This is a genomic window from Marinobacterium alkalitolerans, from assembly GCF_017776525.1.
Lineage (GTDB): Bacteria > Pseudomonadota > Gammaproteobacteria > Pseudomonadales > Balneatricaceae > Marinobacterium > Marinobacterium alkalitolerans.
The window spans coordinates 55,803-101,295 of the sequence record NZ_JACVEW010000013.1; the positions used below are offsets into that span (position 1 = coordinate 55,803).

Below are 45,493 nucleotides of genomic sequence, written 5' to 3' on the forward strand. Positions count from 1 at the left end.
GCGCTTGAGGTTGCCCGTCAGAATATTGATCGCCACATGCTGGCCGACCGTGTGCGTGCTTGCCAGGGGGATCTGTTCGACGCCGTTCAGGGTACTACCTATGATCTGATCGTCAGCAACCCGCCCTACGTGGATGCAGACGACCTGGCACAGATGCCTGCCGAATATCACCACGAACCCTCGCTGGCGCTGGGCTCAGGCCCTGATGGGCTGGATATTACACGGCGTATCTTGCGTCAGGCGGCCGACCACCTGAACCCCGAAGGGCTTCTGGTCGTGGAGGTTGGCAACAGTGAAGTGCACCTGATGCAGAGCATGCCTGAACTGCCGCTGATATGGGTTGAGCTGGAGCAGGGTGGCAATGGAGTGTTTGTCATCACGGCCGAAGAGCTGCGTGCCCACGCGGATTTGTTATAACCTGAGTGGCCTGCTGCAAGGCCATTTATACGTCTGAGCAGAGAGAAAAATGTCCGGTAACAGCTTTGGAAAACTGTTCACAGTCACTACCTTCGGTGAAAGCCATGGCCCTGCGCTGGGTTGCATTGTTGATGGCTGCCCTCCCGGGATCGAATTGAGCGAAGCCGATCTTCAGGCTGATCTGGATCGCCGCAAACCGGGCACATCACGCCACACGACCCAGCGTCGTGAGCCGGACGAGGTTCGGATTCTGTCCGGCGTTTTTGAAGGCAAAACCACGGGTACCGCCATCGGTCTGCTGATCGAGAATACGGATCAGCGCTCCAAGGATTATTCCAATATCGCAGAGACGTTCCGTCCGGCGCATGCGGATTATGTGTACTCGCACAAGTACGGCTTCCGGGATTACCGCGGCGGTGGTCGCTCTTCGGCACGCGAGACCGCCATGCGGGTGGCTGCCGGGGCCATTGCCAAAAAAGTACTGGCGGCCAAGGGTATCGAAGTGCGCGGTTACCTGTCCCAGCTTGGACCTATCGCGATTGACCCGGCCCGGTTTGACTGGGACCAGGTGAATGCAAACCCGTTCTTCTCTCCCGATGCCGAGGCGGCCGAGCAGATGGCCGAGTACATGGATGCGCTGCGCAAGGAGGGCAACTCCATCGGTGCGCGTATCTCGGTAGAAGCCACGGGTGTCCCGGTCGGGCTGGGCGAGCCGATTTTTGACCGGCTGGATGCCGATCTGGCGCATGCCTTGATGAGCATTAATGCGGTCAAGGGCGTTGAAATCGGGGATGGCTTTGCTGTCGTCAACCAGAAAGGTACCGAGCATCGTGATGAAATGACGCCGGACGGTTTTATGTCCAATCATGCCGGCGGCATCCTGGGCGGCATTTCCACCGGGCAGGCGATCAGTGCCCATATTGCGCTGAAGCCGACTTCAAGCCTCAGATTGCCCGGTCGCAGTATCAACGCCTCTGGCGAAGCGATTGAGGTGGTGACCAAGGGCCGTCACGACCCCTGTGTCGGCATTCGTGCTACGCCTATTGCCGAAGCGATGATGGCGATTGTCCTGTTGGATCATCTGTTGCGTGATCGTGCTCAGAACGCGGATGTCAGTACGGATCTGCCGGTTCTGGCTGACGTGGATCAGGGCAAATGACGGCTGGATGACAGCTGCCTTAAATTAATCGGACAGTGCCGCGTTTTATGCTTGAATTTTGAGCAGAACGCGGTTTAAATGCGCACAAATCTGATACGTCCCAACCCTTCGGGAATTGCGGAGTTCAGATGGATTGAGTTCATGTTGTGAGAGTAGTTTTTCCTCCCGCATGGATTATGTCCATTTGAGTCTCGGTCAAGGCTCGGGAGGTTGGGTTTTTCTTTTTTAACTCTGTGTAAACAGACTTGTCTGGAGTCAACCCCCATGCAAGAAGCGAGAGACCTGTCGTCTGAAGTGATCGACCAAGAGGCGGCAGGCAGTGTTGCTGATTGGCCCGCGTACACCCAGGGTGAAGATGAAGAACGACTGGACTTCTTCATTGAGCGCGATGGTCACCGCTATGCCGGTACCCACCTGATTATCGACCTGCGCGGTGCAAGCCGTCTGGATGATCTTGAGGTGATGGAGAAGGCGCTGCGTGATTCCATCAAGGCGGCCAAGGCGACACTGCTGCATATCCATCTGCATCACTTTACGCCCAACGGTGGTATCTCCGGCGTTGCGGTGCTGGCTGAATCGCATATCAGTGTGCACACCTGGCCGGAGCGCAACTTTGCCGCTTTTGATGTATTCATGTGCGGCGAGTCAGAACCCGTCAAAGCCATTCCGGTGCTTGAAGAGGCATTTGCGCCCACGCAAGTGGATGTCGAAGAAATTCTCCGTGGTAAGGTGAGCATCGATGAAGACGACTACCTATCTTGAGCGTCTTTATGACGGCTATGGGCAAAGCTTCACGCTGGATGAGGTGCTGTTTGAGCACCGTACCGAGCACCAGGAGCTGATCATTTTTCGCAACCGTGACTTCGGCACGGTGATGGCGCTTGATGGCATTATCCAGACCACTGAGCGTGACGAGTTTGTTTACCATGAAATGATGACGCATGTGCCGATTCTGGCGCATGGGTCAGCACGTCGTGTACTGATTATCGGTGGCGGTGACGGTGGTATTCTCCGTGAAGTGCTGCGGCACTCCAGTGTGGAGCATGTGACACAGGTCGAGATCGATCAGGCCGTGATCGACATGTGCAAGCAGTATCTGCCCAACCACTCGGCAGGTGCGTTCGATGATCCGCGCGCCAACATCGTGATTGCCGATGGCGTCGACTTTGTTTCGGAGTGTCAGGACACCTTTGATGTGGTGATCTCGGACTGTACCGATCCGATCGGGCCGGGTGAAGTGCTGTTCAGCAGCCGCTTCTATGAAGGCGTCAAGCGTTGCCTCAACCCGGGTGGTGTATTCGTCGCCCAGAACGGCGTGCCCTTCATGCAGCAGGATGAAGTGGTCACCACTCGCCGCAGGCTGTCTCCCTATTTTGCGGATCAGAGCTTCTACAATGCAGCCGTGCCGACCTATGTGGGCGGTGTGATGACTTTTGCATGGGCCAGTGACAATGCTGAGCTGCGCCAGCTGGATGCGGATACCCTGAAGGCTCGCTTTGCTGCCAGTGGCATTACCACGCGCTACTATACGCCCGCTCTGCACGCGGCCAGTTTTGCGCTGCCGCAATACGTACTGAATGCACTCGAAAATGCCTGATTTGACGTTGCTCTGAGTATGTAAAGCCGGCCATGTGCCGGCTTTTTCATGTATGGATCTTGCCGGTATGACCCACTTTCGACTGTCAGGTTTCTATTTTTTCTACTTCGCGCTGCTGGGCGTGCTGATTCCCTATTGGACGCTTTATCTGGAGTCGCTTGCGTTCAGTGCGGCGACCATCGGTGCACTGATGGGTGTGCTGCACTTCACCCGTGTACTGGCACCAAATATTTGGGGGTGGCTGGCCGATCGAACCGGGCGTCGCGTGGCGATTGTGCGCATGGGGTCGCTGCTGGCCACAGTTGGGTTCGTGCCCGTGTTCTGGCAAGACGGGGCCCTGGGCGTCGGATTGGTGATGCTGGTGTTCAGCTTCTTCTGGAATGCTGTACTGCCTCAGTTTGAAGTGATCACGCTGAATCATCTCGGGCGTCAGGCGGTCCAGTACAGCCGTATCCGACTATGGGGGTCGGTAGGGTTTATTCTGGCCGTGGTGCTGGCCGGGTGGTGGCTGGACCGGGTCGGGGTTCAGGCGTTGCCCGTTCTCGTGCTGGCTCTGCTTGCAACCATCTGGGCCTGTACGCTACTGCTCAAGGGCCATGCCGAGAAGCAACAGTCAGACCCGCCGGGGACAGCCCCCATTTGGCCGATTTTGAGGCGACCTCAGGTTCTGGCCTTTTTCCTGGTCTGTTTTCTGGTTCAGTTCGGGCATGGCCCCTATTACACCTTTTACAGTGTCATGATGCAGGGGCTGGGCTACGAGCGTTCAGCCATCGGCCTGTTGTGGGCGCTGGGCGTGATCGCCGAAGTGGTGCTGTTTATCGTCATGCCGCGTCTGATGGAAGGGTTCAGCCTGAGGGGCATCATGCTGGTGAGTCTGCTGCTCTGTGTGTTGCGCTGGACACTCACGGCACTGGTGCCGGAGCAGTTGTGGGTCATGTTGCTGGCGCAGCTACTCCATGCAGCAACCTTCGGCAGTTTGCATGCGGTCGGGATTGCGCTGGTGCAACACTATTTTACACCACACACCAGTGGCAGGGGGCAGGCGCTGTTTTCCAGTCTGGGCTTTGGCGCCGGCGGCGCGCTGGGTGCCATCGCCAGTGGGCAGTTATGGGCAGTACTGGGGCAATACACCTTTCTGGTGGCGGCCATGGCGTCCCTGGTGGCGCTCGGACTGGCCTGGTACTGGATTCGCCCGGAGCAGGTTGAACGGAGCTGAGTCAAAGTTGTTTTGCACTGCAGTTGCTATAGTATGAAACAATTGGCATGTTGGTTAGGCGAGGTGCGCATGAACTTCAAGATTGATGTCGAGATGACACCGGAAGAGCTGCGCCGTGCACTGGGTTTACCCGATGTGTCGGTGTTGCAACAGGAAATGATAGACAAGGTGCGGGAACAGATGGAAGCGGGTGCGGAAGGTTATGATCCGCTGACGCTCCTGAAGCCCTACCTCAACAATGGTATCGGTTCGATGGAAGCCTTCCAGAAACTGCTGTTCGGAATGATGAACCAGTATGGCAAAGGCGGGCGCGACGCCGACTGAATGGATAGTGTTATTTGATGAGCCAAAACGGATCGGGAGAAGCGGGCGTGCGGATTCTGCGCAAATATACCAATCGTCGTCTGTATGACACGTCTCGCAGCTGCTATGTCACTCTGGAAGATGTGAAGCAGCTGGTACTGAACGGAGAAAACTTTCAGGTACAGGACTCCAAAACCGGCAACGACCTGACACGGAATATCCTGTTGCAGATCATCAGCGAACAGGAAGCGGAAGGGCATGGAACCCTGCTGACCAACCAGGTCCTGCAGCAGCTGATACGCTTTTACGGCGACAGCATGCAGGGGATGATGAGTCAGTACCTCGAGCAGAGCATTGCCGCATTCCTTGAGCATCAGGACCGTATTCGCGAGCAGATGCAGACCATGATGGGGGCCGCCAACCCGCTCACCATGATGGGACGTTTTGCAGACCAGAACATGGCAGTCTGGAATATGTTCGCGCCCAAGCAGGGTGAAGAGGAGTCCAGTGCCGAGTCGGCCAAGGGCGCAGAAGCCGAGGCTGAGCAACCCGCGCCGGATAGTGCAGACAAGAAGGGTAAGTCTGACGATCAGTAACCCTTGTGTCAGGCTTTGGCCTGTAGCCATTCGTGGATGGCTGCGGGCACCTGCTTGAGGGCTTTTGAGCCCATCAATGTTCCAATGTGACCGGCTTTGATCGGTAGCGCCTGATAACCGCTTCGGTTACATAGCCCTTCCAGTGCACTGGCCGCTGACGGCGGCACCAGGTGGTCCTCTGTACCGAAAATGTTGAGTACCGGTGCCTCTATCCGGCTCAGATCAACTTGCATCGGGCCTGCTTCAAACTCTCCCTGCAACAGGCTGTTTTGCTGGAAGAACAGCTCAACAAACTGCTCCAGCGCTCGTCCGGCCAGATCCGGGCAGTCATTCAGCCACTGCTCCATCAGCAGAAACTGCGCCTGAGATGCCGGTACTTCGCTCAGCCTTTTGGCGGTATGCAGGTGCTTGAGTTGGCCCAGACGCATGGGCTGCATGTTGCTGAATACCTGTGTCACCAGTGCGCCGGGCACGTTGCCATAGGCCGATACCAGCTGTTTGATGTTGATGCCGCGATACAGGTGGCTCAGGGTAAAATCGTGCGCGTGGAAGTCGACCGGCGTTACCAGTGTTACCAGCCGGTGAATCTGCTCGGGGTGAAGGGCGGCATAGCACAGGCTGAAGACGCCGCCCTGGCACACGCCGGCCAGATCCACACTGTTACTGCCGCTGTCGTCCATGGCGGCCTGAATGCAGCGATGCATCAGCTGGCCGATGTAATGCTCAAGCCCCTGATAGCGCTGACTCCGACAGGGCGAACCCCAGTCAATCAGGTACACGCGCAAACCCTGTTCTGTCAGCTGGCGAATCAGGGACGAGTCCGGCATCAGGTCGAGGATCCAGGGTCGGTTGACCAGTGCATAGCAAAGCACCAGCGGGCGCTGGGTTGTTGGCCCTGAGGGTTCAAAGACGCGAAGGGTGATCCCCTCATGTTGCAGCAGCATGCGATGGGGCATGAAGTGGTGCTGCACGCGACTGTTCAGCAGTGACGCACTGGCTGCAGCTAGTTGTTCATGCTGCTGTTTCAGACTCTGACGCAGGCATTCCGCTTCAGTCCTGATCACGTTGCTGCCCCTTTTGCAGCTTCTTCATCTGCTGCTCCAGCTGCCAGACGCGATCTTGCAATGCCTGATGCCGCTCGCTGAGTGAATCGTAATCAGACAGGCTGACCAGACCGAGTTGTCGGCACAGGAGATTGACCATGCATTGCCACTCCTGCTTGACTTCGCTGCCGCTGTTCACGAGACGGTTGAAGCTGTCGATGAAGGTGTCATTATCCAGCGCGGCTCGGTAGCGCGCCTCGTAGGTGTCGACCCAAAGCGCATGAGCCTCGGTCAGATCAGTGATCCCGGATGCCTGCAGGCGATCGGCAAACGCCTCCAGAGCCTGTCTGTTCAGCTCGCTCAGCTCTGCCTGATGGGCCTGCCGGCATTGCTGGAAGTGAATCAGGCTTGTCAGCAGACCCTTCAGTCGCTGTGTCAGCTCGTTGGGAAATGCGGACAGTGCCTGCAGGCGTGTCAACAGCTCCGGTCCCCAGTCCAGTCCATCACTTTTCGGTGGCGGGCTGATAAAGGGTGTCATCAGGGCGATCTGGTCGGGCAGGAAGCGGCTTGACTGGATCCAGTCATGGCGCAGGTGATCAAGATGCTGCTGATAGGTGTCAAGCAGTGATTCGCGAGACAGGCCGCCTTCTCCGGATTGGCTCAGCAACGCTTCGGTCAGGGACGCAAAACGGTGGTTCTGACGGGTGAGCTGGTGCAGCAGATCGAGAATCTGCGGGTCGGTATCATCCGGAAACTGCTCCAGCAATGACTGCCACTGCTGCAGCCAGTCAGTACCGCTGCGCGCCTGACGTTCCAGCTGGTCCAGCCATTGCTGCATGATATTCCGGATCTGATCGGACAAAGTGCCTGCTCTCCGTGGTCAAAAGGGCCGATACGTCATCTTAAACGATGCGCAGGGGCAGTTAAACGTCATCGGGCAGCATGTTGAGCAGCTCACGCGCGGCATTACTCAGGGTGCGGTTGCGGTGATGAATGCACCCCAGGGGGCGATAGACGGGTTCGGTCCCGGTTTCAAGCCGGTGCAGCGAATGATCGATCATGGTTTCAGGCAGCAGGCTCCAGCCCAGACCGATGCTGACCATCATCCGTATGGTGTCCAGATAGTCAGTGCTCATGCCGAGATTGGGTTCCAGCCCCTGCAGTGCCAGCTGTTGTCGCACTCGCTGATGGGTGAAGGTCTCGGTGCCGGGCAGAATGGCCGGGTAGCGATTCAACTCATTCAAGCTGACGGAGTCCTGCAGGGCCAGTGGATGAGTGGTGGCCACCACGTACTGCAGGCGGTCCGACCAGAGTGTACGTGACAGAATGCGCTCGTCCGCTTCCGGTGCGAGGGTAATAAGGGCCAACTCAAGGTCGCCCTTGAGTACGCCTTCGTAGGCCACTTCGGAGGCTGCAAAGCGCAGATCCAGTTCGACTTCGGGGTAGCGCTGAATAAATTGCTTCAGGATCGGTGGCAGCCGGTGCAGGCTGATATGGTGGCTGGCCGCAAGTGTGAGTCGTCCTCGCACTTCTCCGGTGCTGTCACGGATCAGTTGTTCGGCATCTTCCAGTGCGTGCAGAATTTCGCGGGCTCTCGGCAGCAGGCGCCGTCCGGGCTCGGTCAGAATGACCTGACGTCCAATCCGGTCAAACAGGCGGCAGTCGAGTTGGCTCTCAAGCAGGGCAATACGCTTGCTGACCGCTGACTGGGTCAGAAACAGCTGCTGTGCCGCTTGGGAAAACGAGTGACAGTCCGCCACGGTGACAAAGGCCGTCAGTCCCGCCGTATCCATTCTTATGCCAGCTCCTCTCGATGGTATGAAGTCAACTTATCATTCCTGAATGGAATCCAAAAGATAAAAATTATGAATTTGTTTGTTGGTGTCGGCTGCACTAGGATGGTTGCCAATAAATGCCATGGTGCCGAACAAACAAGGGGAGATGAGCATGGCTGGCAAGACACTTTACGACAAGCTCTGGGATGACCACCTCGTTCGCCAGAACGAAGATGGCAGTGCATTGATCTATATCGACCGACAGATTCTGCATGAGGTGACCTCGCCGCAGGCATTTGAAGGTCTGCGCCTGGCGGGTCGGAAACCCTGGCGGATCGATGCCAACCTGGCAACGCCTGATCACAATGTGCCAACCACGGAGCGTTCTGCCGGTGTCGACAAGATCGAAGACCCGGTTTCGCGTATTCAGGTCAAGACGCTGGATTCCAACTGCGACGAGTTCGGCATCACCGAGTTCAAGATGAATGACCAGCGTCAGGGGATTGTGCACGTCGTGGGTCCTGAGCAGGGCATGACTCTGCCGGGTACCACCGTTGTCTGCGGTGACTCCCACACCTCTACGCACGGTGCCTTTGGCGCACTCGCGCACGGGATCGGTACCTCCGAAGTGGAGCACGTGCTGGCGACCCAGTGCCTGATCGCCAAGAAAATGAAGAACATGCTGGTGCGTGTTGATGGCGAACTGGGCAAGGGCGTTACGGCCAAGGACGTTGTCCTGCACATCATCGGTGTGATCGGCACCGCGGGTGGAACAGGGTATGCCATTGAGTTCGGTGGCAGTGCGATCCGCTCCATCTCCATGGAAGGGCGCATGACCATCTGCAACATGGCCATCGAAGCGGGCGCCCGTGTAGGTCTGGTTGCCGTTGACGATACGACAATTGAGTACTTCCGCGGCCGTCCTTATTCGCCGACCGGCGCGCAGTGGGATGCAGCGGTTGAAGCCTGGAAAGAGCTGGTGTCCGATGAAGATGCACGGTTCGATACCCTGGTTGAAATCAAGGCGGAAGACATTCAGCCGCAGGTGACTTGGGGAACCTCGCCCGAAATGGTGGCGCCGGTCAATGCGCTGGTGCCGAACCCGGATGCAGAAACCGATGCGGTCAAGGCAGACGGTATTCGCCGTGCACTGCAGTACATGGGCCTGAAGGCGGATCAGAAGATCACTGATATTCAGCTCGACCGTGTGTTCATCGGGTCCTGCACCAACTCCCGTATCGAAGATCTGCGCGCAGCGGCTGAGGTCGTCAAGGGGCGCAAGGTTGCGCCCACCATCAAGCAGGCACTGGTGGTTCCGGGCTCGGGTCTGGTCAAGGCACAGGCAGAAGCTGAAGGGCTGGATAAGGTATTTGTGGAAGCCGGTCTGGAATGGCGCGAGCCGGGCTGCTCCATGTGTCTGGCCATGAACCCGGACAAGTTGGGTCAGGGGGAGCATTGTGCTTCAACATCCAACCGCAACTTTGAAGGTCGTCAGGGTTTTGGTGGACGGACGCATCTGGTCAGCCCGGCAATGGCGGCGGCGGCTGCCGTAACGGGTCATTTTGTCGATGTGCGTGAGCTGATGCAGTAAGAGGGGATAGAAACATGAGAAAGTTTACCCAACACATCGGTATTGCTGCGCCGCTCGATCGTGCCAATGTCGATACCGATATGATCATTCCGAAGCAGTTTCTGAAATCGATCAAGCGTGCCGGTTTCGGTCCCAATCTGTTTGACGAGTTGCGCTACCTGGATGAAGGCCAGCCGGATCAGGATTGCGCCGGCCGGCCGCTGAACAAGGACTTCGTGCTGAACAAGCCGCGCTACCTGGGTACCAGCGTGCTGCTGGCGCGGGAAAACTTTGGTTGCGGCTCCAGTCGTGAGCATGCGCCCTGGGCGCTGGATGATTTCGGCATTCGCGCCATCATCGCGCCCAGTTTTGCGGATATTTTCTACAACAACTGCTTCAAGAACGGCCTGCTGCCGATAGTGCTGCCGGAAGCCCAGGTGGATCAGCTGTTCAAGGAAGTGGAAGCAACTGAAGGCTATCAGCTGACGGTTGATCTGGAGCGCCAGGTGGTCGTAACGCCGTCCGGGGAAGAGTTTGCTTTCGAGGTTGATAACTTCCGCAAGCATTGCCTGCTTAATGGTCTGGATGACATCGGCCTGACGCTGCAGCACGCCGACGAGATCAAGGCGTATGAGGCACGTCGCCGTGAATCGGCGCCCTGGCTGTTTGATGCTATCAAGTAACCGACTCAAGCTGAAGGAATTATATACACATGGCTAAAAATGTACTGGTATTGCCGGGTGACGGCATCGGCCCCGAAATTGTCACTGAAGCGCGCAAGGTGCTGGATCTGGTGAATGAGCGCTTTGACCTGGGCCTTGAGGTCAATGAGGCGCTGGTAGGGGGTGCTGCCATTGACGCGACCGGCGTTCCGCTGCCCGACGAAACCCTGGCGGCTGCCCGTAAGGCCGATGCCATTCTGCTGGGCGCTGTGGGTGGTCCCAAGTGGGATACCAACCCGGACTTTGCCATCCGGCCCGAGAAAGGCCTGCTGGGCATTCGTTCCCAACTGGAGCTGTTCGGTAATCTGCGCCCGGCCATTCTGTATCCCCAGCTGGCACATGCGTCTACGCTCAAGCCGGAAGTGGTGTCCGGGCTGGATATTCTGATCGTACGCGAATTGACGGGCGGTATTTACTTCGGTCAGCCGCGTGGTATCCGCGAAAAAGAAGGCGGTATCCGTGAAGGTTTCAACACCTATGTGTACGACGAAAACGAAATTCGTCGTATCGGTCGCGTTGCCTTTGAGGCGGCCCGTGCACGCAACAAGCGACTGTGCTCAGTCGACAAGGCCAACGTACTGGAAGTGACGGTGCTCTGGCGCGAAATCATGGAAGAACTGTCCAAGGAGTATCCGGATGTGGAGCTCAGCCACATGTACGTGGACAATGCCGCGATGCAGCTGGTGCGTGCTCCGAAGCAGTTTGATGTGGTCGTGACCGGCAACATGTTCGGTGACATCCTGTCCGACGCAGCCGCCATGCTGACGGGCTCTATCGGCATGTTGCCATCCGCTTCTCTGGATGAAAACGGTAAGGGAATGTACGAGCCATGCCATGGTTCTGCCCCCGATATTGCCGGTCAGGGCAAGGCCAATCCGTTGGCAACGATCCTCTCAGTCGCTATGATGTTACGTTATTCTCTGAATGCCGGTGAAGCCGCTGAGCAGATTGAAGCAGCTGTCAGCAAGGTGTTGGACCAGAATCTGCGCACGCCGGACATCATGTCCGAGGGGATGCGCGAGGTCAGCACGACCGAAATGGGCGATGCGGTTGTAGCCGCTCTGAACGCCTGACCAGCTGCACGACAACGTGCGCATGAGACGCACCGGCGGATATTCGAAATTGCGGATATCCGCCTTGTCGTATTCAGAGACTCGTTTTACTGAAAACTTAAAGATTTGGGGGCACGAATGAAACGTGTAGGTTTTGTAGGCTGGCGTGGTATGGTCGGCTCGGTTCTGATGCAGCGTATGCTGGAAGAAAACGATTTTAGCCGCATTGCGGAGCCTGTTTTCTTCACAACCTCTCAGGCCGGCGCTGCTGGGCCCGATATCGGCAAGGATATTCCGCCGCTGAAGGATGCCAAGGATATCAATGAGCTCAAGCAGATGGATGCCATCGTCTCCTGTCAGGGCGGCGACTACACGACTGAGGTGTTCCAGAAACTGCGCGAGTCCGGCTGGAACGGCTACTGGATTGACGCAGCCTCCACTCTGCGTATGGCTGATGACAGCCTGATTGTACTGGATCCGGTCAATATGGACGTGATCGATAAAGGTATCGATGCCGGTATCAAGAACTTTGTCGGCGGCAACTGCACGGTTTCGCTGATGCTGATGGGGCTGGGTGGCCTGTTCAAGGCGGGCCAGGTCGAGTGGATCTCTTCCATGACCTACCAGGCAGCCTCAGGGGCCGGTGCCAAGAACATGCGTGAACTGATCACCCAGATGGGCCAGATCCATGCGGGTTCTGAAGCGCTGCTGGCCGATCCGGCGTCTGCCATTCTCGACATCGACCGTCAGGTCGTGGACACCATGCGTGCAGATGCTTTCGCCACCGACAACTTCGGTGTGCCGCTGGCAGGCTCGCTGATTCCCTGGATCGACAAGGCCGTTGAAGACGGCCAGAGCAAGGAAGAGTGGAAGGGCTACGTCGAAACCAACAAGATTCTGGGACTGTCTGACAGCCCGATCCCCATCGACGGTACCTGTGTGCGTATCGGTGCCATGCGCTGTCACAGCCAGGCGTTTACCGTGAAGCTGAAACAGGACGTGCCGCTGGATGAAATCGAACAGATGATCGCCGAAGCCAACGAATGGGCAAGCGTTGTTCCGAACGAACGCGATGCGACCATCAGTGATCTTTCGCCGACCAAGGTGACCGGTACTTTGAGCGTGCCGGTTGGTCGTCTGCGCAAGATGAAAATGGGACCGGATTACCTCAACGCTTTCAGCGTGGGTGACCAGCTCCTCTGGGGTGCAGCCGAGCCGCTGCGTCGCATGCTGAGTATCCTGCTGGACCGCTGAGAACATCCCTGAGCCGTAAGACTTCAGCCCGACACCTGTCGGGCTGTTTTGATTTGAGAGAACGCGATTAATGACACTGAATCTCGCACTCCTGGGGCCTGCTACCCTCAAGGGCGAAAAATTGCTGGAACTGCTGGACGAATCTGATCTGGCCGTTGATCAGTTGAGTCTGTTTGAAGATGAGGAACAGGCGGGGCGTAGCCTCATGTTTCGCGGGCATGCAACGCGCACCCGTTCCTATGCCGATTTTGACCCTGAACAGGCGCAGCTGATCATTGTCTGCGAGCGCTCACTGGATGAGCATGCTCGGGACCGGTTGGCAGGCGTGAAGCAGGGCTTTGTAGTGGATCTGTATCCTGAGCGCTACGACGCTGATGCGGTTCAGCTTTGCCTGCCTGCCATTAACGGGTCTGAGCTGGCATCGCTTGATCCAGGTCGTGTTATCGGGGTTCCTGCATCGGCTACTATTACAGCAGCCTTGGCACTTATGCCTTTGCATCAGGCGTATGAGCTGCTCAAGCTGAACCTGGTCTGCCTGCTGGCGGTGTCAGAAGCCGGTCGCGAGGGGATAGAAACCCTGGCGCAAGAAACGGCACGCCTGATGAACGGTCGAGAAGCGGAATCCGGCAGCTTTGGTGAGCAGCTGGCGTTCAACATGTTGCCGGACGTCGGAGCGGTGGTTGAAGACCGCCGCAGTACCAGTGAAGTGCTGGTCAGAGACCAGTTGTCACGACTGTTGGGCGAAGACGTGGAAATTGAAGTCAGCACCGTCAGGGTTCCGGCTTTTTACGGCAATATGGTGATTGCGCAGGCGGAGACACGTCAGGCGCTGGAGCTGGATACGGTACAGGAATTGATGGACCGTGCCGACAGCGTTCGTTATGCCCATGACGCCAAGCGGCAGCCAAACCCTGTCAAGGATGCTGTCGGTCAGGATGTGGCCGTTGTTCACCGTATCCGGGAAGACGCCGAGAGCTCGGGTGGCTTTGCACTGCATGCAATGGGCGATGATCTTGGGCTTGGCAGTGCACTGGCGGCGCTGCAAATTGCACAACGGCTGGTTTCTGACACACTTCAGTAACGGCCTTTGCTTGACCGGCTGTCGTTTTATACATAATACTTGCATCACACCGTGATGGAGCCGTAAGCCCCTGATTCATCGAGAAAGGAATGACGGGGTGGGGCAGATGAACACAAAGGGAGTAACCGATGCTGCGTAAACTAGCCTTAAGTCTTGCGGTTTCAGCTGCCCTGGGCGCATCGCATGCCAATGCACTGGGCCTTGGCGAGATACGGGTGAACTCGGCGCTAAATGAACCGTTGGATGCAGAAATCAGGCTCACGCAGGTTCGTGATCTGTCCCCCTTGCAGATACAACCGCGCATGGCGTCACTGGACGAGTATGCGGTCGGAAGCAGTGCTCAGGCACGCTATCTGCGTGATATACAGTTCCAGGTGCTGGTTTCACCGGAAGGGAATGGACGCATCCGACTTCGCTCTACCGAGCCGGTTCAGGAGCCATTCCTCAACTTCATGGTAGAGGTCAACTGGCCCAGCGGGCGGCTGGTACGAGAGTACACCCTGCTGCTCGACCCCCCGGTATTTGATGCCGCTCCCAGTGTTCAGCCCGTCACATCGACGCCTGCCAGAACCACGCAGCAGGTTTCATCCCAGCCTTCCCGCCCATCAGGCAATGTCGATAACATCCGCACCCGCGCCGGTGAAAATCAGGTGTATGTCGGGGTGAACGATACCCTGTGGGAGATCGCTAAGGCCCACAAGCCGGCGGGTGTCACTGAACACCAGATGATGCTGGCGCTGTTGCGCAAAAACCCCCAGGCATTCCCGTCACGCAACATCAATACGATGCGAGCGGGCGTGGTGATGGATCTGCCGTCTGTGGCTGAAGCCCAGCAACTTTCGCACCGTGAGGCGGTGGCTGAGGTTGCACGTCAAATGCAGCTCTGGCGGGACGGCAAGGCCGGCATGACCGCACAGCAATCTGCTCCTGTTGATGTCAGCAAGCCAGCGCCGGAAGCAGAAGCCGCTGACAGTGCTTCAACTGAGACGGATGAAGCAGCTTCTGGCGAAAGTGAAACGGAAGATCCCAAAGCTGATGCCGAGGGCACCACTGAAGCAGCGGCGTCTGCTGAAGCGGGAGCGGAAGAAGGTCAGTTGACCATCGTGGCACCCGAAGATCAGGCTGAAGAAACCGGTGAAACAGCGCCTGCTGGTGAAAGCGTTGATACCTCGGGTGACGAGGCGACTCCCGCGCAAGCGGATCAGGAGCAGGTTATTACCGAGGCGACACGGCAGCTTGAAGATGACGTGCTGGTCGCGCAGGAAAAAATTGATGTTCTTGAGCGTGAAAACGCTGACTTGAACGACAAGCTGAACTCGGTGCTTGAGCAGCTTGAATCACAGAGCCGTATGCTGGAACTCCAGTCTCAGCAGATGGCAACCTTGCAGGCGGAATTGAGCAAGCAGGAAGCACGCGCAGCCGAGCCTGAACCCAAGCCGCAGGGGCTGTTGGAAAACCCGGTTGTGCTGGGGGGTATCGGAGCCGGTGCCCTGGCTATTCTGGCAGGACTTTGGCTGGCGCTGCGGCGTCGAGGCTCAGACAAGCCGAAGGAAGCCAAGCCCAAGGAGCTGGTGAATGTACCGGACGAGCTCAAGCACAAGGAAGAGCGTGATGACTCCATGGCGCCCGCGGCTGCGGCGGCAGGTGCTGCCGCAGGTGTAGCGGCCGGTGCGGCTGCTGCCGAGACGGAAGATTCGGACGAAATTCCGCGTCCGGCACCGCTCTCTTCGGAAGAGGATGATGAAGAATTTACGCGTCCTCCCATGCAGTCTCTGTCACAGGAAGACGATGCCGCTGACTTGAATGACGACCTGCAGAGTCTGGATCTGGACATGGATCTGGACTTGGATGATCTGGACAGTGCTTCTGATCAGGTCGAAGAGCCTGCGTCTGCCGGTGATCTCGATGAGCTGGATGCGTCCGAATTTGATCTGGGCATTGAGGAAGAACCAGCGTCTGCCAATATGGCCGAGGTCGAGTCTGAAGAACCGGCTGAAGCCGGCGAAGCTGAGGCGCCGGAAGAGCCCGAAGCAACTGAAGAGGTTGTCAGCGAAGCTGATGAGAGTGCTGATGACGCGGCTGCCGGTGAAGATCAGCAGGAAGATGAACTTGAATTCAACGTAGAGCCCCTCGCAGAAGAAGACGATACGGCAGACGATCTGGATGCCCTTTTGGGGGATGACGATACCTCTGATGATCTGGACTTCATGCTGCAGGACAATCAGGTTGAAGACGAATCGGTTGAGGACGAGTCGGCAGCATCAGGCGAAGATCTGGACGCCCTTCTGGGAGGCAGCGAATCAGACGCTGAAATGACTGACGAACCCGAAGAGCCGGAAGTCGATACCAGTCTGGATGACACGGTTGAATCGGTTGAAGACGAAGAGTACGAAATCGACTCGGACTTGGAGGCAATGCTTGCGGGCGCCGCAGATGATGAAGATGAGGAGGATCTCTTCGCTTCCTCCGAGACGGATGCAGAGCAGTCTGCCGATGATGATCTTGACAGTCTGCTGGCAGATTTCGATCCGGAGAGTGATGACGAGAGCGAAGAGAGTGCACCTGCAACCCCGTCCAAGGAGCAGGTCGAGGAAGAGCTGACTTCCAACATCTCGCATGATCTGGAGATGGACCTCGACTCTGAACTCGATGAAATGCTCAACAGCACGGATGACGACATTGAGTTGAGTGAAGACCGCAATGAAGAGGCGGTTGAGGTCCTCGATAAAATGAATCTGCTGAGCGGCACTGACGAGACGGAAACCAAGCTTGATCTGGCACGTGCGTATCTGGAAATGGATGACAAAGACGGCGCACGTGATATCCTTCAGGAAATTACCAACGAAGGGTCCGACGAGCAGCGTGCGCAGGCACAGAAATTGCTGGACTCACTTGACTGATAACACTTGATGACACAGAAAAGTTCTACCGACGGGGCGATTTCGATCGCCCCTTTTCGTTATGCGCTGAGCATTGAATATATGGGTGCGGCGTATCGAGGCTGGCAATTGCAGGCGTTCGACAAGGTGCCCACGATTCAGGCTGAAGTGGAGCGTGCGCTGTCTGTCATAGCCAATCATCCGGTTCAGGTCGTATGTGCCGGCAGAACGGATGCCGGCGTCAATGCGAGCCATCAGGTGGTTCACTTTGACAGTTGGGCAGAACGGCCTGATCGCGCCTGGGTGCTGGGCACCAACAGCCACTTGCCGGATGATATCTCCATTAAGTGGGCGACCAAGGTGCCGGGGTGCTTCCATGCCCGGTTCTCCGCTCGCGAGCGCCGCTACCGTTACCTGATCTACACATCGCCTTCACGACCTGCCGTTCTGGCGGGCGGCGTGACCTGGACGCACCGTAAGCTGGATGTCGAGCGCATGCAGACCGCGGCTGCTCATCTGATCGGCGAGCATGACTTTACCTCCTATCGTGCCGTTGGTTGCCAGGCACGCAGCCCTGTAAGGGAAATACGCCGTCTGGATGTGTACCGCTGTGGACAGCTGGTTGTCATTGACGTCAGTGCCAATGCTTTCCTGCATCACATGGTGCGTAATATCGCCGGTGTGTTAATGGCGGTGGGCGCGGGTGAGCGTCCCGAGAAGTGGGCCCATGAAGTGCTTCAGGCCAGGGATCGACGTCAGGGTGGCGTGACGGCGCCGCCTGACGGGCTCTATTTTGTCGATGTGCGCTACCCGGACATGTTTAAACTGCCCAAAGCCCCGTTGGGGCCTTATTTTCTGCCCCTGCCTGACTGACGCTGACACGGGGCTTTGCTAGTATTAGCGTCTTGTTTTGAGACTGGAGCGATGATGGTCACCCGGGTGAAAATCTGCGGCATCACCAATATTGAGGACGCGCTCGCGGCTGTGGCTACCGGTGCGGATGCGCTGGGCTTTGTTTTTTATGCCCCCAGCAAGCGGTATGTAAGCCCGGAGTTGGCGGCTGACATCGTGCGGCAGCTGCCGCCTTTTGTAACCACGGTCGGGCTGTTTGTGAATGCCGAGATCGCCGAGGTGAGGCAGATCGCTGATCAGGTCTCGCTGGATTTGATCCAGTTTCACGGTGACGAGGACAATGCGCAATGCATGATGGCGGGCCGACCGTTTATCAAGGCGTTGCGGGTCAAGCCTGGCCTGGATATTCGGCAGGCAATGACTGCTTTTCCCGACGCAAGGGGCATTCTGCTGGACGCCTACCGTCCGGGCGTGCCGGGCGGCACCGGGGAAGTGTTTGACTGGGATCTGATTCCCGCTGATGCAGCGGCCGAGATCACGCTGGCGGGCGGTTTGACGCTCGAGAATGTGGCTCAGGCCGTGCAGCAAGTCCGACCATTTGCAGTCGATGTGTCGGGCGGTGTTGAAGCCTCGCCCGGAATTAAGGATCACGCAAGGCTATCTGCGTTTATCCGTGCAGCCAGGATGGCATCCTGCTGACAATTGTGTAAAACGGTACTACAGATTCTAGTTGGCCCTTTACCCGGGGCCAGCAACAACAGGAACGAGTGACATGAGTAACTGGCTGGAAAAAATTGTTCCCTCACTGGTCCGCAACGAAAAAAAGCGTACCAATATCCCTGAAGGGCTTTGGAAAAAATGTCCCAAGTGTGACTCCATTCTGTACCGCCCTGAGCTGGAAAAGAACCTGAACGTATGCCCGAAGTGTGATCACCACATGCGGCTGAATGCGCGCCGCAGGCTGGAAATGTTCCTGGATGAGAATACGACCCAGGAAATCGCAGCCAATGTTGAGCCGGTGGATCGCCTCAAGTTCCGTGACTCCAAGAAATACAAGGATCGTCTCAGCGCCGCACAGAAAGCGACCGGTGAGAAGGACGCTCTGATTGCGATGAAGGGCGAGGTTCAGGGGCTGCCGGTCGTTGCAGTTGCCTTTGAGTTCAACTTCATGGGTGGGTCCATGGGGGCTGTTGTCGGTGAGCGCTTCGTCCGTGCGGCCAAACTGGCCCTGGATGAAGGCATGCCCTTGATCTGTTTCGCCGCTTCCGGTGGTGCTCGCATGCAGGAAGCCCTGATCTCCCTGATGCAGATGGCCAAAACCTCCGCTGCGCTTGAAAAGCTCAAGCAGGCAGGCATCCCGTATATTTCAGTTCTGACCGACCCGGTGTACGGAGGTGTATCGGCGTCTCTGGCCATGCTGGGGGATCTGAACATTGCTGAGCCCAACGCGCTGATCGGTTTCGCAGGCCCGCGTGTGATCGAGCAAACCGTGCGTGAAAAACTGCCGGAAGGCTTCCAGCGCAGCGAGTTTCTGCTGGAACATGGTCAGGTGGACATGATCATCTCGCGCAGTGAGCTGCCGGTTAAGGTTGCGGGCCTCCTGCGCAAGCTGATGAACCAGCCTGAGCAGCCCGTTGATGAGGTGCCGGAGCAGGCTGAAACCGCCGAGGCTGTTGAGCAAGATAGCGAGTAATGGTCGACAGCTCTACACTGCCCGCACAATGGGATCTGCCTCAATGGCTGCAGCACATTGAGGCTTGTCACCCCGCTGAAATTGAACTGGGTCTTGATCGTCTCAAGCAGGTTGCCGATCGCTTGGGCCTTAAGCTTGAGCGGTCATTCAAGGTCGTCGCCGGTGGCACGAACGGCAAGGGCTCCACCCTGGCGATGCTGGATGCCATTCTGCGCGAGTCAGGCCTGACTACCGGTCGTTACAGTTCGCCGCATTTTATCCATTACAGTGAGAGGGTGCTGTTGAACGGAGTTCCGGCGGAGGAACGGGCATTTTGTGATGCCTTTGTGCGGATCGAGCAGACCCGCGGCGACATACCCCTGACCTATTTCGAGTATGGCACGCTGGCAGCTCTGATCATCATGTCCGACGCCAACGTGGACGTGATGTTGCTCGAAGTTGGTCTGGGTGGGCGTCTGGATGCCGTTAATATCGTGGATGCTGATCTGGCCATGGTGTCGACCATCGCGCTTGATCACACCGACTGGCTGGGCCCGGATCGTGAATCCATCGGGTATGAGAAGGCCGGTATCTTCCGCGCGGGTAAGCCGGCCCTTTGCGGTGACCCCGAACCGCCGGAATCACTGGTCAGGCATGCACGTGAACTGGGGGCTCTGCTGTTGGTTCGGAACCGGGATTTCCAGCTGGACGTGGTGTCGGATCACTGGTCCTGGAAAGGCACTGGTCCGGAAGGTGCGGTCAGCTACGAGTCTTTGCCCTTGCCGTGCCTGCCGTTGGCCAATGCGGCCATGGTTGTACAGGCAGTGCAGTTTTTGCCCTGGTCCATCTCTGCAGAGGCCATCCGTGCCGGACTGAAGGCAGCCACGCTTCCCGGCCGCATGCAGCGGGTGAGTTGGCGTGGCATCTCGCTGGTCCTGGATGTGGCACATAACCCGGAGGCCGCCGAGTATCTGGCTACACAGCTTGCACAAGCGGGTGGGGCAAGCCATCTGGTGTTGGGTATGATGCATGACAAGGACATTCCCAGTGTGCTGAGTGCACTGTGTAACTGTGTCGAACATTGGTACCCGGTCAAACTGGATGTACCCAGAGCCGCAGATGTGAACACCCTGAAGGCGCATCTGGCATCTGCCGGTGTGGAGTCGGACCGGGTGCATACGCTGGGCAGGGTTGAAGATACACTTGAGGCGCTGGCAGCGTCCGGTGTTCAGGGACCTGTCGTGGTGGCAGGCTCTTTCTTTACGGTCGCGGACGCGCTCACGCATATCGCCAAAAGGTAGGCCATGAAAGAACAGCACAAAAAGCAATTGATCGGTCTTGCTGCAGTACTGGTGTCGGCACTGGTTCTGTTTCCGCTTTTGCTTGATGGTTCTGGTTACCGTGAGCGCCACCTGCAGGATCGTATTCCGCCTGCCCCTGAAATGCCGGAACCGGCTCAGGTCAAGCAGGGATCTGAAGTGCTGCCTGATACCTCCAAACCGGCGCCTCCCTCACAACCTGCCGTGGTTGCGGTACCGGCACCGACCTTGCGTGATGCAGTCGAAGCTGCCGACCCGACCATTGATGCGACTCAGGACACCCCTGCGCTGGATGAGCAGCAGATCCCGGTCGCCTGGACGCTGCAACTGGCCAGCTTCCGTGATGAAGCAAATGCGCGTGCACTTCGGTCTGAGCTGATCGGCGATGGGTATAAGGTCTACATCCGCAACGGGCCTGATCTGGTGCGTGTCTTTGTCGGGCCGGACATGCAGCGTTCCCGTCTTGAATCGCTGCAGGCGCGCCTGAAGAAGGACTACGCGCTTGATGGCATGATCGTACGTTTCTCCACGCAATGAATTCCCCCATTGGGTTGCCTGAGGGCCTCTGTTAGAATGCGACGCTGTTTCGATACGGGCGACAAGAATGAATTGGGCTGACTGGACCATTATTGCGATTATCGCTATCTCAAGTCTTATGAGCCTCCGCAGAGGCTTTGTACGGGAAGCGATTTCCCTGTTGACCTGGGTGTCGGCATTCGTGCTGGCTCGCCTGTTCTCACCTTCGCTCAGCGTGCTGCTCGAGTCCTATATCGTGACACCATCCCTACGATTGCTGGCAGCCTTTGCTATCCTGTTTATCATCACACTGATCGCCGGTGCACTGGTCGGCGCGCTCTTTTCGGCCCTGGTCAATGCGACCGGACTTACCAGCTCTGATCGTGTGTTGGGCATGGGCTTTGGCGCCGTGCGTGGAGGCCTGGTGGTGGTCGTGATCGTTGCCCTGCTGGGAATGACGCCCGCGGTACAGGATCACTGGTGGACCGAATCGGAACTTATCCCCCATTTTGTATTGCTTGAAGACTGGACTCGTCGGGTGGCGAGTGACGTTGGCGAAGCAATTTGGAATCTGGGCCGTTGATCGATCATCAGCGGCCAATTATAAAGTGACATCCTTCTGAGGTGGATTGAATGTGCGGTATTGTCGGCATTGTTGCCAAGTCTTTCGTTAACCAGACGATCTTTGATGCGCTGACGGTTTTACAACACCGTGGCCAGGATGCTGCCGGCATGGTGACGTGTGAGGGTAACCGTTTCTTCCTGCGCAAGGATAACGGCCTTGTGAACGAAGTGTTCCGCACTCGACACATGAAAAAGCTCAACGGAAACATGGGCATCGGGCACGTGCGTTACCCAACGGCCGGCAGCTCAAGCTCGGCTGAAGCGCAGCCCTTTTATGTGAACTCGCCGTACGGTATCGCCCTGGCGCATAACGGCAACCTGACCAATGCCGATCAGCTGGCAGACGAAATCTTCCGCTCCGACCTGCGCCACATCAACACCACCTCAGACTCCGAAGTACTGCTGAACATCTTCGCGCATGAATTGCAGCGCATTGGCAAGCTGCAGCCCAGTGCTGATGACATCTTCCAGGCGGTCGAAAAGGTCCATGCCCGCTGTCAGGGGGGCTATGCCGTTGTTGCCATCATCACCGGTTACGGCATTGCGGCGTTCCGTGACCCCTGCGGCATTCGCCCGGTTGTATACGGCAAGCGTGTCACCGAACAGGGTGAAGAAGAGTACATGGTCGCGTCCGAGAGCGTTGCACTGGATACGGCCGGTTTCGAGCTGGTGCGTGACCTGGAGCCGGGTGAGGCGATCTTTATTGATACCGAAGGCAAGGTTGCAACGCGTCAGTGCGCCAAAACCAGCAAGATTGCGCCCTGCCTGTTTGAATACGTTTATCTGGCACGCCCGGACTCCATCATTGATGGCGTATCCGTGCACCACTCCCGCATGGAAATGGGGGTGAAGCTGGCAGAGAAAGTGAAACGCGAGATGCCGGATCATGACATTGATGTCATCATCCCGATTCCGGATACCAGCCGCACGGCCGCTCTGGAAATGGCCAATGCACTGGGCGTTACCTTCCGCGAAGGCTTTATCAAGAACCGCTATATCGGTCGGACCTTTATCATGCCCGGCCAGACCCTGCGCAAGAAATCGGTCCGGCAGAAGCTCAACCCGATTCAGGCGGAGTTCCGTGACAAGGTTGTCATGCTGGTTGATGACTCGATCGTGCGGGGTACCACCTCCAAGCAGATCGTTCAGATGGCACGTGAAGCCGGCGCTCGCAAGGTCTACTTTGCTTCGGCTGCGCCAGAAGTGCGGTATCCCAATGTGTACGGCATCGACATGCCGTCTGCCACCGAGCTGGTTGCGCATGGCCGCACAGCGAAGGAAGTCGGCGACTATATCGGCTGTGACTGGATGCTGTATCAGGATCTGCAGGATCTCAAGGACTCTGTCAGCTGCTTCAATGAATCCATTCGCGAGTTTGATACCTGTGTATTCAACGGTCAGTATGTGACCGGTACGGTGGATGAAGACTACTTGGCGCGTATCGATGCCAAGCGCAATGACGGCGCCAAACAGGCAGATACCAGTAAAACTGAAGACGGCAATGAGTCTGCCGATCTGCACAGCAAGATTGATTGAGGTCGGTTGATGAGCCAGTCCAGTTACGAAAGGGATGCGCGCATCCAGTTTACCGCTGACCCTGATTGCGGTGTTGAAACCCTGGCCGTCAGAGCCGGTCAAAGCCGTACTGCTGAGGGTGAGCATTCGGATGCCATTTTCGCGACCTCGAGCTTTGTGTTTTCCAGCGCGCGTGAAGCGGCGGCACGTTTTGGCGGTGATGAGGACGGGAATATCTACTCCCGCTTTACCAACCCGACGGTGCAGGCGTTTGAAGAGCGTATTGCGGCTCTGGAAGGCGGAGAGCGTGCCGTTGCGACGTCGTCCGGCATGGCTGCCATTCTGAATCTGGGGCTGGCCCTGTTGCAACAGGGAGATCACGTGGTCTGCTCGCGCAGTGTGTTCGGCTCCACGGTGTCCCTGTTCAACAAGTACCTGTTCCGTGCCGGCATCACCACGACTTTTGTCGACCCGGTTGATACCGCTGCCTGGGAAGCGGCAGTGACAGACAAGACGCGCATGTTCTTCATGGAAACACCGTCCAACCCGCTTGCCGAGTTGAGCGATATTGGCGCAATTGCCGAAATCGCCCACCGTCACGATGCGCTGGTTGTGGTCGATAACTGTTTCCTGACGCCGGCACTCCAGCGTCCGCTGGAGCTGGGTGCCGATATTGTCATGCATTCGGCAACCAAGTACCTGGATGGTCAGGGCCGATGTGTCGGTGGCGTTCTGGTGGGCCGAGACAAGGAGATGGAAGAGGTCTTTGGTCTGGTCAGAACCGGTGGCGCCTGTCTGAGCCCGTTTAATGCCTGGGTGTTTCTGAAAGGACTGGAAACCCTGCCGCTGAGAATGCGCGCGCACAGCGAAAATGCACTCGAAATCGCACGCTGGCTCAAGCAGCAGCCCGGTATTCGCAAGGTGTACTATTCAGGGCTGGAGGATCACCCTCAGCACTCGCTTGCCTGCAAGCAGCAAAAGGCCTTCGGTGGTGTGCTGGCCTTTGAGGTCGACGGTGAGCGTGAGGAAGCCTGGCGCTTTATCGATGCCACCGAGATGGTGTCCATCACCGGCAACCTGGGAGATGTGAAATCCACGATTACTCATCCGGCAACCACGACTCACGGTCGCATGAGTCCGGAAGAGCGTGCAGCGGCCGGTATTCGTGAAGGCTTGATCCGTTTCTCGGTTGGCCTTGAAGCCATCGACGATATCAAGGCTGACCTTCAACGCGGCCTGAATGCCCTGCGATAAGCCTGCGGGGTCGCGTATCCGATGGCCCCTTTCATAGCTCAGCTGTAACATTCATGAAAATACATCTTGCGCCAATGGAAGGGGTGCTGGATCACATTCTGCGTGATCTGCTGACCCGTATTCCGGGTATTGACCTCTGTGTGACCGAGTTTATCCGCGTAACAGACCGGCTACTGCCCCGGTCTGTTTTCCGTCGCCTTGCCCCAGAGCTGGAGCAGGGCAGTCAAACGACCAGTGGCGTACCCGTATGGGTGCAATTGCTTGGGAATGATCCCGCTGCAATGGGCGAAAATGCCGTTCGGGCCTCAGCACTTGGGGCGCCGGGTATTGATCTCAACTTTGGCTGCCCGGCCAAAACGGTCAACAAGAGCCGTGGCGGTGCCATTCTTCTAAAGGACCCTGAAGAGGTATATCAGATTGCGGCGGGTGTTCGTCGGGCCTTGCCGGCAGAAGTTCCGCTCAGTGGCAAGATGCGGCTGGGGTTCCACGACAAGTCACTGGCCATCGAGAACGCTCAGGCACTGGAAGCAGCGGGTGTCATGCGCGTCACTGTGCATGCCCGTACCAAAGTGGAGGGATACCGTCCTCCGGCATACTGGGAGTGGATTGCCCGCATCCGCGAAGCGATTGCTCCGCCCGTAATTGCCAATGGCGATATCTGGACAGTGGAGGATCTGCACCGGTGTCGCGAGGTATCCGGCTGCGAGGATGTGATGATCGGGCGTGGTCTGATCGCAAACCCATTCCTGGCTCTGGCGGCACGCGATCCCGAGCGAAACTGCTCAGCAGAACAGACCTGGCCCGAGATGCTCAGGATGCTGTCGGTCTATCATCAAGCTGTCAGCGAGCGCCTTGAGCCGCGCCATGTAAACGGGCGAACCAAGCAGTGGTTGCGCATGATGCAAAGACACTATCCGCAAGCGGTCGCCCTCTTCGAGCAGGTTCGAGCCGAGCGTGATCCCGAAGCGTTGAAGCAGGTGCTGCAGCAGGCGTCAGTCGCCAATCCTGACCGGTAGACGCCGGGCACCCCAGTGGCCCGGTTGCGGCTCCAGATAGCCTGCCAGCGGGTGTCCGCAGTGACGGCAGCATCCCCGTTGATCGAGATTCCAGGCGGTGAGGGTATAGCCCGCACGCTGGATAAGCGGCTCGTGGCAGGCAATGCAGTAGGTTGTGTTGCCTTCCCGGTCGGGCAGGTTGCCGGTATAGACAAATGCGAGCCCTTCCTCCAGTGCGATCTGACGTGCGCGCCTGAGTGTTGAAAGCGGCGTGGAAGGATGGTCCAGCATTTTCCAGTCCGGGTGGAAGGCCGTGAAGTGCAGCGGGACTTCCGGGCCGAGCTGCTCAGCCACCCAGCGGCTCAGTTGTCTGATCTCCGCATCGGAGTCGTTTTCGCCCGGTATCAGCAGCGTCGTAATCTCCAGCCATACGTCTGTGTCATGGTGGATATAGGCCAGCGTGTCCAGTACCGGGGCGAGAGAGCCGCCACAAATCTTTTTGTAGAACGACTCGGTGAACGCCTTGAGGTCAATGTTGGCCGCATCCATATGGGCATAAAACTCACGCCGCGGTTCGGGCGTTACATAGCCGGCGCTGACAGCAACGCTTTTGATCCCCAGTTCGCGGCAGGCCTGTGCCACATCGACTGCATATTCATGAAAAATCACCGGGTCATTGTAGGTAAAGGCGATGCTGCGGCAGTCATAACGCTGTGCCGTGCGGGCCAGTGCTTCGGGGGAAGCGCTGTCGCTCAGGCGGGCGGTTTCCCGCGAGCGGCTGATATCCCAGTTCTGACAGAACCGACAGGCAAGGTTGCAGCCGGCCGTGCCAAAAGACAGTACCGGTGTGCCGGGTAAGAAGTGGTTCAGCGGTTTTTTCTCGATCGGATCTATACAGAAGCCGCTGGACAGGCCATAGCTGTAGAGTTTGATCTCATCGTCCTCACGGCCACGCACGAAACACAATCCCCGCTGGCCCGGGTTAAGCTGACAAAAGCGCGGGCACAGATCACATTGCAATTTGCCGTTCTCAAGCCGGTGCCAGAATCGGCCCGTGACGGTGTGACGCTGATCCATAAGCTGGCTCCTTCGTGTCTATACTCACACTATAGATCAGGTCATTGAGCACAGATTATCAGGGGGTGCCAAATGCAGCTTTCAGTCCGGCCTGCCGCTGTTGCAGGTCTTTTTTATCCGGGCAATCCCGTGGAGCTTGAGCAGATGGTGGATCAGTTGCTGGACAGTTCACCTGAGCCCGGAGAGCTTCCGCGCTGCCCGAAGGCATTCGTTGTGCCTCATGCGGGGCTGGTCTATTCCGGCTCTACGGCAGCCCTGGCCTACCGGCAGATCGAGCGCTGGCAATCAGAGGCGGAGTGGGATCAGGTTGTTATTCTGGGGCCCAACCACCGTAAGCCGTTGAGGGGGATGGCCGGTGTTGAAGAAGAGGCCTGGAACACCCCGATGGGCACCTGCAAAACGGCTCTTGCGCTTGAGCAGCGTTTGCAAACACATTTTGACTTGCCGACCAGACCCGATGTGCATCAACTGGAGCATTGCATTGAGGTGCAACTGCCGTTCCTCAAGCGTGTTCTCCCCGATGCGGAGCTGTTGCCGATTCTGGTAGGGCAGGCTACGGTTGAAGAGGTGGCGAATCTGATCCAGGAAGTCTGGCAGCAGCCACATGTATTGCTCATCATCAGCAGTGATTTGAGCCATTATCACCCCTGGAGCGAGGCGCAGACACTGGATGCTGCAACAACCGGCATGATTTGCAGCCGTATTCCTGAGCTTGAATCGCAACAGGCCTGTGGCTTTCATGCCCTGAACGGGCTCCTGTACGCTGCTCGAGCACAGGGCCTTTCAGTTGATTGCCTGGGGCAGACAACGTCCGGTGATACCGCCGGCAGCAAAGAGAGTGTGGTGGGGTATGGTGCCTATGTCTGCTATTGAAGCGAGTCACTGTAAACGCATACTCGGGCTTGCGCGTCAGGCCATTGCTACAGCACTGGCGGGCAAGCCTGTTTCCGGTATTGATACCTCATCAGGGTCAGACGGGCTGCTGGACGAAAGGCTGGCCTGTTTTGTCACGCTGGAAAGTGAAGGGCGCCTGAGGGGATGCATCGGCTCCCTGCAGCCAAATCGAAGGCTGGCGGAAGAGATCGTGCACAACGCGATTCAGGCTGCGCTGCATGATCCGCGGTTTTTGCCCTTGTCACCGGATGAGCCTGTGCGCATTCAGGTGTCAGTCCTCTCGCCACTGGAGCCGCTGGCGTTTGCAAGCGAGGCCGAGCTGCTTGAGCAGCTTCGCCCCGGCAGGGATGGGCTGCTGATCAGTCAGGGTATCGCGCAGTCGACCTTCTTACCGGATGTCTGGCGTCACTTTGGAGCGCCACAGGCCTTTTTGCAGGCGCTCAAGCAAAAGGGCGGGATGAGGCTGGAAGAAACCGACGCCAGTACCCTGAGGGCCTGGCGCTATACGACTCGCTGCTGCGAGGAGGCTTCTGAAAAACCAGTGGGGTGTTGAAAGGCGCTTCAGGAACCCTCGCGTGTATCGGCGAAGCGGTCCACATCGTTGGTGATTTCAACGTCTACTTTCGGGGCAGGGATGCGGAAGTCATAGACACGCTCCCAGCCCTCTGAATCGGGGGTGCGTTCCCAAACCGTGCCTGCGTTGTATTCAACCAGTTCGGTCAGCGACGGGTCGAGCTGGCAGATGCGCTCCAGAGGAATGGGCATCATATTGATCAACTCGTTTTCCAGAAATTCCTCGGTTTCGTAGCCGGTGAACATGCGCCAGCCGGTGTCATTCAGGTGTTCCGGAACCGTCTTGTACATGAAACGAATCGGCAGCTTCTCTTCCAGAAGCAGGCGAGACACCAGTGCAAGATAACCGTTTTTGGTTTGCGCGGTTTCCTGTTCCTGTGTAACGGGCTGATCGGGATCGTTGGAATGCATGGAATCTCCAGTTTGTGGCTCACTCAAAACGATACGCGGGGAGCAGTATATCAGTTCAAGGGAGCAAGTCAGAAAACAAAAACCCCGTCACAGGGACGGGGTTTGTTCAGCGCTGGGGTATCCGGAGATACCGGCTATCAGGCTTCGGTTGTCGGGATAACGGTAGACGCCTTGGCGACGTAGTTATCCATCTGATCGAAGTTCAGGTAGCGGTAGATTTCACCGGACATGCTGTCGATCTTGCTGGCGTAGTCCATGTACTCCTGAACGGTCGGCAGCTTGCCTTCCAGTGCCGCAACAGCCGCCAGCTCGGCAGACGCCAGGTATACATTGGCGCCGTCACCCAGACGGTTCGGGAAGTTACGGGTAGAGGTAGAGACAACGGTGCTCTTGGCAGCAACACGTGCCTGGTTACCCATACACAGAGAGCAGCCCGGCATTTCCATACGTGCACCGGCCTTGCCGAACACGTTGTAGTAGCCTTCGTCGCTCAGCTGTGCCTGGTCCATCTTGGTCGGCGGTGCGATCCACATGCGAGTCGGGATGGACTTGCCGGAGGTTTCCAGCAGTTTACCCGCCGCACGGAAGTGACCGATGTTGGTCATGCAGGAACCGATGAAGACTTCATCGATGTTCTCGCCCTGTACTTCAGACAGCAGACGTGCATCGTCCGGATCGTTCGGAGCACAGAGGATCGGCTCCTTGATTTCGGACAGGTCGATCTCGATCACTTCAGCGTATTCCGCGTCAGCGTCGGCACGCATCAGGCTCGGGTTGGCCAGCCATTCTTCCATGCCCTTGATACGACGCTCGATGGTACGCGCATCGCCATAGCCTTCAGCGATCATCCACTTCAGCATGACGATGTTGGAGCGCAGGTACTCGGCAACGGAATCTTCAGACAGGGTGATGGTGCAGCCTGCAGCGGAACGTTCGGCAGATGCGTCAGACAGTTCGAACGCCTGCTCGACAGTCAGCTCTTCCAGACCTTCGATTTCCAGTACACGACCGGAGAATGCGTTCTTCTTGCCAGCCTTTTCTACGGTCAGCAGGCCCTGCTTGATGGCGTAGTAAGGAATGGCGTGTACCAGGTCACGCAGGGTGATGCCCGGGTTACGCTTGCCCTTGAAGCGAACCAGAACGGATTCCGGCATATCCAGCGGCATGACGCCGGTAGCGGCTGCGAAGGCCACCAGACCAGAACCGGCCGGGAAAGAGATGCCCAGCGGGAAACGGGTGTGGGAGTCACCGCCAGTACCAACGGTGTCCGGCAGCAGCATGCGGTTCAGCCAGGAGTGGATTACACCGTCACCCGGACGCAGGGAAACACCGCCGCGGTTCATGATGAAGTCCGGCAGGGTGTGATGAGTGTTCACGTCAACCGGCTTCGGATACGCAGCGGTGTGACAGAAAGACTGCATGGTCAGGTCAGCAGAGAAGCCGAGGCAGGCCAGGTCTTTCAGTTCGTCACGGGTCATCGGACCGGTGGTGTCCTGAGAACCGACAGTGGTCATCTTCGGCTCGCAGTACATGCCGGGACGCACGCCTTCCATGCCGCAGGCCTTACCGACCATCTTCTGCGCCAGGGTGTAACCCTTGCCGCTGTCAGCCGGCTGTTCGGGCTTGCGGAACAGATCGGAGTGACCCAGACCCAGCGCTTCACGTGCTTTCTCGGTCAGACCGCGACCGATGATCAGCGGGATACGGCCACCGGCACGGACTTCGTCCAGCAGGACCTGAGTCTTGAGGCCGAAAGTGCAGATTACTTCGTCGGTACCGTGCTTGCACACTTTACCTTCGTACGGGTAAACGTCGATCACGTCACCCATGTTCAGATCGTCAACCGGCATTTCGATCGGCAGGGCGCCGGCATCTTCCATGGTGTTGTAGAAGATCGGTGCGATCTTGCCGCCGAAGCAGTAGCCGCCTGCGCGCTTGTTCGGTACGTGCGGGATGTCGTCGCCGAAGAACCACAGAACGGAGTTGGTGGCAGACTTACGAGAAGAACCGGTACCCACTACGTCGCCCACATAGGCAACCGGGAAACCTTTGGCTTTGACTTCTTCGATCTGAGCCAGCGGGCCTTTAACGCCCGGCTCTTCCGGGTTGATGCCTTCACGTTCCATCTTCAGCATCGCGTTGGCGTGCAGCGGAATGTCAGGACGTGACCAGGCATCCGGAGCCGGAGACAGGTCGTCGGTGTTGGTTTCGCCCGGCACCTTGAATACGGTAACGGTGATTTTTTCAGCCACTTCCGGCTTGGAGGTGAACCATTCGCCGTCAGCCCAGGACTGCATGACCTGCTTGGCGAAGGCGTTGCCGGCTTCGGCTTTTTCCTGCACGTCGTGGAAAGCATCGAACATCAGCAGGGTGTGAGACAGAGCCTTGGCGGCGGTCGGAGCCAGTTCTTCAATGTCCAGACAATCGATCAGCGGAGCGATGTTGTAGCCACCCAGCATGGTGCCCAGCAGTTCTACAGCCTTGACCTTGTCGATCAGCGGAGAGGAGGCCTCACCTTTGGCGATAGCTGCCAGAAAACCTGCCTTGACATAGGCAGCCTGGTCCACGCCAGCCGGAACACGATTGCTCAGCAGTTCAAGCAGGAACTCTTCCTCGCCAGCCGGCGGGTTTTTCAGGAGTTCGACCAGAGCTGAGGTCTGTTCGGGGTCAAGCGGCTTCGGCGGGACGCCTTCTGCAGCGCGTTCTTCTACATGTTTACGATAAGCTTCAAGCACGATATGGCCCTCATCTGTTTTCACCGCCGTCCTGGGAGTTCTCCGACTCCGTCAGCGGCGTATCGACTAGGTATCGAATGGTGATTGGCGGGCGAATTCTAGCGAAAGGAATGGGTAAAGTTAAGTTTTTGTCGACAATTACTAAACTAAAGAATGATACCCAAGCGTAGCTATGGCAGGCGATAGAGCCGTTTTCATCAAAAAATGCATGAAAAAATTGGCGCATGTGAAATCTTTGCATGCCGGCGCACTGAACAGGCGCTAGGCTTAGCTTGAGACTGCCTGTTTTAAATGGCTGTTTACCGTCCTGATCACCTTTTGCCGCCAATGAACGACAGCCTATCGACCTGAATCTTGTCATTGGTCACTTTGCTGCAGAAATGGGCAAAAATGCCTTGCTGTTAGCGCAAAGTTGCCTAAGATCAGGGTGTTAGCAAGTGGATTTGTCACAGGCCGTTTGCCCCGTATGGACGCATGGAGAGGGGCGGATAGAGCGGCTTGATGCGGGTCAATGTATGTATCGCTCTGTTTGAAATTGACCTGCAAGCACCGTATAACGAATTCATACAATATCTCAGGTAGGAGGTAGCCTAGATGAACCCAGCAGTCAGTCAGGCTGACATGGCTCAGGATGAGCGCCCCAGTCAATCAGACTTGGAACTGTGCAAGCTGCAAATCATGTTCAGTTTGCAGGCAGACAAGCGTCTTATCTATGTGGGTGTCCAGCCAACTGTGGCGCTTCGCTACCTCACTCGTCTTGTTGCAGCTCGTCCGCGTGTTCTCCGCAATCACATCAGAAGAATCTACCTTGCCATCCAGTGCGCCGACAGCGAGCGTGTTACCGGAGCCCTGATCGATCTGTTGCTGGTGCTGCGTGGTCGCGGCCAGTTTCTGGTTAACCGCCTGATTCAGCAGGCCGGACCTCTGTTGCAATCTGAGCACCGCATCGCGATGAACAAGGCCGTTGATACACGCGAGCTCAACCTGCTTTCGGATCTGCCGCTTGATTATGCCGTTCTGAGCAATGGGCGTTGCATGCAGTTTTCGCCGCATCGCAAATTTCACTGAACGATGAATAGGACATGAGTATGGCGCTCAGTGAAAAAACAATCGCAACGCTAGGTTTTGCCGCGAGCGAGCAGTCGATGCTGGAGGTTTTCTTCAGTGGGCACAGCGCACAGGGCTTTTCTCTGAAGCCCATTTCCGAGGCTGCATCGCTGCTGATCGACCTTAAGGACGCATCAGGTCTGAGCAAGCTGGAAAACTGGCATCAGTCTACCGGCAAGCCATGGATTGCGGTCGTCGGGGCAGATATGGAAAAGCCCGCCATGGAAGCGGGGATTTTTATTGATCGTCCGTTAAGTATGAAAGCACTGCAGGATGCACTGCATGACCTGGCCAGGTTGTTGTCGGGTGTGCGTCCTGAAGCCGTGGCGCCGGCGTCAGACGCTCAGTTGAGTGATGAAGACAAGGCACGTGAAGCGGCCTTTGCCGAGTGGCAGGCACGCAAGCTGCGCAGCTCTGAAGCTGCTTCGGCCTGGCAGGGCGAGCACTCTCATCGGGAAGAGGAAGGGCTGCGGAGCCGATTCAGTGTTCAGCGTAACGAGCTGAACAACCTGATTCTGGAAGCGCAAAAGGAGATCCAGGCCCAGCAGGCCAAGTCGGGCGTGACAAAAACGCCCGTGAAACCGGCACCACAGGCACCTGTTGAGCCGGAAGCGCCCCAGGCTCCCAGCATGTCGGCGGAAATGATCATGCAGTGCTGTGGCAGTCTTTCCGACGTTAATCTTGACTCCACAACCGAACGCAGACGTGTGTACTTCAGCCTGGATGGCCTGCTGTTCCCCTGGGTGCTGCGTGCCGTCAGAGAAGGCAATGAGACCGGAAAGGTGCAGCAGATTCTGGGTGTGCCGGGGGCCATGTTTTATCTGCCGGCCGAGAAGTCATTTCTGGTCGGTATCGAGTCGGACCTGCTGCTCCAGTTAACACGCACTCGTTTCGGGTTTGACGAGATTTCGTTGATCGAACGAGGGCCTGATCAGGAGCTTCCAAAGGGGCGCAGGATGGATTCTGATGAGCTCGTCTGGCAACTAGCCCTGTTTACGGCGAAAGGGCGCCTGCCCGATACCCTGTCGGCAGAAGAGCCCATGTTGCTGAAGGAGATGCCCGACTTTGAACGGTTGCTGGAAACACCCCATGCACGCAGTATCGCCGAGCTCTGGCAAAGCCAGAAGCTGTCGGCCAGAAACATAGTGAGCATGCTGGGCGTGTCTCAGCGTTTTGTCTTTTCGTTCATGGTGGCAGCGGACGCCATCGGCCTGTACCGTCAGTGACCGAAACGTGTGCAACACACCCATGGATCTTTCGGAGTTAAACCGTGAATCAAGAACAGAATGAGACCCCGCGGTACTTTCAGGTGACCCCCAGTGGTGCTTACTACGCCACGCTTTCAACGGATCCTGATGCACTCAGAGCCTTGCTGTTGCAGCTGTTGAGTGCCGATACCCATATTCCCTATCTGAGCTCCCTGCTGCAGAAGCTCACAGGTTTGCCTGAAGATGAAGCCCAGGCATTGCTGGATAAGGCCGTGCAGCATGGGTTTGTTGATCTGCCCGAGACGCCCGAACCCATCGCGTCAGGCACGATTGAGCAACTGTTGCCCGAATTTCTGCCGCGCCTGGCTGATGGACGAGTGCTGCTGGCGGATGACCAGGGCTTCTGCCTGGGTCAGTCCGGTTTTGATCCGGATGAGGCTGAAGCTGTTGCGGGTATGGCTGCAGACCTGGTCTCTCTCCACGAACGTCACCAGCCTTTGCTGGTGAAACATCTTGGCTTTGACGGCTCATCCTGGGCTTTGGTGGATGCGGTTGGTCAAAGTGAACTGGGCTTCTGGACGCTGCATGTCGGTGAACAGAAATTTTTGCTGATTCTGGAAGGGATGCCTCATCTGAACCGGCAGCCTTTTGTGGATCTGATGTCGGTATTGATCCGACGCTACCTGGACTACTGATAAGGCAGGCTGGCTGCTTTATACAGATTTACAACCAGCGCTAATGGCCTAAAAGGAGACTACCATGCGCTCAGAAATGTTGACTTCCATTCTCAACGATCTCAATGGAACATCGGCGGAAATTGAAGCTTCTGCAGTCATTTCCACCGATGGTCTTGTGATTGACTCGCTTTTGCCGGCAGGTATGGATGAAGACCGGGTGGGTGCCATGAGTGCAGCGATGCTGTCACTGGGTGAACGCACATCTCAGGAGCTGGCTCGAGGTGAGCTTGAGCAGGTTCTGGTCAAGGGCAAGGATGGCTATATCTTGATGACGCACGCCAACCCTGAATCAGTGCTTACAGTCGTTGCCAAAACCAACGCTCGTCTGGGTCTTATTTTCCTGGACGTCAAGCGTGCTGCTGAAGCCATTGGCAAGATTCTATAAGCGTTTACTGTGTTTGGCGTGCGCCTGTATGGATAGGCGCCGCTTGCTCGGCCTGGAGTGCCTATGTCTGAACAACATACGGCAGACGCTCAGGATGTGCTGATCAAGTATTTTGACGGTACGGAGCGGCTTGCCAAAGTCGTAGACCGAGAGGTGCCATACCCGGATGGAAAGCTGATCGTTTCGCGAACTGACCCCAAGGGTATTATTACGCATGCCAATCGGGCGTTTGTTGAAATGTCCGGTTATTCGCGCGAAGAGCTTATCGGCACCAATCACTGCATTTTACGCCACCCGGATATGCCTGCTGTGGCATTCAAGGACCTCTGGGATACCGTCGCCCAGGGCAAAAAGTGGCAAGGTTATGTCAAGAATCTGCGCAAGGACGGCGCGTATTACTGGGTCAAGGCGACCGTCATTCCGAATATTCGAAATGGTCAACTGGTGGGCTACACCTCTGTAAGACGCAAGCCTTCTCGCAGCAAAATCAGCGAGAGCGAAGCGCTCTACGCCACGCTAAGGTAGGAGGTGCCGCGATGACTTTGAATTTGTCCGTAAGTCCGGATTTCCCGCCTACCCATCTTTCAGGCTGGTTTATCTTCAATACCTGGTTACAGCGTCAGCTGGGGCAGGGTGTTCACCTGGAGCTGTATGACAGTTTTGAGGCTCAGCGTGAGGATATTCGGAATGGAAAGCTGGATCTGATTTATGCCAACCCCTATGACGCGTCCATGCTGGTACGGGAGCTGGGGTTCAAGGTACTGGTTCGGCCTCGAAACCGTGCGGATGAGACGGTCATAGCTGCGCGTGCAGAAGATGCTGCGGCCTGCGTCGAAGATCTCAAGCCGGGTCTCAAAGTGGCCACAACGGCAGACCCCGACGTGCATACCATGGGCATGATCATGCTGGAATCTGCCGACCTTGATGGCACCAATGTGACCTTCAAGGAGCTGGACAGTTATGTACTGGTGGCCAAGTCACTGCTGAACGGTGATGCGGATGTGGGCTTCTTTCTCAAGGCCGGCTTTGAAGAGTTGTCGGAGCTGGTGCGCAAGAAAATGAAGCCGCTGGTCAGTAGCCAGATCAGTGTGGTGCACCATACGCTGGTTGCCGGTCCTCGCATGCAGGAACACGCAGCCATGTTGACCGACCGTCTGATCAATATGGAGCACGATCCCAAGGGGCAGGCAGTGTTGAAAAGTATGGGATTGGATGGATGGGACATCATGGAGGAGGAAGAAACCGAATTCATGATCGACCTGATCGACACACTCATCGACTGATCAGGGTCAATGCAGCTGTTGCGAGGGGCGCCTTCAGGGCGCCCTTTTTTATGCTTGTTGTGTGCTGCGGTGGTGTTCGGCCGGGCGCCTGAGTAGAATTCCCGCATTATTGTTCAGTTAAATGCAGCCGGCTTTCATGTCGGCCGATACGAGACATGTGATCGATGGATGTACTAGACGAAATCAAAGGTTTTCTTGGGTGCGAAACGCCCAGCGAGTGGCTGCAGCTGGCGGCGCGTCCGGAGGCGCTCGAACTGCTGTTGACCGATCATGCGCACTGTGAAAAGAAAGCGGCTTCCACCGCCATGACACTCATGTTCAGGTATGTGGACCGCTCGGATCTGCTGAACAAGATGTCCCGGCTGGCACGGGAAGAGCTGATTCACTTTGAGCAGGTGCTGGGGATCATGGAGGCTCGCGGCCTGCGTTATGATCACTTGAGCCCGGCGCGCTACGCAGCCGGCTTGCGCAAGGAGGTGCGTACCTCTGAACCCGGTCGTCTGGTGGATGTGCTGATCGTCGGAGCGTTTATCGAAGCACGTTCCTGCGAGCGCTTTGCGGCACTGGCCCCGGATCTGGATGAGGAGCTGGCGCGTTTCTATCGTTCACTGCTGAAGTCTGAGGGGCGTCACTACCAGGATTATCTCCACTTGGCGCGTGAGTACGCAGGAGAGCCGATTGACGACCGCGTGGAGCAGTTCCGTCAGCTGGAAGCGGAATTGATTCAGTCAGAAGATGACGAGTTCCGCTTCCATAGTGGCAAGCCTAGTCAGCAGCTGCTAGAAAATCCTGCAGCTCTGCTGTCTGAGGGTTCCCGTCCGGCAGCTTGAAGGCGAAGTGACGGCTGCCTTCTTCATCCTGCTCGAGATACCACGCAGACGCATCCCAGTCGCCCAGTACAATGCGAACGCCACCCTGTGGTGACTGGTTGGTGTGCATTCGGGGCCGGTGGGTATGACCGTGAATCATCAGTAACGCCTGATGTTGTTCCATCAGGTCACTGACGGCAGAAGGTGTGACATCGGTTATGTACTCTGCCTTTTGTGCGCCCTGTTCACGGCTGGCAGCTCTGAGCTGGCGTGCAACATCCAGTCGCTCGGCAACAGACTTGCTCAGGAAGGCAGCCTGCCATTGCGGATTGCGTACCTGCTGTCTGAATGCCTGATAGGCGGCATCGTCCTGGCATAGCTGGTCGCCATGCAGCAGCAGCGTGGTCCCGTGTGGCGTTTCCAGAGCATGGACCTCCGGCAGCAGCTCAGCTCCGATCTGATGCATAAACGCCTCGCCGACCAGAAAATCACGATTGCCGTGCTGAAAAAACAGCCGAACACTCGCCGAGGAAAGCTGGTGCAGTGTGTCATAGACGCTTTGCAGTGATGGGGGCGGAGCATCATCGCCGATCCAGGCTTCGAAAATGTCGCCCAGCAGGTAGAGCTCGTCTGCCGTGGCCGCTTTTTCCTGCAGGAAATGCACAAACGCCCGGATAATATCCGGGCGTTTGTCGTCAAGGTGCAGGTCTGCAACGAAGTAACGCAGCATTACGCCTCGCCTTCACCATCAGCAACCTTGGCGGACTCGATAACGATATCCTCGGCCGGGACATCCTGGTGGCCGGCGCGCATGGTGGTGCTGGCCTTCTTGATCTTGTTCACCACGTCCATGCCGTCAACAACCTTGCCGAATACCGCATAACCCCAGCCTTCAGTGGTTTTGGCGGTGTGGTCCAGGAAGGTGTTGTCCGAAACGTTGATGAAAAACTGCGCAGACGCAGAATGAGGGTCCATGGTGCGTGCCATGGCGATAGTGCCAGCCTTGTTGGACAGGCCGTTGTCAGCCTCATTCTGGATAGGCTCACGAGTTTCCTTTGGGATCATGCCCGGTTCAAAGCCGCCGCCCTGAATCATGAAACCGTCAATCACCCGGTGGAAAATGACACCGTCATAAAAGCCGTCACGGACATACTGCTCAAAGTTGGCAGCCGTGTTGGGTGCTTTTTCGTGGTCCAGTTCCAAGGAGATGGTGCCGAGGTTTGTTTGCAGGATGATCATGTCCAGTTCCCTGTGTTTCTTATGAGTGGGGCCATTATACTCAAGTATTATGCGGCTGCATCCTCTGATCACGCTTTACTGCGTATCCACGTGCGTGAACCCTGTATCTGCGGTTATAATGCCGCGACCCGCTCCGGCCCTCCGGCCGGCCATAATCAGCTTCGACAAGAAATGGATATGACCACACACGACAGCAACAAGCCGAACAACTTTATCCACCAGATTATTGAAGATGATCTTGCCCAAGGCCTGAACGACGGAAAGGTTGTAACCCGTTTTCCGCCTGAGCCCAATGGCTATCTGCACATTGGTCATGCCAAGTCGATCTGTCTGAATTTTGGTACGGCTTTGCGGTTTGGTGGGGAGTGTAATCTGCGGTTTGATGACACCAACCCGGAGAAGGAAAACCAGGAATATATCGATTCCATTATCGAAGACGTTCGCTGGCTGGGGTATGACTGGGCGGGTGATATCCGTTACAGCTCCGAATATTTTGATCAGTTGTATGATTGGGCCGTTTACCTGATCAAGCAGGGCAAGGCGTATGTAGACAGCCTGAGTGCCCACGAGATGCGTGAGTTCCGGGGTACTCTGAAAGAGCCCGGCAAGAACAGCCCTTACCGCGACCGCAGCGTTGAAGAAAACCTCAGCCTGTTTGAAAAAATGCGTAATGGCGATTTCGAAGAGGGTGAGTGTGTTCTGCGTGCCAAAATCGATATGGCGGCACCCAACATCAACCTGCGCGACCCGGTCATCTACCGCATTCGCCATGCACACCATCACCAGACCGGTGACAAATGGTGCATCTACCCGTCCTACGACTTTACTCATGGTCAGTCGGACGCCATCGAGGGCGTGACTCACTCGATCTGTACGCTGGAATTTGAAGACCACCGTCCGCTGTACGAGTGGTTTGTCGAAAACCTGCCGGTTCCGGCCAAGCCTCGTCAGTACGAATTCGCACGTCTGAACCTGAACTACACGGTTACCAGCAAGCGCAAGCTGAAGCTGCTGGTCGACGAAGGCCATGTTGATGGCTGGAACGATCCGCGCATGCCGACAATCTCGGGTATGCGCCGTCGCGGTTTTACCCCGGCCTCCATTCGCAACTTCTGTGACATGATCGGCGTAACCCGCTCCAACGGTGTGGTCGATGTGGGCATGCTGGAAGCCGCCATTCGTGAAGACCTGGATGCCAATGCGCCACGCGCCATGTGTGTCGTGGATCCGATCAAGGTCACCATCTCCAATTACCCGGAAGGGGAAGAAGAGTGGTTTGAACTGCCGGCTCACCCCAAGGATGAGTCCATGGGTATCCGTAAGGTGCCCTTTACCCGCAACCTGCTGATCGAGCGTGAAGATTTTGCCGAAGAAAAACCGCGCAAATGGAAGCGCATGGCGCCGGGTGATGCTGTTCGCCTGCGTGGAGCCTACGTGGTGCGCTGCGATGAGGTGATCAAGAACGAGCAGGGCGAAGTGGTTGAACTGGTCTGCAGCTACGATGCGGATACCAAGGGGCAGAACCCGACCGACTACAAGCCCAACGGTGTTATTCACTGGGTGTCGGCAGACAACTCGGTGGCCTGTGAAGTACGCCTTTATGATCGTCTGTTCACCGAGCCGAATCCGGATGCGGACAAGGAGCGTGACTTTCATGCCTTTATCAACCCGGAATCACTCAAGGTGATGCCGAATGCGCGTGTCGAAATCGGGCTGAAACATGCTGTCGCTGAAAGTCGCTTCCAGTTCGAGCGTACCGGCTATTTCTGCGTTGATCCCGACTCCACCGAGTCGCAGCTGGTGTTTAACCGTACCGTAACCCTGCGTGACTCCTGGGCGAAGATCAAAGGTAAGTAATTTGCCATGCGTGTGGTGAGGGCTCTGAGGGCCGCGTTCTGGCTGCCGCTTTTGTCAGGTATGCTGTCCGGCTGTGCCAGTGTGGCGCAGATGCCCGCGGGTACTCATCTGGAGGTGGAGCAGGTCGCACTGCTGCCGGAAGAGGTCAGCGAGACCTCTGGAATTGCCTGGCGGGGCGCGTCCCTCTGGACCCACAATGACAGCGGCGATGGCCCCGTGCTCTATCGCCTCTCTGCACGCACGGGAGAGGTTGAGCGGCGAGTTCGGCTGCTGGACAGCATCAACCTCGACTGGGAGGAGTTGGCGGCATCCGAACAGGGCGTGTATGTGCTGGATTGTGGCAACAACCTGGGACAGCGCGAGTGGATGCAGGCCTATCATGTGTCCTGGCAGGCTTTGAAGGGTGCCAAGGCACGCTCTGAACTGCTCGAGTTCCGTTTTGCGGATGCCGAGCCGGCTCACGCGGCTTATGCCCATGATAATGATTGTGAGGCTGCAACGGTGGTTGGGCGTGACCTCTGGGTGTTCACCAAGAACTGGTCGAACCAGAAAACGCGCCTGTATCGCCTTGATACCGGCAAGGCGGGTCAGCAGTCGTTGCAACCGGTTGCGACCTTTCCGGTAGCAGGCCTAGTCACGGCAGTCGATTATGACCCTGAGTCGTCAAGGCTCGCGCTGCTGGGCTACACCAAGAGCCGCTTGCTGCCCAAGCCTTTTCTGTGGCTGGTGCCGGTTGTCGAGGATGAGCCGGTCTGGTCCGGGGCGCAGTACCACTCGCTGTCACCAGCAGGGCAGTGGGAGGCGATAGGCTGGCATCAGGGCGATCTTTGGCTGACGCGTGAGTCCAGCATGCTGGGACAGGCCTGGCTGGGGCGCATACGCATGAGTAACCATCATTAACCCGCTGCCCTTGCGGAGGGCGGCGTTCATTTTTTCAAGTCCGGCGGACACCAATGCTTCATATTTACAATACTCTGACCAACAGCAAAACCGTCTTCACTCCGATTGAGCCTGGCAAGATCCGCATGTACGTGTGTGGTGTGACGGTGTATGACTACTGCCATATCGGGCATGCGCGGGTAATGGTGGCATTCGATGTCATTACGCGTTACCTGAGGGCTCGGGGCTGGGACGTTGAGTATGTGCGCAACATTACCGATGTGGATGACAAGATCATCCGGCGTGCGGCTGAAAACAGCGAACCGGTTGATGCGCTGACCGAGCGCATGATTGCGGCCATGCATGAGGACGAGGACAGGCTCTTCGTAAAGCGCCCGGATCAGGAGCCTCGGGCCACGGCGCATATCGACGATATTCTGGCCATGGTCCAGACGCTGATCGACAAGGGCTACGCCTATGCGGCCAGCAACGGTGATGTGTACTACCGCGTAGAGCGTTTCGAGCCGTATGGTCGTTTGACCAACAAGGTGGTAGAAGAGCTGCGCTCGGGTGCTCGCGTCGAAGTGGACGATGCGAAGGAAAGCCCGCTCGACTTCGTGCTCTGGAAGGCTGCCAAGCCGGGAGAAGTCAGCTGGGATTCGCCCTGGGGCAAGGGGCGTCCGGGCTGGCACATTGAGTGCTCGGCCATGTCCAAATGCTGCCTGGGCGCAACCTTTGATATTCACGGTGGTGGCCCAGACCTGCCATTCCCGCATCATGAGAACGAAATCGCCCAGTCCGAAGCGGCGAACGGCTGCACCTATGTCAACTACTGGATGCATGCTGGTCCGGTCCGCATGGGGGCTGAAAAAATGTCCAAGTCATTGGGCAACTTTTTCACCATCCGCGAAGTGCTGAAGCACTATGATGCAGAAGTCGTGCGCTACTTCCTCTCCAGTGTGCATTACCGCAGCTACATCGACTATTCGGAAGATGGCCTGAAGGAAGCGCGCAGTGCGCTGGAGCGTTTCTACCAGGCACTCCAGGCCGCCGGCAGCCTAGAAGGGGTTGAACCTGTTGCCAATGATGCCTGGGAAAGCCGGTTTAATGAGGCCATGGATGACGACTTCAATACTCCGCGCGCACTCGCCGTTCTGTTTGATCTCGTCACAGAGGTCAACAAAGCTGCCCGTGAGCAAAGTGAGCAGACTAAACCGCTGGCAGCGGAGCTCAAGCGTTTGGCGGGTATGATCGGTCTGCTGCAGCAGGACCCGGATGCGTTCCTGAAAGGGGATGCAGGTGAGGATGGTCTGGGTGCCGATGCCATTGAAGCGTTGATTGAGCAGCGCAACCAGGCGCGCAAGGATCGTGACTTTGCCGAGGCGGATCGTATTCGCGACGAGTTGCTGGCGCAGGGTATCGTGCTCAAGGACAGCCGCGAAGGCACAAGCTGGTATCGCGAGCAGTCCTGATACTGAAAAGGGCGCCTCTCGGGGCGCCTTTTTTATCGGGTTTCCTCGGGCGTTGCCATGGCGGCCTGAAAGGCTCTGAGCTGCAGACGACCTTGCTGCTGACGCGCATCCGTCACGTCCCTGAGTCGGCAGACAAAATGTGACGTATGCTCACTCTCATCCTGCACGGCCGTGATTTGTGTGGCTTGCACAAAGAGCTTACCCGAGCGCTTGCGGTTGACGATATCGCCCGACCACTCTCCTTTCTGTTTCAGAGCGCGCCAGAGCTCAAAGAAAAAGGCTCGGCCATGCTGTCCCGAGTTCATCAGCGATGCGTTGCTGCCAATGATCTGGTTCCGGCCATATCCGGTCAGCGTTTCAAACGCCTCGTTGACCATTTCGATATTCCCTTCAGCATCCGTCACCATGATCGCTTCCGAATTCTGTTTGACCAGCGCGTGTGCGATTCTGGCTTCTCGGCGTGCCTGTTTCTCGGCCGTAATGTCCCGGAACACGACCTGAGTACCGGTGCGGTGATTGAACTGAATCAGGCGGCTGGTGGCTTCCACCTCAAACAGAGTGCCATCCAGGCGAATCAGTTTCTGTTCCGCCGGCATGAGTGATTCGCCGCGCTTGAGGGCCGCCTGTCGAGTCTCGACAATGCCCATGCTGTCGGGATGTACCAGATCACGAATATGACAACCAATCAGTGCTTCGGGAGTATCGCAGCCAAACAGCTCTGCCGCATGAGGGTTGGCCAGCTCGACACGGCCCTCTACGTGCACGACGATCGCTTCGGGGCTCTGTTCAAACAGGTTGCGGTAGCGTTCCGATACCTCGTTGGCACGGGCAGAGAGCTGGCGGTTGAACAGGTCTGTTCGCAGACGTGTAATGATGAATGACAGCATTGCCAGCGTGACCAGCAGGGTCAGTGACAGTCCTGCCACCAGGGTGCCGGGGTTGAAAGGGCGGTTGTAAAGCTGGTTCAGCTCGCTGTCCAGTGACTGGAACTCCAGTCGGACCTGCTGCATGCCAAGATGAATGGTGCTGGACTGACTCGGCCCTTTGCCTTCTGCCATCTCACGGTGGCTGTCGAAAGCCGGCCGGGCTTCATCCTGGCGGGTATCGAAAAGCTGTATTCGCAGCGGGTGCCCCAGCTCTTCAAGGCTGGAGTTCAGCAGGGTGCTCATGCTGAACCCTATGGAGGTCCACCCCAAAAAGGATTGATCCGTGCCGTCCTTCGTTTGCACCGGCAGCAGCATCAGGTAGTCCAGTGAGCTGATTTCGGTTGGCAAAAGTGAAAGCGGCGTAGTGACGGTAGCCTGTCCGGATGCCTTGGCCTGAAGGGCTGCTTCACGACGGGCAGGACCGCTTGCTATGTCATACCCCCGCATGCGGCGCTCAATACTGCGCGGTGTGAGCTGCAGAATGACAAAGCTGTCTTCGCTGGGAGGCGGGGGCGGGTAAATCTCAAAGTCGTGATGGGTGTTCGCGTAGCCTTCAACAAAGGCCGGGCGTGCGTCGGCCGGTAAATAGGCGGTAAATGACAGCCCGACCACCCCCAGACTGGCAAGGTCCAGATCAAATGAGTCAAACATGGCGTGCCAGTGTGACTCCAGCGTTTCAGGTGGCTGTTGCCAGTTATTCAGAACCAGACCGCGGCCAGCCTTGAGCAGCAGTTCATAGCGCTCGACTTTCTGCTGCAGAAAGTGCGTGGTCTGTTGGACATTGTTATTGAAGCGTGACTCAAGGGTTGATCGCAGGTTGTCTGCGTCTTTGACTGCAAGCACAGTGCTGATGGTGATACCGACCAGGCAGGTTACCAGCGCCAGTACCGGGCTCAGTTTTCGTACCCTTTGGGTGTCCGTGCGTGAACGGGGTGGGTGCATCCTGCAAGTTTTCTCCATGAGCCCGGGGCTCCTCCTGCTTCAAGACAGGGAAGGCTGCCCGCAAGGACAGCCTGATTCCTACTCAGGGCGCCAGTGTGTTGGCCGCCTCCAAGGTGTTTTCCATCAGTGTAGCAACAGTCATCGGGCCAACGCCGCCCGGGACTGGTGTGATCCAGCCAGCACGCTCCGCCGCGATGTCATATTCCACGTCACCGACCAGTCGGCCGTCATCCAGTCGGTTGATACCGACATCAATCACAATGGCGCCCGGTTTGATCCATTCACCCTTGACCAGTCCCGGGATACCGACGCCAACCACCACAATATCGGCACGACGCACGTGGAACTCCAGATCGCGGGTAAAACGGTGTGTGGTCGTGGTGGTACAGCCAGCCAGCAGCAGCTCCAGTGTCATCGGTCGCCCGACAATGTTGGACGCGCCGACCACAACGGCTTCCTGACCATGCAGATCAACACCGGTGGACTTGAGCAGCGTCATTACACCTTTGGGGGTGCAGGGGCGCAGGGCCGGGATGCGCTGAGCCAGTCGTCCCAGGTTAAAGGCATGGAAGCCGTCCACGTCCTTGTCGGGGCGGATCTGTTCCAGTACTTCAGTGGCATCCAGGTGGGCCGGCAAGGGCAGCTGAACCAGAATGCCATCGACAGTGTCGTCGGCATTCAGGGTGTTGATCAGGTCGAGCAGGGCTTCACGGGTTGTTTCGGCGGGCAGATCATAGGCTTTGGATTCAATGCCGACTTCCGAGCAGGCATTTTTCTTGTTGCGGACGTACACTTGAGAAGCGGGGTCACTGCCGACCAGTACCACGGCCAGACAAGGCGCTCGCTTGCCGGCCGACAGGCGTGTGTCGATACCGGCTTTAACCTGCTGACGAACCTCGGCAGCAATTTTTTTGCCATCTATGATCTGTGCGCTCATGAGTGAGATCTGTTCCTTTGATATAGCGGGAAAAAGGGTGGCGTAATTTTCGCATCTTTGGCCGCCAGGGCCAATGCACTTTTTTGTTGATGCGTTTGTATACAGGGCATTGTTTCTGCACAAAAAAATCAATTTGGGTGTTGACGACCGGGTTTGGTGTACTTAATATACGCACCTCCTCGACACGGGGTAGCACTCATGACGAGGCGGCGTGTTTAAGCGCTCGTAGCTCAACCGGATAGAGCAACGGCCTTCTAAGCCGTAGGTTGCAGGTTCGAGTCCTGCCGGGCGTGCCAGGTCGTCTAGCCGGTAGAGTTGCAAGAAAGAGGTTGTGGTGGGCGTAGCTCAGTTGGTAGAGCCCCGGATTGTGATTCCGGTGGTCGTGGGTTCGAGCCCCATCGTCCACCCCATTACCTCAAATTTCATCAGCTTTTGCTGATGCGGAAGTGGTGGAATTGGTAGACACGCTGGATTTAGGTTCCAGTGCCGCAAGGTGTGAGAGTTCGAGTCTCTCCTTCCGCACCATTTACACTATGTGGTGGGCGTAGCTCAGTTGGTAGAGCCCCGGATTGTGATTCCGGTGGTCGTGGGTTCGAGCCCCATCGTCCACC

Annotated in this window: 44 protein-coding genes and 4 tRNA genes (1 of these 48 running past the window's edge); 38 read left to right on the forward strand and 10 right to left on the reverse strand. The window is 57.1% G+C overall.

The window, feature by feature from the left end; translation table 11 throughout:
- The 7 genes from prmB to phaR form a co-directional block, all read left to right on the forward strand.
- Positions 1-417 carry the 3' portion of a 50S ribosomal protein L3 N(5)-glutamine methyltransferase gene (prmB, locus tag H9C73_RS09740; protein WP_209287635.1) on the forward strand. 501 nt of this gene lie to the left of the window's left edge, so 417 of the gene's 918 nt are visible here — the last part of the coding sequence; its start codon lies off the left edge, out of view; the stop codon is at positions 415-417.
- Between the two features lie 49 nt (positions 418-466).
- Positions 467-1,576 (forward strand): chorismate synthase, encoded by a 1,110-nt coding sequence (aroC, locus tag H9C73_RS09745; protein WP_209287636.1) that lies wholly within the window; start codon positions 467-469, stop codon positions 1,574-1,576.
- A gap of 264 nt (positions 1,577-1,840) precedes the next feature.
- The gene (gene speD / locus H9C73_RS09750) at positions 1,841-2,338 is read left to right on the forward strand and encodes an adenosylmethionine decarboxylase (protein ID WP_209287637.1); all 498 of its coding nucleotides are present in this window, start codon (positions 1,841-1,843) and stop codon (positions 2,336-2,338) included.
- On the forward strand, positions 2,316-3,173 hold the full coding sequence (gene speE, locus H9C73_RS09755) for a polyamine aminopropyltransferase (protein ID WP_209287638.1): 858 nt from the start codon (positions 2,316-2,318) through the stop codon (positions 3,171-3,173). Before speD ends, speE begins: the two co-directional genes overlap by 23 nt.
- A 67-nt stretch (positions 3,174-3,240) precedes the next feature.
- A complete protein-coding gene (locus tag H9C73_RS09760) occupies positions 3,241-4,389 on the forward strand; it encodes an MFS transporter (RefSeq protein ID WP_236014203.1) in 1,149 nt (382 codons plus the stop codon).
- A gap of 69 nt (positions 4,390-4,458) precedes the next feature.
- Positions 4,459-4,713: a DUF6489 family protein gene (locus H9C73_RS09765; protein ID WP_209287640.1), complete on the forward strand. Its 255-nt coding sequence runs from the start codon at positions 4,459-4,461 to the stop codon at positions 4,711-4,713.
- A gap of 17 nt (positions 4,714-4,730) precedes the next feature.
- On the forward strand, positions 4,731-5,288 hold the full coding sequence (phaR, locus tag H9C73_RS09770; RefSeq protein WP_236014204.1) for a polyhydroxyalkanoate synthesis repressor PhaR: 558 nt from the start codon (positions 4,731-4,733) through the stop codon (positions 5,286-5,288).
- 8 nt (positions 5,289-5,296) lie between these two features.
- On the opposite strand, the gene H9C73_RS09775 is transcribed toward phaR, so the two are convergent.
- From H9C73_RS09775 to H9C73_RS09785, 3 genes are all read right to left on the reverse strand, one after another.
- A complete protein-coding gene (locus H9C73_RS09775; protein WP_209287641.1) occupies positions 5,297-6,352 on the reverse strand; it encodes an alpha/beta fold hydrolase in 1,056 nt (351 codons plus the stop codon).
- A complete protein-coding gene (locus H9C73_RS09780) occupies positions 6,339-7,193 on the reverse strand; it encodes a poly(R)-hydroxyalkanoic acid synthase subunit PhaE (RefSeq protein ID WP_209287642.1) in 855 nt (284 codons plus the stop codon). The genes H9C73_RS09775 and H9C73_RS09780 overlap by 14 nt, the downstream gene beginning before the upstream one ends.
- 61 nt (positions 7,194-7,254) lie before the next feature.
- Positions 7,255-8,124: a LysR family transcriptional regulator gene (locus tag H9C73_RS09785; protein WP_209287643.1), complete on the reverse strand. Its 870-nt coding sequence runs from the start codon at positions 8,122-8,124 to the stop codon at positions 7,255-7,257.
- 154 nt (positions 8,125-8,278) lie between these two features.
- Here H9C73_RS09785 and leuC point away from each other — a divergent pair, with 154 nt between their 5' ends.
- From leuC to H9C73_RS09860, 15 genes are all read left to right on the forward strand, one after another.
- Complete coding sequence (leuC, locus tag H9C73_RS09790; RefSeq protein ID WP_209287644.1) at positions 8,279-9,697, forward strand: 3-isopropylmalate dehydratase large subunit; 1,419 nt, start codon at positions 8,279-8,281, stop codon at positions 9,695-9,697.
- A 14-nt stretch (positions 9,698-9,711) separates the two neighbouring features.
- On the forward strand, positions 9,712-10,359 hold the full coding sequence (gene leuD, locus H9C73_RS09795; protein WP_209287645.1) for a 3-isopropylmalate dehydratase small subunit: 648 nt from the start codon (positions 9,712-9,714) through the stop codon (positions 10,357-10,359).
- A 29-nt stretch (positions 10,360-10,388) separates the two neighbouring features.
- Positions 10,389-11,471, forward strand: coding sequence for a 3-isopropylmalate dehydrogenase (gene leuB / locus H9C73_RS09800; protein WP_209287646.1), 1,083 nt, complete (start codon positions 10,389-10,391; stop codon positions 11,469-11,471).
- Between the two features lie 117 nt (positions 11,472-11,588).
- Entirely contained in the window at positions 11,589-12,704 is a 1,116-nt protein-coding gene (gene asd / locus H9C73_RS09805; protein ID WP_209287647.1) for an aspartate-semialdehyde dehydrogenase, read from the forward strand.
- Between the two features lie 70 nt (positions 12,705-12,774).
- Positions 12,775-13,785, forward strand: coding sequence for an Asd/ArgC dimerization domain-containing protein (locus H9C73_RS09810; protein ID WP_209287648.1), 1,011 nt, complete (start codon positions 12,775-12,777; stop codon positions 13,783-13,785).
- 128 nt (positions 13,786-13,913) lie between these two features.
- A complete protein-coding gene (locus H9C73_RS09815) occupies positions 13,914-16,685 on the forward strand; it encodes a FimV/HubP family polar landmark protein (protein ID WP_209287649.1) in 2,772 nt (923 codons plus the stop codon).
- A 9-nt stretch (positions 16,686-16,694) separates the two neighbouring features.
- Entirely contained in the window at positions 16,695-17,537 is an 843-nt protein-coding gene (gene truA, locus H9C73_RS09820) for a tRNA pseudouridine(38-40) synthase TruA (protein WP_209287650.1), read from the forward strand.
- A 51-nt stretch (positions 17,538-17,588) separates the two neighbouring features.
- The gene (locus H9C73_RS09825; protein WP_328797958.1) at positions 17,589-18,215 is read left to right on the forward strand and encodes a phosphoribosylanthranilate isomerase; all 627 of its coding nucleotides are present in this window, start codon (positions 17,589-17,591) and stop codon (positions 18,213-18,215) included.
- A gap of 73 nt (positions 18,216-18,288) precedes the next feature.
- Complete coding sequence (gene accD, locus H9C73_RS09830; RefSeq protein WP_209287651.1) at positions 18,289-19,209, forward strand: acetyl-CoA carboxylase, carboxyltransferase subunit beta; 921 nt, start codon at positions 18,289-18,291, stop codon at positions 19,207-19,209.
- Entirely contained in the window at positions 19,209-20,489 is a 1,281-nt protein-coding gene (gene folC, locus H9C73_RS09835; RefSeq protein ID WP_209287652.1) for a bifunctional tetrahydrofolate synthase/dihydrofolate synthase, read from the forward strand. The genes accD and folC overlap by 1 nt, the downstream gene beginning before the upstream one ends.
- 3 nt (positions 20,490-20,492) lie before the next feature.
- Positions 20,493-21,044, forward strand: a complete 552-nt coding sequence (locus H9C73_RS09840) for an SPOR domain-containing protein (RefSeq protein WP_209287653.1) — start codon at positions 20,493-20,495, stop codon at positions 21,042-21,044.
- Between the two features lie 67 nt (positions 21,045-21,111).
- Complete coding sequence (locus H9C73_RS09845) at positions 21,112-21,606, forward strand: CvpA family protein (protein WP_209287654.1); 495 nt, start codon at positions 21,112-21,114, stop codon at positions 21,604-21,606.
- 50 nt (positions 21,607-21,656) lie between these two features.
- A complete protein-coding gene (gene purF / locus H9C73_RS09850; RefSeq protein WP_209287655.1) occupies positions 21,657-23,183 on the forward strand; it encodes an amidophosphoribosyltransferase in 1,527 nt (508 codons plus the stop codon).
- A 9-nt stretch (positions 23,184-23,192) separates the two neighbouring features.
- On the forward strand, positions 23,193-24,416 hold the full coding sequence (locus tag H9C73_RS09855) for an O-succinylhomoserine sulfhydrylase (protein ID WP_209287656.1): 1,224 nt from the start codon (positions 23,193-23,195) through the stop codon (positions 24,414-24,416).
- 53 nt (positions 24,417-24,469) lie between these two features.
- Complete coding sequence (locus H9C73_RS09860) at positions 24,470-25,432, forward strand: tRNA dihydrouridine synthase (RefSeq protein ID WP_236014205.1); 963 nt, start codon at positions 24,470-24,472, stop codon at positions 25,430-25,432.
- Here the strand turns inward: H9C73_RS09860 and amrS are convergent.
- Complete coding sequence (amrS, locus tag H9C73_RS09865; protein WP_209287657.1) at positions 25,409-26,488, reverse strand: AmmeMemoRadiSam system radical SAM enzyme; 1,080 nt, start codon at positions 26,486-26,488, stop codon at positions 25,409-25,411. The genes H9C73_RS09860 and amrS overlap by 24 nt on opposite strands.
- 72 nt (positions 26,489-26,560) lie before the next feature.
- Between amrS and amrB the strand changes: the two genes are divergently transcribed.
- Positions 26,561-27,361: an AmmeMemoRadiSam system protein B gene (amrB, locus tag H9C73_RS09870; protein ID WP_209287658.1), complete on the forward strand. Its 801-nt coding sequence runs from the start codon at positions 26,561-26,563 to the stop codon at positions 27,359-27,361.
- Positions 27,348-27,935: an AmmeMemoRadiSam system protein A gene (amrA, locus tag H9C73_RS09875; protein ID WP_209287659.1), complete on the forward strand. Its 588-nt coding sequence runs from the start codon at positions 27,348-27,350 to the stop codon at positions 27,933-27,935. The genes amrB and amrA overlap by 14 nt, the downstream gene beginning before the upstream one ends.
- Before the next feature lie 8 nt (positions 27,936-27,943).
- Here the strand turns inward: amrA and H9C73_RS09880 are convergent, their stop codons facing one another.
- Positions 27,944-28,366, reverse strand: a complete 423-nt coding sequence (locus tag H9C73_RS09880; protein WP_209287660.1) for an immunity protein Imm33 domain-containing protein — start codon at positions 28,364-28,366, stop codon at positions 27,944-27,946.
- Positions 28,367-28,503: 137 nt separating this feature from the next.
- Positions 28,504-31,101 carry a bifunctional aconitate hydratase 2/2-methylisocitrate dehydratase gene (gene acnB / locus H9C73_RS09885; protein ID WP_209287681.1) on the reverse strand — a complete coding sequence of 866 codons (2,598 nt, stop codon included), beginning with the start codon at positions 31,099-31,101 and terminating at the stop codon, positions 28,504-28,506.
- Between the two features lie 594 nt (positions 31,102-31,695).
- Here acnB and H9C73_RS09890 point away from each other — a divergent pair.
- The 7 genes from H9C73_RS09890 (at position 31,696) to miaE (ending at position 36,651) form a co-directional block, all read left to right on the forward strand.
- Complete coding sequence (locus H9C73_RS09890) at positions 31,696-32,169, forward strand: hypothetical protein (RefSeq protein ID WP_209287661.1); 474 nt, start codon at positions 31,696-31,698, stop codon at positions 32,167-32,169.
- A gap of 20 nt (positions 32,170-32,189) precedes the next feature.
- Positions 32,190-33,434, forward strand: coding sequence for a hypothetical protein (locus tag H9C73_RS09895; protein WP_209287662.1), 1,245 nt, complete (start codon positions 32,190-32,192; stop codon positions 33,432-33,434).
- A gap of 44 nt (positions 33,435-33,478) precedes the next feature.
- Positions 33,479-34,111 carry a hypothetical protein gene (locus H9C73_RS09900; protein ID WP_328797960.1) on the forward strand — a complete coding sequence of 211 codons (633 nt, stop codon included), beginning with the start codon at positions 33,479-33,481 and terminating at the stop codon, positions 34,109-34,111.
- 64 nt (positions 34,112-34,175) lie between these two features.
- On the forward strand, positions 34,176-34,538 hold the full coding sequence (locus H9C73_RS09905; RefSeq protein WP_209287663.1) for a roadblock/LC7 domain-containing protein: 363 nt from the start codon (positions 34,176-34,178) through the stop codon (positions 34,536-34,538).
- 63 nt (positions 34,539-34,601) lie between these two features.
- On the forward strand, positions 34,602-35,063 hold the full coding sequence (locus tag H9C73_RS09910; protein WP_209287664.1) for a PAS domain-containing protein: 462 nt from the start codon (positions 34,602-34,604) through the stop codon (positions 35,061-35,063).
- A gap of 11 nt (positions 35,064-35,074) precedes the next feature.
- The gene (locus tag H9C73_RS09915) at positions 35,075-35,821 is read left to right on the forward strand and encodes a PhnD/SsuA/transferrin family substrate-binding protein (RefSeq protein WP_209287665.1); all 747 of its coding nucleotides are present in this window, start codon (positions 35,075-35,077) and stop codon (positions 35,819-35,821) included.
- A 164-nt stretch (positions 35,822-35,985) separates the two neighbouring features.
- Positions 35,986-36,651: a tRNA-(ms[2]io[6]A)-hydroxylase gene (miaE, locus tag H9C73_RS09920; protein ID WP_209287666.1), complete on the forward strand. Its 666-nt coding sequence runs from the start codon at positions 35,986-35,988 to the stop codon at positions 36,649-36,651.
- On the opposite strand, the gene H9C73_RS09925 is transcribed toward miaE, so the two are convergent.
- The gene (locus H9C73_RS09925) at positions 36,587-37,360 is read right to left on the reverse strand and encodes a UDP-2,3-diacylglucosamine diphosphatase (protein ID WP_209287667.1); all 774 of its coding nucleotides are present in this window, start codon (positions 37,358-37,360) and stop codon (positions 36,587-36,589) included. The genes miaE and H9C73_RS09925 overlap by 65 nt on opposite strands.
- Complete coding sequence (locus tag H9C73_RS09930; RefSeq protein ID WP_209287668.1) at positions 37,360-37,869, reverse strand: peptidylprolyl isomerase; 510 nt, start codon at positions 37,867-37,869, stop codon at positions 37,360-37,362. Before H9C73_RS09930 ends, H9C73_RS09925 begins: the two co-directional genes overlap by 1 nt.
- Before the next feature lie 177 nt (positions 37,870-38,046).
- Here H9C73_RS09930 and H9C73_RS09935 point away from each other — a divergent pair, with 177 nt between their 5' ends.
- Genes H9C73_RS09935 through cysS form a run of 3 tightly spaced genes read left to right on the forward strand, consistent with a single transcriptional unit; the run spans position 38,047 to position 42,077 of the window.
- Positions 38,047-39,726, forward strand: coding sequence for a glutamine--tRNA ligase/YqeY domain fusion protein (locus tag H9C73_RS09935; protein ID WP_209287669.1), 1,680 nt, complete (start codon positions 38,047-38,049; stop codon positions 39,724-39,726).
- Between the two features lie 6 nt (positions 39,727-39,732).
- Positions 39,733-40,626, forward strand: a complete 894-nt coding sequence (locus H9C73_RS09940) for a hypothetical protein (protein ID WP_209287670.1) — start codon at positions 39,733-39,735, stop codon at positions 40,624-40,626.
- 53 nt (positions 40,627-40,679) lie between these two features.
- Positions 40,680-42,077, forward strand: a complete 1,398-nt coding sequence (cysS, locus tag H9C73_RS09945) for a cysteine--tRNA ligase (protein ID WP_209287671.1) — start codon at positions 40,680-40,682, stop codon at positions 42,075-42,077.
- 32 nt (positions 42,078-42,109) lie between these two features.
- Here cysS and H9C73_RS09950 read toward each other — a convergent pair whose 3' ends face one another.
- Positions 42,110-43,945 carry a PAS domain S-box protein gene (locus H9C73_RS09950; RefSeq protein WP_209287672.1) on the reverse strand — a complete coding sequence of 612 codons (1,836 nt, stop codon included), beginning with the start codon at positions 43,943-43,945 and terminating at the stop codon, positions 42,110-42,112.
- An 82-nt stretch (positions 43,946-44,027) separates the two neighbouring features.
- On the reverse strand, positions 44,028-44,882 hold the full coding sequence (gene folD, locus H9C73_RS09955; RefSeq protein WP_209287673.1) for a bifunctional methylenetetrahydrofolate dehydrogenase/methenyltetrahydrofolate cyclohydrolase FolD: 855 nt from the start codon (positions 44,880-44,882) through the stop codon (positions 44,028-44,030).
- A gap of 219 nt (positions 44,883-45,101) precedes the next feature.
- Here folD and H9C73_RS09960 point away from each other — a divergent pair.
- From H9C73_RS09960 to H9C73_RS09975, 4 genes are all read left to right on the forward strand, one after another.
- Positions 45,102-45,178 (forward strand) — tRNA-Arg (locus H9C73_RS09960).
- A gap of 38 nt (positions 45,179-45,216) precedes the next feature.
- Positions 45,217-45,292, forward strand: a tRNA-His gene (locus H9C73_RS09965).
- Positions 45,293-45,322: 30 nt separating this feature from the next.
- A tRNA-Leu gene (locus tag H9C73_RS09970) sits at positions 45,323-45,407 on the forward strand.
- 13 nt (positions 45,408-45,420) lie between these two features.
- Positions 45,421-45,493: transfer RNA gene (locus H9C73_RS09975), tRNA-His, on the forward strand.

Coding starts and splice junctions, on each gene's coding strand:
- aroC (WP_209287636.1), top strand. CDS start 467: ATGTCCGGTAACAGCTTTGGAAAACTGTTCACAGTCACTACCTTCGGT.
- speD (WP_209287637.1), top strand. CDS start 1,841: ATGCAAGAAGCGAGAGACCTGTCGTCTGAAGTGATCGACCAAGAGGCG.
- speE (WP_209287638.1), top strand. CDS start 2,316: ATGAAGACGACTACCTATCTTGAGCGTCTTTATGACGGCTATGGGCAA.
- H9C73_RS09760 (WP_236014203.1), top strand. CDS start 3,241: ATGACCCACTTTCGACTGTCAGGTTTCTATTTTTTCTACTTCGCGCTG.
- H9C73_RS09765 (WP_209287640.1), top strand. CDS start 4,459: ATGAACTTCAAGATTGATGTCGAGATGACACCGGAAGAGCTGCGCCGT.
- phaR (WP_236014204.1), top strand. CDS start 4,731: ATGAGCCAAAACGGATCGGGAGAAGCGGGCGTGCGGATTCTGCGCAAA.
- H9C73_RS09785 (WP_209287643.1), bottom strand. CDS start 8,124: ATGGATACGGCGGGACTGACGGCCTTTGTCACCGTGGCGGACTGTCAC.
- leuC (WP_209287644.1), top strand. CDS start 8,279: ATGGCTGGCAAGACACTTTACGACAAGCTCTGGGATGACCACCTCGTT.
- leuD (WP_209287645.1), top strand. CDS start 9,712: ATGAGAAAGTTTACCCAACACATCGGTATTGCTGCGCCGCTCGATCGT.
- leuB (WP_209287646.1), top strand. CDS start 10,389: ATGGCTAAAAATGTACTGGTATTGCCGGGTGACGGCATCGGCCCCGAA.
- asd (WP_209287647.1), top strand. CDS start 11,589: ATGAAACGTGTAGGTTTTGTAGGCTGGCGTGGTATGGTCGGCTCGGTT.
- H9C73_RS09810 (WP_209287648.1), top strand. CDS start 12,775: ATGACACTGAATCTCGCACTCCTGGGGCCTGCTACCCTCAAGGGCGAA.
- H9C73_RS09815 (WP_209287649.1), top strand. CDS start 13,914: ATGCTGCGTAAACTAGCCTTAAGTCTTGCGGTTTCAGCTGCCCTGGGC.
- truA (WP_209287650.1), top strand. CDS start 16,695: ATGACACAGAAAAGTTCTACCGACGGGGCGATTTCGATCGCCCCTTTT.
- H9C73_RS09825 (WP_328797958.1), top strand. CDS start 17,589: ATGATGGTCACCCGGGTGAAAATCTGCGGCATCACCAATATTGAGGAC.
- accD (WP_209287651.1), top strand. CDS start 18,289: ATGAGTAACTGGCTGGAAAAAATTGTTCCCTCACTGGTCCGCAACGAA.
- folC (WP_209287652.1), top strand. CDS start 19,209: ATGGTCGACAGCTCTACACTGCCCGCACAATGGGATCTGCCTCAATGG.
- H9C73_RS09840 (WP_209287653.1), top strand. CDS start 20,493: ATGAAAGAACAGCACAAAAAGCAATTGATCGGTCTTGCTGCAGTACTG.
- H9C73_RS09845 (WP_209287654.1), top strand. CDS start 21,112: ATGAATTGGGCTGACTGGACCATTATTGCGATTATCGCTATCTCAAGT.
- purF (WP_209287655.1), top strand. CDS start 21,657: ATGTGCGGTATTGTCGGCATTGTTGCCAAGTCTTTCGTTAACCAGACG.
- H9C73_RS09855 (WP_209287656.1), top strand. CDS start 23,193: ATGAGCCAGTCCAGTTACGAAAGGGATGCGCGCATCCAGTTTACCGCT.
- H9C73_RS09860 (WP_236014205.1), top strand. CDS start 24,470: ATGAAAATACATCTTGCGCCAATGGAAGGGGTGCTGGATCACATTCTG.
- amrS (WP_209287657.1), bottom strand. CDS start 26,488: ATGGATCAGCGTCACACCGTCACGGGCCGATTCTGGCACCGGCTTGAG.
- amrB (WP_209287658.1), top strand. CDS start 26,561: ATGCAGCTTTCAGTCCGGCCTGCCGCTGTTGCAGGTCTTTTTTATCCG.
- amrA (WP_209287659.1), top strand. CDS start 27,348: ATGTCTGCTATTGAAGCGAGTCACTGTAAACGCATACTCGGGCTTGCG.
- H9C73_RS09880 (WP_209287660.1), bottom strand. CDS start 28,366: ATGCATTCCAACGATCCCGATCAGCCCGTTACACAGGAACAGGAAACC.
- H9C73_RS09890 (WP_209287661.1), top strand. CDS start 31,696: ATGAACCCAGCAGTCAGTCAGGCTGACATGGCTCAGGATGAGCGCCCC.
- H9C73_RS09895 (WP_209287662.1), top strand. CDS start 32,190: ATGGCGCTCAGTGAAAAAACAATCGCAACGCTAGGTTTTGCCGCGAGC.
- H9C73_RS09905 (WP_209287663.1), top strand. CDS start 34,176: ATGCGCTCAGAAATGTTGACTTCCATTCTCAACGATCTCAATGGAACA.
- H9C73_RS09910 (WP_209287664.1), top strand. CDS start 34,602: ATGTCTGAACAACATACGGCAGACGCTCAGGATGTGCTGATCAAGTAT.
- H9C73_RS09915 (WP_209287665.1), top strand. CDS start 35,075: ATGACTTTGAATTTGTCCGTAAGTCCGGATTTCCCGCCTACCCATCTT.
- miaE (WP_209287666.1), top strand. CDS start 35,986: ATGGATGTACTAGACGAAATCAAAGGTTTTCTTGGGTGCGAAACGCCC.
- H9C73_RS09925 (WP_209287667.1), bottom strand. CDS start 37,360: ATGCTGCGTTACTTCGTTGCAGACCTGCACCTTGACGACAAACGCCCG.
- H9C73_RS09930 (WP_209287668.1), bottom strand. CDS start 37,869: ATGATCATCCTGCAAACAAACCTCGGCACCATCTCCTTGGAACTGGAC.
- H9C73_RS09935 (WP_209287669.1), top strand. CDS start 38,047: ATGACCACACACGACAGCAACAAGCCGAACAACTTTATCCACCAGATT.
- H9C73_RS09940 (WP_209287670.1), top strand. CDS start 39,733: ATGCGTGTGGTGAGGGCTCTGAGGGCCGCGTTCTGGCTGCCGCTTTTG.
- cysS (WP_209287671.1), top strand. CDS start 40,680: ATGCTTCATATTTACAATACTCTGACCAACAGCAAAACCGTCTTCACT.
- H9C73_RS09950 (WP_209287672.1), bottom strand. CDS start 43,945: ATGCACCCACCCCGTTCACGCACGGACACCCAAAGGGTACGAAAACTG.
- folD (WP_209287673.1), bottom strand. CDS start 44,882: ATGAGCGCACAGATCATAGATGGCAAAAAAATTGCTGCCGAGGTTCGT.